The sequence below is a fragment of the Alteromonas sp. McT4-15 genome (assembly GCF_020515205.1).
GTDB lineage: Bacteria > Pseudomonadota > Gammaproteobacteria > Enterobacterales > Alteromonadaceae > Alteromonas.
The window spans coordinates 173,014-230,684 of the sequence record NZ_JAJALG010000004.1; the positions used below are offsets into that span (position 1 = coordinate 173,014).

Sequence of the window (57,671 nt, forward strand, 5' to 3'; positions counted from 1 at the left end):
GGATTACCGCTTCCACCTATTAATGCATTAGGTGAAGTAGATGCCACCGATAGCTGGTGGAAAGAAATGCAAATCACACAAGCAGAAGCTGACGCATTAGAATCACAGTAGTGCGTCAGTGAATGAAAAGCCTGTACCCACCACAGGCTTTTGGTTTTTTAAAAACTGGCCTAAAGCGTACTCGCCAACCTAGTCGCAATCCTTTACACTTCGTTTAAATTTAGGCGCTTAGCGCCAGCATCAATGTTATAGAAGAAGGACTTCGACCAATGCAAGCACTGGCCACTACACCGATTACTGCGCTTAAAGGCGTAGGCGCAAAGGTGGCAGAAAAGCTCAACAAAATTGGCTTATTTACCCTTCAAGATATTTTGTTTCACCTGCCTCATCGTTATGAAGATAGAACACGCGTATACAGTGTGGCTGAATGCCGCCCCTTTACCCATGTAAGTGTGCAAGGCGAAGTGATGAGCGCAGATATTCAGTACGGTAAAAAACGTATGCTGGTGGTGAAGTTAAGCGACGGTACAGGCACCATTACACTGCGCTTTTTTCACTTTGGCGCAGTGCAGCGTTCAATGATGACACCAGGTAATACGGTACGCTGTTTTGGTGAGGTACGAACGGGAAAGTGGGGCATTGAAATGATGCATCCTGAGTTTAAATTGGTAGATGAAGATGCTCCGCCAACTGAAGAGTCACTTACACCTGTCTATCCCACCACGGATGGCGTGAAGCAACTAACTTTACGAAACTTAACTGAGCAAGCACTGGCATTGCTAGATAAAGGTGCGCTCGCTGACCTGTTGCCAGACGGCATTTACGATGAGCAAATTAGCTTAAACGAGGCATTGCATTTAGTGCATAGGCCACCACCAGATGTCGACGTTCACGAAATGGAAGAAGGTCTGCACCCTGCGCAGTACCGACTTATTTTAGAAGAGCTACTGTCACACCATTTAAGCGTGCTTAAAGTGCGTAAGCTCTCTGATGCACAGCCGGGTATTCCTATTGAAGTCAATCAGGTGCTTATCGATAAAATGCTCTCTCAGCTGCCATTTTCTCCGACAGGCGCACAGGCGCGAGTAGTAGCAGATATTCAAAAAGACATGCAGCATGCTCGCCCCATGATGCGCTTAGTGCAAGGTGATGTGGGCTCGGGTAAAACGCTGGTTGCTGCACTTGCGGCGCTATCAGCTATTGGTGCTGGCCACCAGGTTGCCTTAATGGCGCCCACAGAGCTGCTTGCTGAGCAACATGCTAATAACTTCAGAGATTGGCTAGCGCCTCTAGGCATCGAAGTAGGTTGGCTTGCCGGCAAACTAAAAGGCAAAGCGCGTAATGAAGTACTCGCGCGATTAGAGGCGGGCGATATTCAAATGCTCGTGGGAACCCACGCTATTTTCCAAGAAAGTGTAAACTATCAGCAGCTGGCTCTCGTTATTGTAGACGAACAGCATCGTTTCGGTGTGCATCAGCGTTTGGCATTGCGTGATAAAGGTCAGCAGCAAGGGCGCTATCCTCATCAGTTGATAATGACAGCCACGCCTATTCCAAGAACGCTCGCGATGACCGCGTATGCCGATTTAGATACCTCGATTATTGATGAACTACCGCCGGGGCGTACACCGGTACAAACGGTAGTGTTGCCTGATACGCGCCGCGCCGATGTCATTGAGCGTGTGCGCCAAGCATGTAGAGAAAATGGCAGGCAGGCATACTGGGTTTGTACGTTAATTGATGAGTCTGAAGTACTTGAGTGTCAAGCGGCTGAAGACGCGGCGGTAACCTTGCGCACAGCGCTGCCGGACTTACAGGTTGGTTTGGTACACGGGCGTTTAAAACCAGCTGAAAAAGCGCAGGTAATGGCAGATTTTAAAGAGGGTAAACTAGACTTACTTGTTGCCACAACCGTAATTGAAGTCGGCGTAGATGTGCCTAATGCCAGCATTATGATTATTGAAAACCCCGAGCGACTTGGGTTGGCTCAGTTGCATCAGTTGCGCGGTCGCGTAGGGCGGGGGGCCGTAGAAAGTCAGTGTGTACTCATGTATCAAAGTCCACTGTCTAAAACAGCCACTCAACGCTTAGGTGTATTGCGTGAGTCTAACGATGGATTTTATATTGCTCAACGCGACTTAGAGATCCGCGGACCTGGAGAATTCATGGGCACAAAACAAACGGGGATGGCCGAGCTTAAAATTGCCGACTTGGTGCGCGACGCCGCGCTCATCCCTAAAGTCCAAGAAATTGCTTACACATTGTGGGACAAATACCCTTCTCACGCGCAAGCTATTATTAACCGCTGGATTGGGCATAAGGAGCAGTATGGCCATGCTTAACACACTGCCATTAGTAGTAACCAGCGCACCTGCAGATGCGTGTTTTGATACTGATACTCACCTTGCGAAAGTTATAGGTGACAAGTGGGGCTTTACGTATAGCGAATCTAATCAGCCGCCTGAGGACGGCTTTTATTTGCAAGTTAATAACAACGTGCTGGGATTAAGCGACGCGAGTGAAAAAAAGGTGCTACCGGTTGAGGTTGATTTTGCGTCGCCGGCGAGTTTGTACCGAAAACAACATGGTGGTGGCCGTAAAGAGCCCATCGTGAAAGCCATCGGCTTAAAAGGTAATGAACAATGGCATGTTGTAGACGCAACGCCCGGGCTAGGGCGCGATGCCTTTGTGCTGGTGAGTGTGGGATGCCATGTGACTATGATTGAGCGCTCACCGATTGTTGCTGCATTATTAGAAGACGGAATTAGACGCCTTAATTTGGACTACCCTGAGCTTGCGGCAAGAATGTCACTTCAGCATGGAAATAGTGCTGAGGTAATGCAATACTTCAATGGTGAGAGCGTGGACGCTATTTACTTAGACCCCATGTTTCCACATAAAAAGAAATCAGCCTTGGTGAAAAAGGAAATGCGGCTGTTTCAGCAATTGTTAGGACACGATCCTGACGCAGATGCGCTGTTACCGCCAGCACTAAAGCTAGCTACGCACCGAGTGGTAGTAAAACGCCCTAACAGTGCAGACGTGCTGGCCGGACAAAAGCCATCAATGGCAATAGAAAGTAAAAAACATCGATTTGACGTGTATTTGTGTCAGAACAACTAGGAGAACATCATGATACAAGTTGGTAGCACTCTACCTGAGGTGGACTTTAGCCTTTTAGAAAATGGTGAAGTAACTAACCCGGGTACGAATGAACTTTTTACAGAAAAACGTGTTGTTTTGTTTGCAGTTCCTGGTGCATTCACACCAACCTGTTCTCAAGCGCATTTGCCTGGCTATGTGGCCCTTGCCGACAAAATTAAAGCCAAAGGTATTGACCATATTATTTGTTTAAGCGTGAACGATGCTTTCGTAATGGATGCATGGGGAAAAGCAAATAACGCCGAAGAAATTATTATGCTTGCAGATGGTAATGGCTTTTTCACCAAGCAAATTGGTTTAGACATGAATACCGGTAATTTTGGCGGTATGCGTTCACTGCGTTATTCAATGCTTGTTGAAGACGGTGAAGTGAAAAAGCTTAACGTTGAAGACCCAGGTCGCTTCGACGTAAGCGATGCACAGAGTATGCTAGATAGCCTGTAGTTCTATGGCATAACAGGTTCATATCGCTAAAGCTCGTAGCCTCGGTTACGGGCTTTTTTATTTGGCAGCTAATAATACAGTCTCATATGGCCATCTCCTTTCTTTTTGTGTAGTTGTTATGATCTTGCGCACAACAAAACGCGTTATATATCAGTATGTTTATATAAGAGCGGCCAGTGACTAGGTATAATGCCCCTGCGCATATACGATGACCAATAAGTTAATCGGTAGATTGGCTGAGTTAGTTACCTTTACTTGCTTAATGATAATAAGTATCATTTTCGCGAAAAGACAACGTTTTAGGAATTATCATGACAACAACACTGAAGAAAATGGGTGCGTTGGTTTTAGCGTCTGCTGTGACATTAGCAATGGTGTCTGGCAAGGCAATGGCAAATGGTGAAATTGGCGATCACGTAAATAACTTGCACGCTCATATCGGTGAGTATACAGAGGAAGTACATTGGCTAGAGAGCAAGTTTGGCAGTGTTGTTGATGCGTATGAAGCGAAAGATAAAGCGCTTAAAACAGACGCCCTTATTGAATATTGGGAAGAAGTGGATTTTCACTCTGCAATCGAAACCCAATACGTGCCAATTTATGCCTCGATTTGGCAAGGCATTTATGGTGTAAAAATGGCCATTGATGGCAATAAGCCTATTCAAGTGGTTCGCGAAGAGCAAGAGAAGCTAAATCATGCCTTGTGGCAAGCGCTAGGCGCGGTTAAACTTGCGTCCCAATATCAGAAGAAAGGCCTAGTTGACGCAGTTAAAACAACTGAGAAAGAGCCAACTACGGGGCCTGAAGTTATTGACGATATCAAAACTCGTTTAGATCGCGTTGTTGCTAAGTATGCAGAGCAACTACACGAAGTAGCGACCACATTAGTGCACGACACGTATCTGCAACGTTTTGAAGGTGTAGAAGGCGATTTGATTGCACAAGATGCTGCACTGGTTGAAGACTTAGAAAAAGACTTCAATGTCACATTGCCTCAAGCTATTTCAAAAGATAAAGGCGTTGATAGCGTGCGAAAAGTGGTTGAAACCATGCAAACGAAGTTAGACCGTGCGCGTGTTTTGCTTGTTGAAGCAGAAAAAAGCCGCAAAGACGTATTTTAAGGAAGTTTTATGCAAAGAAGAACATTCTTACAAGGCTTAGTTGCAGCAGGTGCATTGGGCAGTTTGCCGCTGGGCACGGTTCAAGCACTTACTCAAACTTCCAGCGTGTCGGTTGAGTCGCTTCCCAAGTTAGAAGGCGATTTAACCTTATACCTAGGCCGCGGTGAAGGTGGTCTTTATGAGAATGTTCTTAAAGCAATTGAAAAGCGCAACCCAAAGCTAAACCTAAAAGTACGCCGTGGTGGGTCAGCCGCATTAGCCAATACCATTGTGGCTGAGACAAAAGCGGGTGTGAAACGCGCTGACTTGTTTTGGGCTGTAGATACTGGTTCTATTGGCGTAGTGACTGACGCTGGTGCAGCAAAACCGCTGCCAAACGATATTACTGCACAGCTTAAAGACGGATTTCAGTATCCAAGCTGGTCGCCGGTTACCGGGCGCGTGCGCACCTTGCCATACAATACGCAACGTGTTTCACCCGAGCAAATACCCGATAGCGTAATGGCATTAGCCGATAGCGACTTAAAGATTGGTTGGGCGCCAGCCTATTCTTCATTTCAGTCGTTTGTTACCGCTATGCGTATCTTAGAGGGTGAAAAAGCCACCAAAACATGGCTAAAAGGCATTAATCGCAACGCCAAAAAGTATGCGGGCGAGTTAGGCGTAGTCATGGGGGTTGAACGGGGTGAAGTTGATGTTGGCTTTGCTAACCACTATTACACATTGCGACTGAAGTCGGGTAAGCCTGACGCCAATGTGGCGTTGGCCTATACCAACAATGACGCAGGTTGTTTAGTGAATGCGTCGGGTATTGTGGCGTTAAGTGAAGGCAGTTTGCCAGTTAACTTTATTCGTTACCTGTTAAGCCAGGAAGTACAGTCTTACTTAGCGCGCGAAGCCTATGAAATTCCACTCGTACAAGGCGTTGAGCAGCCACAAGGATTAGCAAGTTTAAGTACGCTGTCGCCACCTGATATGGACTTACGCAAACTGGCCGACTTACGACCTACTCTTAATATGATGAGGGAAGTAGGCGTACTGTGACAAATTGGCCAAAGTCGTATCCACTGGCATTATTAATAGCGCTGATGGCTTTACTGCCCGTCGGCGTTTTGTTTTCTCTTGCCCAAGATAGCGCGCAACTGTTCGATACTCACAATTTACGCGTATTGGGCAATACCCTTTCTTTAGTTGTATTAACCATTATTGGGGCTGTGTTAATTGGCGTGCCTCTCGCGTTTTTTACCGCTTACGTCCACATGCCATTTAAACGGTTTTGGCTAATTTTGCTGGCAGCGCCACTCGCCTTACCAAGTTATATTGGTGCATTTGCGATGTATTTCTCTTTCGGGCGCGGCGGTGAAATAGAAAATGTTTTGGGTATAACCACACCCCCTATCAGTGGATTGTGGGGCTCTGCCTTGGTGATGAGTTTATACACCTACCCCTTCGTAATGATGACGACACGTGCAAGCTTACTGAGTCTTGATGCTAGTTTAGTGAACGCCGCGCGCACATTGGGATTGTCGCTAGCTGCGAGCCTATGGCGCGTGGTACTGCCGCGCGTAGTTAATAGTGTGGCCGCTGGGGCACTACTTGCAGCATTGTATGCACTTTCAGATTTTGGTACGCCAGCCATTATGGGCTTAGATACTTTTACCCGAGTTATCTTTGTTGAGTACAACGCATTTGGTCTTAGCCAAGCTGCCATGCTCAGTCTTCAGTTAATGGTGATCGTGGGTCTTATTTTATTTGTTGAAAGCCGTATTGGTGGCGCAAAAGAACGCCCCGGTAAGCATTTGATGCTATTTCCAGCCCGCTGGCAATACAGCACAATGCTACTTGCAGCTTTTCCCGTGGTTTTCATGGCCATTGTCTTGCCACTTGCCGTGTTCATTTTATGGCTAGTGCGCGAGGGGACAGGGGGCTTTGAGCTTAGTTATGCGTGGAATTCTGCGCATGCTTCATTTATTGCTGCGCTTGTGGCAGTGCTATTAGCAATACCTGTTGCCAATGCCGCGATTGCAGGCAAAGCTGGACGCTTTATGGAGCGTATTACCTACTTCGGTTTTGGTGTTCCAGGTATCGTGATGGGCACGGCTCTTGTGTACGTTGGCCTTCAATTGCCCGCGCTATACCAAACCTTGAGTTTGCTAGTAATGGCTTATGTACTGCGTTTTATCCCTCTTGCGGTGGGCAGTGTCAGAACCACATCTGAAAATATCGACTCGGGTTTAGTCAAAGCGGCGCGCGTGTTAGGTGCAAGCCCCCGCGAGGCGTTTATGCGTATTACGCTTCCTCTCACGCTTCGTGGTATGATTGCAGGTGCGGCATTGGTATTTTTAGAAGCCATGCGCGAGCTACCCGCCACACTGATGCTTGGACCAACGGGTTTTGAAACGCTGGCCACCTACATGTGGCGTGTTTATGAAGCCGGCTATTTTGGCCGTGCTGCCGTACCTGGGTTATTGCTTGTGTTGCTGTCAGGTGTAGGGCTTGTCCTTATGCTATCAGGCGAGCGCAAAGCGCAATTTACCGTTACTGAGGAAGAACGTTCGTAATGCTAAGTGTAAGTAATTTGTCAGTGAATTATGGGTCTACCCGCGTAGTCGACAAGTTAAATGTAGAACTTGGGCAAGACGAAATTCTGATGCTAGTGGGACCGACAGGATGTGGCAAAACTACCATTCTTCAAGCATTAGCAGGGCTTATTCCTATTTCAGAGGGCAGCATGCGCCTTGGGAATTGGGAAAGTACGGCAAACAAACACGTACCACCAGAAAAACGTAATGTGGGAATGGTGTTTCAAGACTTTGCACTGTTTCCACACTTAACGGTTCAACAAAACGTCTGCTTTCGTTTAAAAGACACAGCATTGGCCGACCACTGGCTGAACCTACTTGGATTAGACGCTTTTCGCGATGCCAAGCCTGCTCGTCTTTCTGGCGGTCAAAAACAACGGGTTGCATTGGCGCGAACGCTGGCGCATGAACCCGCTTTTGTATTATTAGACGAACCTCTTTCTAACCTAGATGCAGCGCTTAAAGACAGTCTGCGTTGGGAAATTCGCGATGCGCTTAAAAAAGCCGGTGTCCCCGCTATTTGGGTCACCCACGATCAGGACGAAGCGCTGAGCGTTGGCGACCGCGTGGGTATTTTGAATAAAGGGGTACTGGAGCAACTTGATACACCTGAAGCCTGCTATTCCATGCCTGCCAGTCGTTTTGTTGCACGCTTTATGGGGGAAGCCAGTTTTCTAAAGGCCACTTTCGATAACAGCGCAAATAATCCCGACAATGTGGTTATTACCGATATCGGCAATGTTCCCGGGACACCGCTTCAAGGTGCAAATGGCAATGTTGACTTGTTGGTACGCCCTGATGATCTAAGCTTAAGTGCAACACACCCACAACCGAACGGAATTGTTGATTGGGTGCGCTATGAAGGCGAAAGCCGTTTATATGCGGTAACGCTAGATAATGGTAGTCAGCTTAAGGTTCGAGTTAGCCACGAAAATGCGATTAAGCCCGGTACTCGTGCGCACATGGCACTTATTACTACACACCCACTGGCTGTATTTCCTCGAGACTAAATTGTGATAAAACGCGACGTTATAATTATTGGTGCAGGGGCTGCAGGGCTTTTTTGTGCCGCTCAAGCAGGGGCTCGCGGCCGCAGCGTTGAAGTGCTCGATCATGCCAAGAAGGTGGGGCGAAAAATTCTGATGTCTGGCGGGGGGCGCTGTAACTTCACCAATATGTACGCAAGCCCTGAAAACTTTCTGTCGCAAAACCCCCATTTTTGTAAGTCAGCCCTTAGCCGCTATACCCAGTGGGATTTTATCGGTCTCGTTGCCGAGCACGGGATCGCCTATCATGAAAAAACGCTGGGCCAATTATTTTGCGACGATAGCGCTAAAGACATTGTTGATTTATTACTGAATGAATGCAGTAAGGCAGAGGTGACAATTACCACTCGTTGCGAAATATTGTCGGTTGAAAAAAGTGAAAGTGGGTACTTACTTTTTACGTCAAACGGCGATTATCAGTGTGAATCATTAGTTATTGCCACGGGTGGTTTGAGCATGCCCAAACTCGGGGCAACGCCATTTGGTTATAAAATTGCCGAGCAATTTGGTTTGAATGTGCTGCCTACACGCGCTGCGCTAGTGCCCTTTACCTTGCACGATAAAGACAAAGATACATTGGCTGAGCTAAGTGGTATAGCGGTCGATGTGTACGCAAGTTGCAACGATACCACGTTCAAAGAGGCTATGTTATTTACTCATCGGGGCCTAAGCGGCCCAGCAATGCTTCAAATTTCTAGCTATTGGGAAGCGGGCGATACATTAAGTATAAATACTCTACCCAATGAGGACACTCACGCGTTGATTAATACCGCGCGGGAAACAACACCCGATGCACTGCTTGCCACGTGTTTAAGTAAAGTGTTTCCAAAGCGAATGGTACAGAGCTTTATTGAATACAACGAATGGCGCAACGTGCCTGTTAAGCAACTCACTCACGGTGAGTGTGACGCCATAGCAAATACACTTGAAAATTGGCAAATAAAACCTAACGGCACAGAAGGCTATCGCACCGCAGAGGTAACCATTGGCGGGGTTGATACCAATGAATTGTCATCAAAAACCATGATGGCGAAGAACGTAGACGGCCTTTATTTCATTGGTGAAGTTGTTGATGTTACAGGCTGGCTTGGAGGCTTTAACTTCCAGTGGGCATGGAGCAGTGGTTGGGCTGCAGGGCAGGTGGTGTAAACCTGCCATATAGTCTAATAATACTGCACCAGCATATACGCCCATACGCCACCTTCTGGCATCATGAAAATGGTTGGTGCGCTTGTACCACTTACACCAGGAACGCCGTTATTGGTAAGTGACATATGCAATCTAACAAGTGCAATTTGGTCTTGCGCAGCAAGGGTTATTTCACAACGTCCCTGCATACAAATAACGTCAAGAATAGTCATTTCTGGATCACTGCTATTCACTATCAAATAGTCTTCAATTGCTTGCTCTATGTCTTGGCGTGTTCCCAAATCCTCTTCAATAGAATGCTCGGCTATAGGATCATTTAAAAAGTCATTATTCTTTAAAATTTGTTCGAACATCATTTCTGCGCTTTGTTCTCCCATATGCTCAGTCATTGCGCGTTTTAGCTCGGCTTTATGGCGCTTGGCCCACTGCACTAGTTCTTGTTGCGCCAACGGGTATTTCACTTCGTTGCTCGCTACACCATCTAGTGAGATTTCTGGTGAAGCAATTTCTACCGCAATATTCGAAATCGACGCATCCTGCTCGTTGCGTTGATGTTGAGCATGATTTGAGGAAGGCATGACATCATCACAGTGGTGAGAGTCTGCAATGTTAGTGTCTTTTGACATGTCGCTAGCGATGTCGTTGTGCGCGTCATTTTGCGCAGATCTTTTATTTAATGCGGTGTCCTCTATTGTAAAAGACGCCTTGTATTCACCCGCAAAAAAGCCTGCAGTGAAAATACCGATAGCCAAAAGCGCAAATAGTACATACTTCATTAATACTTCCTTGTTAAAACGTATCTCAAAACAATATCAGTGCCTGTTACTTTGCTCAACATACAAGTGCTCTTTTGTTGCGTTGCTTTTTTATCGTTAGTTCATCTAAAGCGCGGGAAGCATACTAATACGCGTGTAAAAAGTGGCAGTCTTTGGGTATCGCGCTACGCTTTCATTAAACGAAAACAAGGACATGTGTTGTTAAACAGCTAGTTACTGGTTAAATACAGTGGCGAATTTTTTGCGATTATTAAAAAAGCCCATTAAAAAGCAAAGCCAATGGCGACGCCTGCCACAATCGCGTCGGCATGGTCTTTGTGGTAATCGTAATGAAGCTGTGGTGAAAGGGTGAGACCAGATATTTCAAACTCGTAGAGTAAGCCTAAACGTGCCACTTCTATTTTGTCGCCGCCGTGAAACTCTATACCTGGACCTATTTGGGCGATAAAGCTATTAGTAATGTGTAAATCGGCAACAAGTAGATACGTATAGGCGTCAATATCTTCAAACGCATATTCCGCCACTACGCCAAGTCCTAAGAAATCACTCACGCGGTATTCATAGTCAAAACCAACCGTAAATGCGCTGCCAGCTTCATCTACATCCGTCGATGCCAGTAACACTGAAAAATGGTGTGGTGAATCATGCCAATCATGGGGCGTTGCCTTAGAATGTGCATGGTATCCAAGTAGAAGACTAAAGGTCGCAAAAATAATTACACTTTTAAGCATAGCGAGTTAACACTGTTAATGTTGCGCGTGTTCAGTTTTGTTATGACTCTTATAATCGTAGGTGAAAATATTCGACTATGCTTACCTTTCAGTCATCAATGTTAAACCATAGTGCAAAGTGCTTGGTTGAACTGCCTCTTCAATTTGCCAGCTATTTTCCTTAGATAGTTGATAAAGAGCACAAAAGAGGGCGAGCCCCCTTTTGTGTAAAAAGGCTCTTAAAACTGATAGCGGGCATAAATGCCGAATACTTCTGAATCTGAATATTTGGTATATTGTGCACCAACTGCAAGGTTGCTCCATAAATACTGTGTACCAAGGTTATATGCCTTTTGGTCGCTTCCTTCGTCCCAGAATTGCCATTCAAGGCCGGCAAAAAGCTCCCAGTTTTTCATTACCATATGGCGAATATTGGTTTCTAACATATAGTAATTCGTACCTGTTGATGCAGACTCCTGTCCATTGCTTAAGCCCAGTTCAATATCACCATAACCAACTTGTGCATCAAGAGCTGTAGCGGCAGAAAAGCGGTGGATATAGCCTACAGAGACCTCCCACTTCTCTACATCAAAATCGAAATCAAACTCTGCGTTACTCGCTTCGTCACTAGCGTCAAAATACATAGCTTCTGCAAAAAAGTTGTAGCCCAACTCTTTGCTTGCCTTTAGCTGAAATCCTTTAGCATCAAATTCAGGAATGTCAGCAAAATCGGTTTGCACAGCACCAAGTTGCACGTAATCGTAGGAAAGCGGCGTGGTTTGGCCAAACGTGCTAGCGCTAAAGCACAAAGGAACGCTAAGTAGCGCTGGAAGAATAAATAACTTTTTCATAACAATGTCCGTATTAGGTTGAGAACAGCGCAAAGGTTAATAGACGGAAAGTGAATATAGGGTGAATGAAGCTTTGTAGAGTAAAAGAAGGGTGCGTAACCAAAGCAAAGCACAAAAAACACTGGTTGCAGAAGGTATTTAAGGAGATTTTTAGGTGTGTAGTGGCGCGTGAAACGCCACTACCTGATAAAGTGCTAAAGCGAGATACGTGCTCGACTGCCTAGGCCTGGCCCGTACACAATGGCATTAAGCAGCAATCGGTTAGTGCCATGGGCAGCACCTCTAAAATTAGGCTGACCTGAAAACAGAATGATCTGCCCTTTTCCGTGTTGTTCACGGGTGAGATACGCTGTGTTGGCCACGCGCTGTTGTGCTTCAGGCCACAGCAAACCACTCATTCTCACGTTAAGCGTCTTGCCTTCTGGCAAGCTGAACCAATGCGAGGCGGTTTTCTTATCGTCTTCTTTTGTCTTTGGCGCATCTGTGTATACTCCTGCGCGCACTATAGCTTGGCTGTCATCGCCTGACATAAGCAAAGGCTGGCTACTATATAGCAGCGGTAACACGTCAGGCGTACCTGCCGTTAACCAATGCTTTTGATCTGTGCGGCCAGCGACAAAAGCACCGCTTGGCATAAAGATTTTCAACCATTTGTCTCTGCGTTTAAGCGCGTCTTCACTTAACGGCTTAGGGGCGTTATCCCATGGGAAGCTAAATTCGGTATCCAATGTATGTGACATGGTTGCTTTGGTGGCCACCTCATTATCAAGGGCCATCATTTCGCGCATTAAAGATACATCGTAGTCAAAGGCTTTATCGAAACTGTTTTCAAGCGTTTTAACCTTTGCTATACCGTCTTTACCGGCCAAGGCAGCGGCACTTCGGCCGTGGGCAATTAAAGTACCGCCATCATTCACCCAGTCCTTGAGCGTAGCTTGTGCCTTTTTATCTAGAGGCCCGTAGCTGGTAGGTAGCACAAGTACATTGTAACGTCGCAAGTCGGTGCGGTTTAGCGCATTAATATCAAGTTGGCTATGGCGAATACCCAAGTGAGAATCAATGCTGTGCCACGTAGCACCCACGTCGTAGCTTGACACGTTTCCATGACTCAAAAGAGCGACTTGTGGTCTTGTAAGTAGCGCGAAATGCTCACCGCCCCATTCAGGTAAATCGCCTTCACCAAATCCGGTACCCGTTGAATAAACGGCGATATTTAACTCGGCAGCGGTTTGCGCGATAGCGCCGGCTAAATCATCAACCTTTGGGTTGTCGGTGACAGTAACGGCAATAGAGCCTCTATTAAATCGTCTTCCTTCATACTCTGACACTTCATCAACAAATCGCACATAAACGCCACGCTCCATCAGTCGCGCTGCGAAGGCGACAGAGCGGTCGTCTGCACCATCGACCAACCATGCAATAGCGTTGTCGTTTAACTGACTTTGTGGTGTTGACGTAGAGTATGGTGTTAGATTTCGCGTTAAGTGCTCTGGTACGGTAACGCTTTCTAAGCCGTACATCATAGTTAGGTTCCATGCTGTTGTGTCGTACATTAGCGATGAACCATCACGCAGCGTGCGTTGACGCTCTTCAAGTAGCACAGCATCATTTACTCCAGCGTCAAACTCTAATATAGCGGCAATTAAAGGCGCTTCGGGTTGACGGTTAGGCACGACAATACTGCCTTTAGGGATCACAAAATCCTTTTCGGTTGTGCCTTGTTGCGTAACGGCCTTACTTACCTTAATGGCTTTATCGGCAACATAAACTTGAATATCTTGTGCGAGTAGCTTGGCTACCAAATTATTAGTTCTACCCACATTATCGTTTGCAAGGATCACATAGGTACGGTTAGCAAACTTACCCTTTGCGGCAACATTATTCTTTCTGCCTTGCCAGTAGTCTTGATACATCGCTTTGCTGTGTTTATCGAGTGTCTTAAGGTTGGCGATAGTCGATACGAATTGGTGGTGTACTGACTCGATATACGTTTGAACCGTGCCTTCTGGACGTCTAACGCCATCTTCTGCCATGCGAGATTGTTCATACAAAATATGCATGGTGCCGCGATACTCGGCATAGTTGGAGTAACCGGGGTACCAGTTTTCAAACCATTCTCCGGTGTAGTAACGCCAGCCCTTTTCATCAAACGCTGAAGACTGGTCTTTTGCGAAGGTACGTGCCCATTTTTGTAAGTTAGGGTCGATGTTGTGGTTTAACGGTTGGCGTGGCGGACCCATCAAATAGGTATCTTGACTACCCATTTCATGGCCATCAATCATTAGCTGTGGTCGCCACTGATTAATCAGGCCAACGCGTCCTACCGTTTCGGGTTGTGTGAGATAGAAAAAGTCGCGATTTAAGTCAAAAAAGTAATGATTTGTTCTACCGTAAGGCCAGTCACCTCGGTGCAATAACGACTGATCATCAACATTGGGTGCAGTACCGCGATATTGCTCTAGCGACTTGGCAAAGCGCGCTCTGCCATCAGGGTTCATCATAGGGTCGATAACAACAATCATGTCATCAAGTAGCGCATCGACTTCGTCACTTTCACTGGCAATTAAGTGATAAATAGCGGTAAGCGCAGCGTCTGCCCCAGAGGTTTCATTGCCGTGAATTGAATAGGCCATCCACGCAACGGCAGGGAGTCTATCAATAATTGCCTTCGCCTGGGTTTCATTGGTTGAAAGTGGGTCGGCAAGCTTTTGAATATCAGCATGAACCTCATCAAGCGATGCTAAACGACTTGGTGTTGAAATAAAGACTGCAAGCAATGGGCGGCCTTCGTGTGTGCGTGCGTATTCTACAACGTGCAATTTATCTGACTGCGATGCCCATGTAACCACCGCGTTATGGATTTGCTCTGGTGTGGCAACTCTAGAACCTATTGGAAAGCCAAGTAACGTATCTGGATGGGTAATTTGGCTATTGTAGCTACCCGACAAGAGTTCGCCAGAATACGCTAAGTCTGGGTCGTCGATAGGTTTCATTAATACTGCTGAGTAGGCGGGTAAAACCGCGACGCTCAGCAGTAGTAAAAACCACTTTTTCATAGATTGCATGTGCGTTTCCTTGTTGTTTTTTTAATTTGATTTCGTTTTAACTACAACAATCTACATAGTGTAGTGTGTTTTTTGCTCGGTCAATTGGTCTGCGATGAAGCACTGCGTAATAGCGACCTCATGCATCATCTTTTCAAGGGTCAATCGTTGGCTTATTTCAGTTGTTGCTTGGCAACGTGTTTTACGGCTTTGGTGAGGTCGCCTAAAGCCGCAGAATCTAATGTTATCCAGTGCCAGAAAAGTGGTACGCCTAATTCTTTGTCTGGGAAGAGGGAAACGAGGCTGCCTTCATTCACTTCTTGGGTCACTTGTAGTGTAGGAAGTAGCGCCCAAACCACGCCATCTAGCGCCATTTTGACAAAGCCGTGTGATGACGGGTACCAATGGCAGGTGGTAAACGACGGCGCCATGTTTAAGCATTCTCGTTGATAGTCGGTCAGTAGGGTGACATCGTATTCGTCGTACAATAAGCCAGGGGTTTGCATTACCGCTTCAGCGTCAATGCCTTTTGAAAGGTAACGCTCAATAAAACGGGGGGAAGCATAAAGTTGATACTTCATTGTTCCCAAGCGAAGTGATTGACCGCCCGTAACAGGTGTTCCAGTTTGGCTTATGCACGCCATAACACGGCCTTGCTGTAGTATGTCGCGGGTTTGTGTTTGGTCGGCATTAACGATATGCACGGGGTTTGCCCGAGTGTCGCTAAACTTCGCCAGAACTTGCGAAAACCACGTAGCCAACACATCATTGTTCACAGCGACACTAAGCGGCGCTGCGCTCGCGGTTAAACCACTTTGTATATTTAATGCTTCTTCCAACACACTGACTTTCTGAATGTGAGCAAGTAGCTCGTTGCCCAGAGGTGTTGGGCGTAGTGGCTTGGTGCGCACTAATACTGGCCCGCCAACACTCTGCTCTAAGCGCTTAATTTTTTGAGAAACGGCAGACTGAGTAAGACTTAGCGCTTGCGCACCTTTTTCGAAACCGCCATAACGCAATACCTCGTGAAAGCAACGCAATGCATCGTAGTCCAGCATATTCAAGCCTCTGTGAAAAAACCGTTATAACTATTAATTTTGTTAATTAAAAACAAATATCATTAATTTAATTTAGTTTAAAAAGCTGTATAAAATCAAGTCAGTTGTAGAGAAAAGCGTGGTGTTAGCCGTTTGCATTTCAGAGAGCGGGCTAACATAAATTGTAAATATAGAGTGTGTGAGGCGTAGGTTATGTTGGCGGCGGCAACAAGCGGTTTTGTAATGGGCGGTACCCTAATTATTGCGGTAGGAGCGCAAAATAGCTTTCTAATAGAGCAATCGATGAAGCGACAATGGACAACCCTATTTGTATTGTTGTTTATTCTTAGCGATGCCATTTCAATAAGCCTAGGTGCAATGGGCTTTGGGTTGTTGCTGCAGGAGTACCCGACGCTAGTGACAATTACCAAGTGGGCAGGTGTCGCCTTTTTACTTTGGATTGCCTACAACAAAATTAAGTCTTCGATGGCAAACGATGCCTTGGTGTTAGAGATGGCAAAAAAGCAATTATCGTTTAAAAAAGCCTTTCTTATCGCTTTGGCTGTAACATGGCTCAACCCGCATTTTTACCTTGATACGCTGTTGTTAATGGGCAACTTGGCCAGTCAGTGGCAAGAAAACAAGTGGTGGTTCGTGGGCGGTGCCATTGGCGCCTCGGTTGTGTGGTTTGTCGGTTTGAGTACGCTTACGGCTCGTTTTGCGCATCACATGCAGCGTCCTAATTTCTGGCGTTGGTTCAATCGCCTGAATGCGGCGGTATTGGGGATGGTAAGTCTGCAATTAGCCAGCTTGTAATTACGCCCTAGCTAGCCTTGCGTTAAGTAAACAGCTCATTTGCTTAAAAAAGCCCGCGTAAAGCGGGCTTTTGCGTTTCTTGAACTAGGCGTTAGTTATAGCCCAATTGCTTGCGTAGCTCTGCCATAAAGGCGTTAATGCGTTCAGCGTTTTTACCCAAGTCGCTTTTACCGACGCGAGATTTGCTGCGCACATCGACTAAGGTGTCGTCGTTTTTAGCGGTTAAGCGAATAACTACGTCGTCTTTAAAGCCAAACCACGCCGTTGTATCAGTCGCTTCTAGTGTATTAGGAAGCGCGCCTTGCGTTACCCGCTCCCAACCCATAGCTTCAATGGCTTTTTCAGCTGCTGCAAACACTTCTTCGGGCTTCTGAGGGAGCAATTGGGTTTTAATTTCTGGGTACGCCTCTAATTGCTGCTTAGTGACTTCTCCGCCCTCGTAGCTCACAGGGTTTGGTGCACCCTCGCGAAGTGGTGCAATAGCCACAAACTCAGGTGGATTGGTTACATCGGTGGTAATGTCATGAATGGGCGGCACTGCGCTTGCTTTACTCATCATGCTTACTGGCATGCCAACCGCAACAAGCGCGAGAATGGCGTACACCAATGTGCTGCCCCAATTAACGTTTTTACGATTAATGAGTACTTGCAAGATAATAAGGATCAGCGCTGCGCCACCTACATACACACCAAAACGTAACGATGTGAAAGCAGTGCCAAGGCTAACACCTGCATATTGATAAAGTGGGCCGGGCAAAACGACCATAAAGAAGCCAAGAATACTGGCAAGGGCAATGAGTGCTTTCAAGAGAACTCCAAATTTATTGTTGTCGTTAGTAAAGGTGCTACTTTAACAGTCTAAAATGACTTTTGGTTTACTTTTGCATGATAAAAAACGCTATCGCCGCCTTGGCAATAAACATGAGCTACCATCTCAACTTACTATCCTACATTGATAGTGTTTGATTGCACCTTTAACATAGCGCATTGAATAGTTGAACGCGAATAACATGGAGTAATGTCTTTGAATAACAACAGTGAAGCCATAAAGGGGTATGAACTCAATGTCGAACTGTTAATAGATATACTCTCTACTATGCGTGAAACATTCGATGCTGGCACCAGTGAATTTTCACTTATTAGCCGTCTGAAACAACCCCCTTACTACTTTTTTGACGACGACGCACTGCGCGACCCACTCATGCTGTTTAAAACCCACTTTGTACTCTTTCATGCGCTTTATCGTTTAAAGGCGCATTGGCAGCAAACGGGAACAGGCAATCTAGATATACATACGCTTAATATACAACTGCACGAGATATCACACGCATCGCATGGCGCAGGTGAGCTTCAAGGTAAAGACAAACTTGCTGAGTATTACCTTAACTGGGATAACTTTCAGCAAACAAATCGCAATGAAGTAGAAAGCTTGCTTGATGATTTTTGGCAGAGTATGGCAAAAGGTAGTGCTTGTGTGTTCTCACCGCAGGATATAGAAGAGGCGCATACGCTGTTGCAGTTGCCTTCTGTTGAAAACGGCGATATGCCATTATCCACACTAAAAAAGCATTACAAGAAAGCATTGTTACAGGCTCATCCTGACAAGGGTGGGAGTCAATCTGAAGCACAATCCATTATTCGCGCATTTCAAATACTCAGGCAGCACTATACGTAAAAATAGGATAAGGGCGCATTAGGTACTCCTGTTTATTCGTATATTTTAAGCACCATTTTTACCGTTAACCGTTACTGACCGACAAGTTACGCAACTTCGGCTAGCTTCACTATCATTAGTGTAAAGATATGCGCACAATATGAGCTATATACGGTGTAAAGCGTATAAACAGTCGGCGTTTACTCAATCTTATCATTACCTATTTCGTTATCGGGTTTTACCGACAAAACGCATGTTAGGGCATTGGAAGCGCGTAGCTAAAAGCACATTATTCTTAGGTAGGCAGGAGGCAATGCTTCCTGCTGTCATTCGTTATTGGGAAATAGAAAGTCTATGAGTCGCATAGTTTATGTCACTGCAGCATTTGTTGCGCTGTTTGGTTTAGCCGCTTGTTCTAATGAAAGCGAGCAAGCGCAAGGGGCGCCGCAAGGCATGTCTGCACCTGCGGTGTCGGTTGTTACACTCACAAAGCAACCTGTAGTGCATGAGATGATATTGCCAGGTCGAGTAAGTCCATCTCGACAGTCTCAAGTTAGGCCGCAAGTAGATGGTGTTATCACAGAGCGCTTGTTTGAAGAAGGTGCCTATGTTGAAAAGGGTCAGCAGCTTTATCAGATTGACGAGGCGCGTTATTTAGCACAGCTCAATAGCACAAGAGCGGACTTAAAAAGTGCGCAAGCTAATTTGAAAACACTAGAGGCAAAGGCCCGTCGCTATGACGACCTTGTGGCACAAAATGCGGTGAGTAAGCAAGAATATGACGATGTAATAGCACAAAAAGACCAAGCGCAAGCCGCTATTAGTGTTGCTGAAGCAGCGGTTGATGTCGCAAAGGTTAATATGGGCTACACCAAGGTATATGCGCCTATTAGTGGGCGTATTAGTCGTTCATTTGTAACCGAGGGTACGCTTGTAACCACCAATCAAGCTCAACAGTTGGCAACCATAACGCAACTCGACCCTGTTTTCATTGATATGCAGGAGTCTGGCTCTGCTATTTTGACGTTACGTCAAGCAATGAGTAAACAAGGTGCCATGGACGTTGAGCTTACCGTCGATGAAGCCACTGGTGAGCGTTACGGGCAAACAGGTAGTGTTAAGTTTTCTGAAGTTACCGTCGATGAAACTACCGGCTCTGTGACGCTGCGCGCAGAAATGCCAAACCCAGATGATGTGCTATTACCAGGCTTGTTTGTAAAAGGGCATGTGATTACGGGGCGAGAAAACGCGCTGTTAGTTCCGCAGCGCGCTACAACCCGTCAGCCTGACGGTTCACTGTCGGTTTACGTGGTTAATCAAAACAATGAAGTGGAAGGTCGCACGCTAGATATCGGAAAAATTTACCGTGATAAATACGTGGTAAAAGGCGGCGTGAGTGAGGGCGAACGCGTAATTGTTACCGGCTATCAGAAAGTGAAACCGGGGGCAAAAGTGAATCCTTCAGATTGGCAACCTTCATCACGCGGTTCTCGCTAAGCAAACAAGGAATTACGTATTATGGCTCGTTTTTTTATAGACAGGCCCGTGTTTGCATGGGTACTGGCAATTATTACCATGATGGCAGGCGTGCTCGCCATCTCCACTTTGCCTATTGAGCAATATCCTAAGGTTGCACCGCCAACGGTGAGTATCAGCGCCACCTACCCAGGAGCATCCGCCGAGACAGTCGAAAATTCAGTAACACAAGTTATCGAGCAGAACCTGTCAGGTATTGACAACCTGCGCTACTTTTCAGCAAGTAGCTCCAACAGCAGTATGTCGATTAATTTGACCTTTGAACCTGGGACAGACCCGGACATTGCGCAGGTACAAACGCAAAATAAAGTACAAGGCGCATTACCTCTGTTACCTAATCAAGTTCAGCAGCAAGGTGTCACGGTAACTAAGTCAAACAGTGCGTTTGCGCTGGTAATTGGCTTTTATTCTGAAGATGACACTATGACTCAATACGATTTAAGCGACATGCTGATATCACAATTTAGGGATCCCATTTCCCGTGTGAACGGCGTTGGCAACGTAAGAGTATTCGGTGCTCAGCGTTCAATGCGTATTTGGTTAGACCCCGATAAATTGTATAGCTATAACCTGACACCTAACGACGTACAAGCTGCGGTTCAAGTGCAAAACACCGATGTGTCGGCGGGTCAGTTAGGTGGTATGCCGGCAATAGAAAACCAGCAAATAAACGCAACCATTCAGGCGCAAAGTAGGCTTCAGACCGTCGACGACTTTGAAAGCATTGTATTGCGGGTAAATACTGACGGTTCGCAGGTGCGTGTGCGCGACGTGGCGCGTGTAGAGCTTGGTGCTGAAAGTTACGATGTCATTGTTCGCTACGACAGAAACCCTGCTTCGGGTATGGCAGTTAGTTTGGCCTCAGGTGCAAATGCATTGGACACCATTGAGGCAGTTAAAGCGCGGGTGGAAGAGCTCCGAGCAAACTTGCCCGACAGTGTAAAAGTTGTCTATCCGCTAGATAGCTCCCCCTTTATTGAGCTGTCGATAGAGTCGGTTGTACATACGCTTGTTGAAGCGGTTGTATTGGTATTTTTAGTTATGCTGCTGTTCTTACAGAATTGGCGCGCAACACTTATTCCTACCATCGCTGTTCCTGTAGTACTGCTGGGTACATTCGCAGTACTGCTCGCCTTTGGTTTTAGTATTAACGTGTTAACCATGTTTGCCATGGTGCTTGCCATTGGCCTGTTAGTAGATGATGCGATTGTGGTGGTTGAAAACGTCGAACGCATCATGGAAGAAGAGGGGTTATCGCCTGCTGAAGCGACCAAAAAGTCGATGAGCCAAATAACCGGGGCATTAGTCGGTATTGCCGCTGTGCTGTCTACTGTGTTTATTCCGATGGCATTTTTTAGCGGCTCGGCAGGGGCTATTTATCGACAGTTTTCTATCACCATAGTGTCAGCAATGGGGTTTTCGGTATTGGTTGCTATTGTGCTTTCACCTTCACTTTGCGCAACACTGCTAAAGAAACATCCAGAAGATCACGACAAAAACAAAGGTTTCTTTGGATGGTTTAATCGCAATTTCAACAAAGGTCGAGATGCGTATCAGCGCACCACAACACATATGGCTGGCCGCCTGAAGCGTTACTTTGTGGTATACGGGTTACTTGTGGGCGGTATGGTTGTGATTTTTAATCAATTGCCCGGTGCCTTTTTACCTGATGAAGACCAAGGCCGTATGATGGTGCTAGTAAGCACGCCGCCAGGCGCGACAGCTGGGCGTACTCTTGAATCGGTCAAACAGGTTGAAGACTATATTTTGGATAACGAGCAAGAAGCCGTTAACGGTATGTTTGCAGTGGTTGGCTTTAGCTTTGCTGGGCAAGCGCAAAATGCGGGTATGGCGTTTTTGAACTTTAACGACTGGGACGAACGCGATGAAAGTAATTCTGCATTTGCAGTAGTCGGGCGAGCCTTTGGTGCATTTAGTCAAATTCAGGATGCTTCAGCCTTTCCAATTGTACCTCCGCCAATCATGGAGCTAGGCAATGCAACTGGCTTTGATATGCAGCTGGTTGACCGTGCAGGCAATGGTCATGAGGCGTTGATGAATGCCCGTAACCAGTTGTTGGGCATGGCGGCTCAAAACCCTAAGCTGGCTGGCGTACGCCCCAACGGTTTAAGCGATGTACCCCAATTTAAAATTAACATCGACAGTGAAAAAGCGTCGGCACTAGGGTTAAACCTAAGTGAAATTAACAGTGCGCTACAAATAGCGTGGGGTTCAAGTTACGTTAACGACTTTATTGATAAGGGCCGTATTAAGCGTGTTTATATGCAGGCAGACGCGCCACATCGCATGACGCCAGATGACTTAGAAAAATGGTTTGTGCGCAACAATGACGGCGAAATGGTAGCCTTTAGCACCTTTGCCACAACGGAGTGGGTGTATGGCTCACCGAAGCTTGAACGCTTCAACGGCGTATCATCAGTGAATATTCAAGGCAGTCCGGCCGAAAGCATTTCATCGGGTGAAGCTATGGCTGAAATGCAAAAGTTAGTCTCTCAGTTGCCTCCAGGCTTTGCTATTGAGTGGTCAGGACTATCGTTTGAAGAGCAACAGGCGGGTTCACAGGCGCCTATGCTTTATGCCATTTCTATTCTTGTTGTGTTCTTATGCCTAGCTGCACTTTACGAGAGCTGGTCTGTACCATTTGCGGTTATGTTAGTCGTGCCTTTAGGTATATTGGGCTCGGTAACTGCCGCCTACCTTTTCAACTTACCTAATGACGTTTACTTGCAGGTGGCGTTTCTGACAACAGTTGGATTGGCGGCGAAGAACGCTATCTTGATTGTCGAATTTGCCAAAGAGCAATATGAGAATGGTGAAGACCTTATGACCGCCGTAGCCAATGCCGCTACCCAGCGATTCCGTCCTATTTTGATGACATCCATGGCCTTTATTCTAGGCGTTACGCCACTCGCTTTAGCAAGTGGTGCGGGTGCGGCAAGTCAAAATGCTATAGGTATCGCGGTAATGGGAGGTATGTTTGCTGCGACATTCTTAGCTATTTTCTTTGTGCCTATGTTCTATGTCTTCGTTGAAAAATTGTTCCACAAAGAAGACAAACGATAAGAAGTTGCGCTACAGTGAGAAAAAACATTTTTATTTTTTCAAACAGGGATATTGGTGATGACCACCGTTGTTTTTTCTCACGGCAAAGAAAGTGGCCCATGGGGCAGTAAAATTACCACACTGTCAAATGTGGCAACTGACATGGGCTTTGCGGTAGAGAGTATTGATTATCGCGATCTCGACTGCCCCGAAGCCCGCCTTAAGCGTCTTAAAGAAACCATTGAAGAAAAGTGCAACGACGTCATCTTAGTCGGCTCTAGTATGGGTGGTTATGTATCGCTTGCTGCCGCTAGCCATATATCGGCTAGAGGTGTTTTTCTGATGGCCCCTGCGCTGTATATGCCTGGCTATGAAGTACAGCGATTTCCATACGATGGGTATGTAAGTGTTGTTCACGGCTGGAACGATGACATCATCCCGATAGAAAACAGCTTAAAATACGCACGTCATCAAAAAGCCCAGTTATTGTTGTTGAACGATGGCCACCGACTGGCTAACAGTAAATCTGTGATATCCCCATTTTTTAGAAACTGGCTAGAGAAGTTTAAGCTTTTACACGCGTATTAAGGCCGTAACAGCTCTGCTCTCTACGACTAATCGCTTATAGTCATCGAGCAAGTCACAGTCCCGCAGCTTGCCGTTTTTGTGGCATGATAAAACAATGACGACGACAAAGGCACAACGGATATGACAATCAGTTTACCGCAAGCCCCCCATTGGCCTTCGTTAATAAAATCTGGCTGTCGGGTTTTTGTGGGCGGCAATGCCGCCGTTCCTCACGCGCTCGTGCAGCACCTTATCGATAATAGCGACGGCTTTAGCGATATAGAACTCGTTCATATGCTAGCGCTTGGCGATACTCGGTGGGTAAGAGAAGAATATAAGAATTTATTCAAGGCCAATACGTTCTTTATTGGCGGTGAAAACATGCGGAAAGCCGTGGATGAAGGGCGAGCTGATTACACGCCAGTGTTTCTTTCAGAAATATCGAGTTTGTTCAGTGACGGCACCTTGGCACTAGATGCCGCCCTCGTGAACGTGAGCCCACCTGACGAATTTGGTTATTGTTCTCTAGGACCTGCTGTTGATATTGCCATGTCAGCGATTCGCCAGAGTAAGAAAGTGATTGCGCAAATCAACCCCCAGATACCGCGTACTGCGGGACATTCTTATATTCATATCAGTGAAATAGATGCCTGTATTGAAGCCGAGGAGCCATTGGTAGAAGTCAGTCCTCCTCCGATTGATTCGGTAGCTGAACGTATAGGGCAATATGTGTCTATGCTGGTGGATGACGGCGCAACGCTACAGTTTGGTATAGGTAAAATTCCAAGCGCAACACTGAAGTACCTGTGTAACCACAAAGATATAGGCATTCACAGTGAAATGCTCACAGACAGTATTATTGAGCTACTGGAATCGGGTGCCATTACCAATAAAAAGAAAACTTTTCACCCGGGTAAAATAGTGACAAGTTTTGCCATAGGCACACGCAAGCTTTATGACTTAATTGACAGTAACCCTCATATAGAGTTTTACCCTAGCAGCTATGTAAATAAGCCAACAAATATTGCCAAGAACGACAATATGGTGGCAATAAACAGCGCGCTTGAAGTGGACTTAACTGGTCAAGTCGTCGCAGATTCACTGGGATACGATTTTTATAGTGGCATAGGCGGGCAGGTCGATTTTGTTACAGGCGCGTCAATTAGCAAAGGAGGCAAAGCTATTATTGCGCTGCCATCTACTGCTAAAGGCGAAAGCGTTTCCCGTATTACTCCGCGTATTAGTGAAGGGGCAGGAGTGGTAACTTCTCGCGGTAACGTACAGTATGTGGTAACCGAATATGGTATTGCCTCGTTAAAAGGGAAAAGTATTCGCGAGCGCGCACTAGAACTTATTCGTGTGGCACATCCAAAGTTTCGTGCCGCATTACTTGAAGACGTTCGACAGCACTATTGGGTGCCGCACTACCAAGAGAAATACCCCACAGACATTCCCGAATTAGGCGCTATTCAGCTTAAGAAGTTACATATTCAGGGTGAAACATTTTATATGCGCCCATTAAACCCCGCTGATGAACGTCGGTTACAGGAGTTCTTCTACTCGCATACAAAAGAAACGCTGCGCCTGCGGTACAACTACGACCCAAAACAAATGTCGCGTGAAAAGTCGTGTAACTTGGTGTCAGTAGACCAAAGCACCGATGCTGCATTGTGTATTGTTAGGCAGGAAGGGTCGAGAATTACGATTCATGCCGTTGGGCGCTTTTACTACAACCCGTCGGACAATACCTGTGAGGCAGCATTTGTAACCCGCGAAACTCAACAAGGTAAAGGTATGGCCAGCCGGTTACTTAATGAACTGATTGGGGTGGCAAAAAAGCGCGGTATAAACAAAATGATGGCCTACGTACGTGGCGACAACAAACCCATGATTGCAATTTTTGAGCAAGCACACTTTAAACGACAATTTACCGGTGATCCCAGTGATGTGGAGCTGGTGTTAGATGTGGCATCACTTGAATGACAATAAGAATTTATCGCGCTAAGCATGGCACGAAACACGATTTGGGCAAAACGCATCCTGAATCCCCAGATAGACTATTTGCCATTGATGACCAGTTATTGGCTTCCGGTCTCGACATGATTTGCGAGCATGCCGATGCATCGGCTATCGCTGAACCTTACCTGCAACTTGCTCACGATCCCTATTACATTAAAAGCGTTTTCGAGCGCGCTGCGCAAGCTAACTTTAGTGACGAAGAGAAAACCGTGTATTCAAGTGATAAACGAACGGTTGCCTGGCTTGATGAAGATACCGGCTTGATGCGGCACAGTTTGAGCGCGGCGTTGGAGTCAGCAGGCGCGGGATGCAATGCGGTGGATTGGGTAATGGAGGGGGAAGATCGCCAAGCCTTTTGCGCTACGCGCCCGCCAGGCCATCATGCCACCTACGATAGTGCTATGGGCTTTTGTTTTTTCAATAATATAGTGATTGCGGCTCGCTATGCGCTGCAAAACTATGACCTAAAGCGCGTAGCCATTGTCGATTTTGATGTGCACCACGGCAATGGGACAGAGCACATTGTTGCAGGCGATCAGCGCATCATGCTGTTAAGCAGCTTTCAACATCCTTTTTATCCTCACTGCGGCTCCCCCGTTTCTGCAAGTAATATTCTCGCCGTACCCCTAGAAGCAGGTACAACGGGAGAGGTTTTCAGAGAAAAGGTAGGGCATTGGTTTAATGCGCTTAACAACTTTCAGCCAGAACTCATTTTGATATCCGCCGGCTTTGATGCTCACGCAGAAGACCCAATGGCCCACCTTCGTTTAGTGGAAGATGATTATTTCTGGATAAGTCAGCAATTACGTGAAGTTGCGGACAAAAGCTGTAAAGGCAGGATCGTCAGTATGCTTGAAGGCGGGTATAATTTAAGTGCACTGGGACGAAGTGTAGTGGCCCATTTAAAAGGAATGAGCCAGCCCAAAACGACTGAGTAATAACCTTGTTAACCAAACCAACGACCTAGCATGTATATGCCTGCGCCAAACATTGCGAGATTCTCAGTGAGTGAGATGAAACCAAGAGGGAGGTCAGAGTTTCCGCCAACACAGGCACATTTGAGTTCGCGCTTATCAATATAAACCGCCTTAATAACTGACACGGCGCCAATAGCACCGATAAAAATTGAGATAGGCGAAACGGCATAGGCGGGAAACCCTGCTAGCATTCCAAGCCCTGCGTAGGCCTCTGCAAAAGGGTAAATATAGGCATACCTAATGTGTTTCATTGCTAAAAGATCGTAAGTAATGAACTGATTAGAAAACGCGATGACATCTTGCAGTTTTTGTAACGCTAGCAATACCATTGCTACACCAATAAAGCTCATGACTGCTGTTTCAAGTGTTACGCTTAGCGCGCTTCTAACCATTAATGCAGCCACAACCAGTGCTGCCAGGGAGAATGTCACAATAATAGGCGTATAGCGCGAGCCTATTTCATCCTCCTGTTTTAAATTAAAATAATCGCGTAAGTCATCATAGCCACCTATGCGCTTATCGTTAATAAAGGTCTGAGGCGTTGTCTTCACATCGTGCTTGGCTTTGAAGCGGTCGGTTTCCTCGCGGTCCGAGAGATGATGGTCGTCAACGGTATACCCTTTGCGTTCTAGCAGGTCTTTTGACTTTAACCCAAACGGGCAAATGTGGTCTGGGGTTACCATGCGATACAATATTGCTGTTTTACTCACTGTTTTCTCCTGTAGATATTTCACACAACGAAATCGCCAGTGTGCAATTAATACGCAGAGCAGAACCAAGAGTTACTTATAACTACCTACATGCAGGACAATGCTCTTACTTCCCTTCTTTGATGTTTCATATTGCATGCCAATCCGAAAAAGCGAAGACTATGAGCAGAAGCAGCCCTCGGCATCGGCGTTAACGACAGCGCCTTGATAAGGAGAAGACTGGGTGTAGGTTACGATCCTTTCCACCAAGTTTTTACCGGTAAAACATCCGTAACCTGTGGCGTAGGGGCCCAAGTAGCGAAGTCTGAATTCGTTATCAACAATCATCAGTGCAGGCACGCGGCTGAATATGCGCTTGAGCGATGGTGTATTTTCGATATTAAAGGTCTTCAGGCTGAAATCTAGCAAATTAAAACGCTCAATCAATTGAGTTTGATGGGGAGCGGTTAGCGTTTCACAGTAGCAGTCCTGTGAAGTGCCAATATGCACGATAGTACCCGCTGAAACGCCGTTATCCTTTAAAAGTGCAATGACGTCCTCATCGAATGTGGGTGAGGTAGATTGATGTAACAAATTGCCGTTTGGGTCGAACTCACTTAACTGGCGCTGACCATAAACAAGTAGGGCAGTCAGAATACTCACTGCCCACAATACCAGTAATGTCCAACCGAGCGACTTGGGGATCACTTAAAGCTCGAAGCGTTCGATGGCGTTTTGCATTTTTTGCGAAATTTTCGCAAGTACTTCAACTTCTTTTGCAAGTGATTCTGCGGTTGCCAACTCTTCGGAAGTGTATTCGCTAAGGCGTGATGTACTTTTTGCGATCGAGGCTGAAGCCGATTCTTGTTCTTCAGCGGACGTTGCAATTTCTGTCATCCTTTCACTGGCATCGCGAATTTGCTGCATAATTTCTGTCATGGCACCAGTGGCATTCTCGCTTGAGGTTACTGCTTCATCTACTAGCTGGATACACGTTTGCATTTGCTCCACAGAGCTTGCGGTTTGTGTGACTAACTGCTCGGTGATACTGGTAATTTGATCTGCACTTTCCTTGGAGCGAATAGCAAGCGTGCGCACTTCATCGGCAACGACGGCAAAACCGCGACCGTGCTCTCCCGCCCTTGCTGACTCTATTGCGGCATTCAACGCCAACAAGTTGGTTTGTTCTGCCACAGCGGTAATCGAGCGCATGGCGTCAGAGATATTCGAACACTGCTCATTGAGCGCCAAGTTAGTTTTGGCCGCGTCGTTTAGTGTGTTGCGCAATGAGTCTATAGTTCTACTTGTGCTTGAAATCGAATCGCGCGTAAGCTGTGATGATTTTTGAGCCGCCGATGCGCTGTCGCTTGCCAAAGTGGTTTGCTCTGCCGACATTTGCATCGATTGTGCAATTTCTTCTGATGATGCAGAAACCATCGCAATTTCTTGGTCTGTGTTGCGGCTGATTTCGAACATACTTCCTGCCGCTTGTTCCATTTCACTACAACCTCGAACAACTTCGTTAGTGAGTGAAGACGCCAGCTCTATTAACTCTTTTACTTGGTCGATGAGGTCGCCAAATGGCTTTACAATCGCGTGGCTTCTATTGATATTGACACTTAGGTCTAATTTTCCGTCATCTTTAAGCATACTTTCAATTGTTAAACGAAGCTCTGCGGCACCAGCGCCCTCTTGGTGAGCTTGTTTAGCCATGTACATCAGTACACCCCCTTCTGCTACGGCAAATGCCGCATGCATTAGAAGGATAGAAAAAGTCACGTGACCTTCTTCGAAGATAAATAGCCCTGCGCCACCCGACTGCAAAAAGAAAAAACTTATATGATGAACTGCAACGACCAGCGTACCTGTGGCGACAACCTTCCAGTCGCGAAAGTAAGATAGAAATGCCAGCAAGACAAAAATCTCAAAGTGCATTTCAATAAGGCCAAAAGACTGGTGGATATGCAATGCGGTCAGTAGCTGTGCACCGATGGCCATTGCGTGCCGACTTATTGTTGAATAGGGGTCTTGAAAGCTTAGTGCCAATGGAACGGCGGCAATAGGAATACCGAAAAGAAAAGCAGGTAATAGCTCACCGGTTATAAGACCAATTATTACGGCTATTACGACTTGAGCGATAATGACAACGCGAAAGATCTTCTGACCTTCCAGCAACCAAGGATACTGCATGCCAATCTCCAAACGAATCTATAAGCTAAGTGTAGGTTATAAAATAAAGGTGTGCTATTTTCGGTGGATTGTACTTAGGTACTCGATTTTGAACCATTTAACTTTAGTATCGCTTTAGACTAATTGACTAATCTTAAGCACAGATGGCTTTAATAATACGTCCTTGTTGAGCTAACGAAACGGCAACAATATCTTGCTCACCAGCACGAATACAATTAAGTCGGTTGTTACCCGTTATCAATCGTAAAAGATCATTTTAATAGGGTGCTTTATGCCACATATCGCTTTTCTATCTACCGATAATCTTGAAGCGTTTTTTGTATACGACGAACTGCTAATTCCTTATTTTGAGAACAAGGGGTGGCAAGTGTCTACGGTATCTTGGCACAGCAAGACCGCTAATTGGAATGACTATGACTATGTCATCGTGCGAAGTACTTGGGACTATCAACAACATGCCAAGGCATTTCTGTCTTGCCTTAAAAAAATTGAACAGTCCACGGCTATTTTGCTTAATGGTTTAGCACTCATTAAATGGAATATAGAAAAGCACTACTTAAAAGATATAGAAAAACATCAGGTGCCTATCGTTGATACGCTATGGCATAGCAGTTTTGATAAGACCGTGATTGCCGAGGCCTTCGAAAGATTTGAAAGCGACACTGTTGTGATTAAGCCAGTACTAAGTGCCAATGCTGATGATACGTTTAAATTAAATCGCACTGAATGGCTGGCCCAAGCGGCGCATCTGGAAACTGTATTTAAGTCGCGAAACTTCATGATTCAGCCCTTTTTGAATAGTGTTGTTGATGAGGGTGAGTATTCACTTTTTTACTTCGGTGGTATTTATAGCCATGCAATTAAAAAAGTGCCTGAGAAGGGCGACTTTCGGGTACAGGAAGAGCACGGTGGGAGCTTGTACGCAATTGATGCTGACAGTGAGCAACGTGAAATAGCGACACAGGCGTTAGCGGCAATGCCAGAATCTGCGCTATATGCGCGTGTCGATCTTGTTCGCCAGCGCGATAAGTGGGCAATTATGGAACTAGAGTTAATAGAGCCATCATTGTATTTTAACTTGGATGCTGCGTCGCCCGAACGCTTTGTAGACGCCATGCTGGCATATCATGATTCACAACAGCAGTAAAAGAGCCCCGACAGCGCAGATCAACTGCCGGAGCCAAAAGGGTTAGTCTTTTGAGAACTTGCGTTGTGACGACTTATCACCATGCGATACGCGAGCGTGTGGTTTTGCGCTATAGGTCTGCCTTTCAATACGACGCGGTTTAGCACTTTGCTGTGGCCTAACAGTGCGTTGAGGTTTGACGCGCTGCTGTGCGACTTGCTGAACTTTTCGCTCAGGCTTTGCCTTCCTTAACTGACTGTCCTGCGATACACGTTGCATCGGTTGCGGTTTCGACGATTCTATTCTCTGTGGCTTGTGCGCTTTGGGTTGAGAATAGGCGCGCTCCACTCGCTGCGGCGCTTTTCGATCTGGCAATGATGTTACGCGTTTATCGCGTTTCAATTGGGCCATGGCAACGTCACGAGACGGTCTTTGCTGCTTTACCACGTCTTGATTGCGCTTTAACGCATGCTCAATATTCTGTTTGCGATCGGCACTTATATGCCTTTGCGCTTTATCAAGGCGTATATCTCGCTGTCTTAGGCCTGTCACTGCTTTTGGTGGTACCACATTACGCGCCGGGCTATGACTTGCCGAGCTATGACGTTCCGGAGTATGACTTCGTACTACCCCTTTGTGCTGATAACGCGCTGGCGCACTGTGAACAACCCGTGACGAGTAACGGGCACGTCGATGGTCTGTGCGGTGTTCCCAGCGTTGATAACCATTGCTGATAACGCGCTTTCTCGGGCTGCCGTGGTAGTAGCGACGTACTGGCGTGCGATGAATTACAACATGGCGGTTATGCCAATGAACGCCACCAAAGTAAAACGCTGTTGATAAGCGCACGCGAGGCGCCCAGTATACATTATGGTGATGATGGTAGCTTACCCTGTGACTCCAGAATATCGGTGCTGTCGCATGCCACCAATGGCCGTATACAACATGTGGGTTGTAGTAGGGTACATACACGACTTCCCGTTGGCGCGGCTCAATATAAATAATTTCACGGTCGCGCTGTCGCTCTGTCTCTACTTCAATATAGTCATTGGTAACCAAGTTACCGGTATTGTGAGCGTGCTGTCGCAATACCTGAACGCGATCGAGTACACGCGCTTGGCTTATCAGAACGTTATCGCCTAATTGCTGTAGCCATTCGAGGTCTTTTGCCATGGTATTGAGTAAATCAGCAAAAGGGGCCAATGCTTTAACACTGGGATCCCAGGTCACACCCTCTAGCACATTTTCAACTTGCTCAGGAGTAAGATGCTGATTGCTTTGACGCCAACGATCCGCAGCGACAACGTCGAGCGGGTATGTTGCCGCTATAAGGATATGCGTAAGCAGGCTATCTGGATACAACGCAATGGGTGCCAAAATACTATCGAGTTCAGCATCTGAATATTGCTGTTCGCTGGTGACAACTGAAAGTTCAGAGGTTGTTGGCGCAGTGCTCGATTGTGCTAACACAGGAAGGGCACTTGCGCTAGACAGCGCAATAAGAACAGATAAGGTTATATTTTTCATACATTCTCCTTACATTGCTTTGTCACCGATAATCAAATCATGTGAGCAATGTGGTAAGTCTGTATACGTTATAACCAGTACTTAATTAACGTAACCTGAATAGATAAAAAAAGCCCGCAAGGTTGCGGGCTTTTTTCGGTTTCGATTATTTGAAAACGTGAGGGTCGAAAGCGTGTCCAAGCTTTTCTGTTTTCGTCTTCAAGTAATGTTTATTGTCTTTTGTGATGCCATGATCAATGGGTTTGCGAGCGACTACATCAATGCCTAGTGCTTTAAGTGCCGCCAACTTCTTAGGATTATTGGTCATTAGCTCAACGTGCTTCACGTTTAAGGTGTCCAGCATCAACTTGCAGATATCGTAACTACGCAAGTCGGCATCAAAACCCAAATGTTCATTCGCTTCTACCGTATCCATGCCACTGTCTTGCAAGTTATAAGCACGAATCTTATTAAGCAGGCCAATACCACGGCCTTCTTGACGTAAATACAGAAGTACACCACTGCCATTATCCACGATGTTCTGCATGGCTTTCTCTAACTGAAAGCCACAGTCACAACGCGTACTAAACAGTGAATCGCCGGTTAGACATTCAGAATGGATACGAATTGGCACGACATCGTCTTCTTTCCAATCGCCATAGGAAAGCGCCACGTGTTCTTGGCCGCTGGCTTCTACAAAGCCATGAATTTTAAAATCACCAAGGCGAGTGGGTAATTTTGCTGTGCTGACATATTCGTATTTTGGCTGTTTGCTACTCATGTTACTTCTACACTTTGAACAGTATGCAATAAGTGGGGATAACTTCTGGTTTTGCAAGACGAGCACCCACACATTTATCGATTGCGTTTTTTAACGTCTTGATTCTTAAATCACCGGTTAACAAATGGGGATATTGTGCCAAGACATATCTCTATTATACGCGTTTTCGTCCAATTTAGGGGTGTTGTGATATCACTCTTTTTTATGCGTTATTACAGTGGCGTAAATTCTGATAGTGGAGCAGGCTTGGACACACCGTAGCCTTGGGCAAAATCAATTCCCATTTTGCCCAGTTGCGCCATTATTGCATCACTTTCTACAAATTCGCCTACGGTTTGCATTCCCATTGCTTTTGCCACATCGTTGATTGAGGCAACCATAGCGGTATCGACACTGTCGTTGAGCATATCTTTGATAAACATACCGTCAATTTTCACCAAGCTTACAGGCAAACTCTTCAAGTAACTGTATGAGGAAAAGCCGCTGCCAAAATCATCCAGGGCAAAAGAACAACCTAAACGATTAAAAGTTTGCATAAAGTTAAGCGTGTCCTCCATCTTGATAATGGCTACAGACTCGATAACTTCAAAGCAAATTTTATGGTAGGGAATACCATAAGTTTCAAACGCATTTAATATAAATAGGGTAAAGTCTCTGTCAGCTAGTGAGTGGCAATTGAGGTTGATACTACAGCGTTTAAGCTCAGCCAAATGTTGCGGATTATCAGCCAACCATTTAAATGTATTGGTAACGACCCATTTATCAACACTTACGTTCATTTCAAAACGTTCTGCTGTGGGTAAAAAATTAGCAGGCTCTACAATGCGTCCATCGGCTTCATGAAGTCGCAAGAGTACTTCGTAATAGTGACCATCGTTCGGTTTGTTAAGCGGTCTAAGCGATTGATAGTAAAGTGCAAAACGGCCTTCTTCTAAGGCTAGGTTAATTGATGAGACCCAGTCGAGCTCTCGCTGGTAGCGCTGCATACTTTCGTCATCTTTATTGTATTTGTGAACTTGGTTTCTGCCTTGTTCCTTGGCAAAGTAGCACGCTGCATCTGCCATACTGAGGTAATTGCCAGCGCTGACGGCAGGGTCATTACATACCACCATGCCTATACTAACGCCTAAATTGAAAATGCGGTTATCCCACATAAAGCGATAGGCCTGTACTGCGTTAAGGATCCTGATAGCACTTAAATACACTTCATCTTCGTCAGTATCGGTATAAATAATACCGAATTCATCACCGCCTAAACGCGCAAGTAAGGCGTTTGGATTTAGGCTATTTTCAATCAATCGGGCAATATCTTTAATAAGCACATCACCGGCCTTATGACCGCAAGTATCATTCACCACTTTGAAACGGTCTAAGTCGAGAAACAGTAAGCAGGTTGGCAGTGCGCCACACTTAGCCACCTTCGCTTTAAATTCGGTTTCAAATTGTCGGCGGTTATAGACACCTGTGAGCGAGTCGTGAGTGGCCAAATATTGAAGACTAAGGTCAGATTGTTTTTTCTCAGTAATATCTATTATTGAACCAAATAAAAAGTTGCCATCGTCGTTCTCTCTTATTTGGCAGGAAAGTGAGAACCAAAATTCGCTACCATCTTGTCGTTTGCCTCTAATTTCCTTTCCTGTCACGTGACCCTGATGAGATATTTCTCCAAGTAGAATATGTCGGTCTTCAGGGTTGGCATAAAATGCTTTTGTGCTTGCCGCTTCGCTGAGCATCTGTGCTTCATTTTGATAACCAAACACCTTACACATGGCTGGATTAACAGAAATAAGCTCGCCGTCCCAAGTGGACGTATAGTGACCTTCCGCTGAATTTCTAAAGAGGTCATAGAAGTGGTTTAAGTTCTCAATAGTTTCTGCTTGGTTTGAGAGCTTTTTTTGATTGAGTGAGCGTTCTTTTGTGATAACCGCAAAACCAAAACACATAAACCCTGTGGTAAGGAAGAACAGCATGCCGATGGTCGATTGTACGGTGTAGACTAAGTCACCAAAGAGATTCAATACCACTAAGGCATAAAACGCAAAGAACGACAGCCATGCCACTGAGTATGTGCGGCTAACTGCAATACTGTCTTTATCTCTAAACAGTTGAGCCAGCAAAACATGGTAGAGCCCCATGCAGGCCATCATTAATAGTATTGCTAAGGTGATGGCATAAGTGTCTAACGTAAAACTATAGGCTGTAACGGCAACAGGGACTAAGTAATTGACTGCCCTAAGGATAAACGGAATACGCTCAAACAGGTGATGGGTGACTTTACCAATACACAGCAATAGCATGCAAAAGCACACGATATATGCGAGTTCTATGGCATTAGTTAAACTTGGCCACAGCGATAAACCGCCTTGGGTAATAAAGAGTAGCGCGAGCAATACCAAGGAAGACATAGTCAACCAAAAGCGCGTGGGCATGCGTTGCTGAACGTACGAAAACACGAAATAAAATGCAATTAACGACAGCATGCCGGATACCGCGCCAAGTAGTGTGAGCATATTGGTGTCATGCTGCTTTAGCAGATCGCGTTCCCAGATAACCATGGGAAATTGCATAAGCCCTTTGTCTTGAACGCCAATAAGCAGCCTTGCATCTTGGTAAGGCTGCAGCGTAAAGGGTAATCGTATGGTGGGCAGCGGCTGGCGTAATGAGTAATCACCTTTGCTGGCTTGATAGCGATAAGAGCGAATGATGCGTTCGCTGTCATCAAGCAGATAAATCTGTAGATCATCAACATTTAATCGGTCGATATTAAGCACAAGAGGAATGGCACTATAACCACTGTGGTGTAAATTAGTTGAGAACCACAAACGTTGATTTTTTTCTTTAGAAACAACGCTGTTGCTGTTTACTGCACCCCTCAATATATCAAAATAAGTGGCACTATTCGGTGCAATAATAATTGATGCATGGTCATTGACTGTGGCGCGCTCAAATGACTCGTCAATACTAAGCGTAGTGTTACTGGCAAAAGCCACATTCGTCACTAGTTGGCAAAGCAAAAGTAATAGGGTGGTCTTCGTAAGAGAGATGAAAGGCATTGATTAAAGACCAAACTTAGACACGCTAAGTCCATGGCGTAGTGATTTTGCACAGCATTGGCTTGTACAACATTGGCTTGCACATACAAAACGATTCATTGTTTTTGTAGTAATTAAATATGTGTTTTCAAATAGATTAATACTAGAGTTGGGCAAACGTCAAAAACATTTGATGACTACGCTTACCTCAGTGCGATGAGTTACCTTCATTTAACCATTTATGCTTTTGTCTTGTTTACAAGCCTGCGATGGTGAATTAAACGGATGGCTATGCTTGATGTAAATAGCGTAAAAGTAGATGAGGATCATTATGAGTTCCAATCGGCTCAAGCCATATGGCTTCGCATAGCCACTCTACGCACAGAATACACCTTAGCGACGGATCATTGGTTTGTGCATTCAGTACCACTTGATAACGGTCTGCTCCCCAGTCAGGTTCTGACTGCGTAAAACCGAATAAGGCCGAGAATTCATCAACCCATTGTTGCGTTTTCAAAGGCGTAGGGGGTAAGGGTAAACGTATTTCAACACTGTTTTCAGTAAGGGTTGTATTATTTAACACGGCGTTTTTCGTCAGTTGCGACATCATGAACTTACCTAAAATTTGTAAAGGCGCGCCTTAATTAAACCAGCGTGCACAAAACGGTGTATAACAATAGACATAATACATCACAATAATAATAGCGTTAATCGAAGCGTCTTAAGGAACAACTATGCTAACACTGCACCATCTAAATAACTCGCGCTCTCAGCGAATCTTATGGCTAATGGAAGAGCTTGAAGTAGATTATGACATCGCGTTTTATCAACGCGATAGTGTGACAAACCTTGCACCAGACTCGCTACGTGCAGTTCACCCTCTTGGTCGCTCTCCGGTGTTATCCACTCCGCACGGTGCAATTGCAGAGTCAGGGGCCATTGTTGAGTATTTGGTTAACAACTACGCTAAAGACGTATTTGTAACGCCCACTGAGGCTGAAGCGTTGCAGCAGTATTGGTTTTGGCTACATTTTGCAGAAGGCTCGCTGATGCCACCTCTGGTGGCTAACTTGGTACTAGAGAAAGCGCGTCAAAAAGGCTCAAAACCGTTTTTTATCAAACCCATTACAGATAAATTGGTCGATGGCATCTTAAATGCGTATTACGGGCCTAACTTGGCACAAAGCTTACGCTATGTTGAATCGTACCTTTCCAAAAATACGTGGTTTGCGGGCGATGAGCCAACGGGCGCCGACGTACAAATGATCTTCCCGCTAGAATCTTTGGTGGCAAGTGGCAGAGCAAAAGACTTCGCCGCAATTCAAAGCTACGTAAAACGCGTTCACGCACGCCCCGCTTATAAAGCGGCGCTTGAAAAGGGTGGAGAGTACGCGTACGCCTAACTATCTCTGCTTATATAATCGCTAATTAGCTGAATAAAGGCCTCACCATAGCGCTCTAGCTTGGTTTGGCCTACACCACTGACTTCAAGCATGGTATTGCGGGTAGTTGGTAATTTGCACGCCATATCCACTAAGGTGGCGTCACTAAATACCACATAAGGAGGGACTTCATTCTCTTCCGCCAATACTTTTCGCAGATGCTTAAGACGGGTAAATAAGGTTCTGTCGTAATTTGCTGGTGCTTGCTTTGCTTTTTTCTTGTCTGGTTTGAATTCAAGTCGTGGCACCGCCAATTGCACGGCTACTTCGCCTTTTAGCACAGGTCGGGCAGCTTCGGTAAGTCTTAGTGCTGCGTGCGCAGTAATATCAACGCGAATAAGCCCTTTGTGAACCAGCTGGTTAATGATGTTGTGCCAGTAGCTGTCTGACTTATCTTTGCCAATTCCGTATGTAGACAGCTGGTGGTGCCCCGCCTCTTGCAGTCGGCGTAGTTGTTTTCCTCTGAGCACATCAATAACGTACTGGCTTGACGCTTGCTGAGATAAACGAAGTACACAAGACAGTACTTTTTGCGCAATGACTAGGCCGTCAACCATTTTGGGTGGGTCCAAGCAGATGTCGCAGTTGCCACAAGCGCTGTCACTAAATTGTGAAAAGTAGTTAAGTAAAACCTGCCGACGACAGGTCTGCGCTTCTGAAAAGGCTTCCATGGCTGCAAATTTTTGCAGTTCAATTTGATTGCGCTCGGCAATTTCACCTTGCTCAATCCATTGCTTCACCCGCGCTGCGTCTTTTTCATCAAACAATAATAGGGCTTCTGATTCGAGCCCGTCACGCCCAGCACGTCCGGTTTCTTGATAATAGCTTTCTACACTGCGAGGTACGTCATGATGAACAACATAGCGCACATTAGATTTGTTGATGCCCATACCAAAGGCAACAGTTGCCACTACGATGTCAATTTTGTCGTTAAGAAACTGACGCTGTACTAACTCTCTTTCGTCGTTGTCCATTCCTGCATGGTAGGCTGCACAGCGAAAGCCTTGGCGAAATAATTTGGCGTGTAAGTCATCGACTTTGGCGCGGCTATTACAATAAATGATGCCACTGCCTTCTTGCTGCTTGACGTAGGCAACTACCTGATCGAACGCCTTGTACTTGCTCATTACGCGATAGCGAATATTGGGGCGATCGAAACTGCCTTTGTATACCAAGGGTTCGTTAAGGTTAAGTTGAGTCAGTATGTCGACCTGTGTGGCAGAGTCTGCTGTTGCGGTTAACCCAATAACGGGAATAGTGGGAAAGCGAGACTTAATTTGCCCAAGGGCGCGGTAATCTTGTCGAAAATCGTGACCCCAATGAGACACACAATGTGCTTCGTCTATGGCAAACAATGCAATATCGGCATGGTTTAGCGACTGTTGAAAATAGTACTGCATTAGGCGTTCAGGTGACACATACAACAAGTCGAGTCTTCCGGCTTGTAAATCGTCATTAATTCGCGCTTGCTCATCGGCTTCTAGTGTCGAATTTAAGTAGGCAGCGCGAACACCGAGGGCGTTGAGTTGTTCAACCTGATCTTGCATTAGCGAGATAAGCGGAGACACGACGATGGCTGTACCTTCTCTCACTAATGCTGGAATTTGGTAGCAAAGTGACTTGCCGCCACCTGTGGGCAGCAACACCAAGGCATCTCCACCATTACAAACATGGTGTATTACTTCGCCTTGCCCATCGCGAAATTCATCGTAACCAAATACATCTTTTAAAACGCGTTCTGGTGTTGGTGAACTGATTATCGGGCTAGCAGGTGTTGAGTTAGCTATTGCAGTTGTCATGCTGCGGGATTTTACGCGTTTTTGTCGCGCGCTTCACGGGGCAATTGCAAAAACTAGACTAAAATTCAGCGTAAATTCGTCACACTGCAAGCGCGTTGGGTTTTCGTTGCCTGATGTATCGTTAAAGCGAACAAATAATGAGCGTGCGAGCTGGGCGAGTGCGCATTCGACTAATCCAATTAATGAAAGTAATAAGCGTATATTGGTGCGAAGAATTTTATCGCGAGGCAGAAATAGTAGTAGTGTGGTGTAACTGCCTGTATTTAATGGAACATGATATGAACAAAGATATCTCTGCTACACCGAATAAACTCACGCACAGTGCAATGATAACGCATGTAATTGCGCTCTTTCGTGATACTATGCCGTTTAACCAGTTGCTAGGATTGAAGTTTATTACGCAAGGGCAAGGCGCCGATACACAGGTGCAATTGCAGCTTGAGTGGCAATCATCCCTCACGGGTAATCCAATGCAAAAAATTCTGCATGGCGGTGTCACCGCAACTATGCTCGATACCATTGGTGGTCTGGTAGCTATTATCGAAACCATCAAGCAAACCGAGGAAGATGCGCTCAGTGAACTGCAGGTCCGTTTGCCCACTATGGGAACGGTAGATATGCGCGTTGACTATCTAAGACCCGGAAGGGGCGAGCAATTTATCGCAACCGCATCTATTATTCGAAAAGGGAGCAAGTTGGTCGTGTGCAGAATGGAGCTTCACAACGAAAAAGGTGATCATATCGCGTTTGGCACCGGTACTTACATGTTAGGTTAATACCACTTCGCGATCACAACGTATTTCGCTGTCTTACGCCCCATCTATGGCAACTGGCCCACAAGAGAAGTGCGCAGGCGCTTTCGTCTCGAAAGAGTGCGACACAAAAGTGCTTTAACAGGAGGTGTAGCATGGCAGAGCCATTACCAGATTTAATCGAAGAAATCGTTACCGACAGCATGGGTGACGACCCCGCAACGTTGTTGGCCACCCTAAGCGGCCAAGATGACGTGTATATTGCCACTTTGCTTGAATCACTTCCTGTCGAAAAACGTTTGGCAGTGTGGGAGGGGATCCCCCGCGACCGTAAACTCGATGTGTTAGTCGAAATGCGTAGCGACCCACGTGAAATTCTTATCGATAACACACCACACAATGAGTGGGCCTCTATTTTTGCAGATATTGACGCTGAAGACTTACTCGAACTGCTAGACTCGCTACCAAAGCGTTTAGTGGATATGGCGTATGAGTCACTCGACTCGAAAGAGCGAAAATATTTTAGAGAAGCCACACAGTTCCCCGATAATCAAATTGGACACTGGGTTAACCACGAGCAATTAGTCTTGCCTTCTAATGCTAAAGTGCGTGAAGGGCTACGACTATTACGTCGAGACATTCCTCAGCACTGCGACAGTATTTTCTTGGTAAACCGCTCCGGTCAATTTTCAGCGTTAGTGAAAATCAGCCACTTATTTACCGCCCAAGATCACGTGTCGTTGTTCGATTTATCAGAAGAAACCGTAACGACCATTCAAGGTGCTGATGACACTATGAATGCCTCGATATTGGTTCAGCGTTCTGGGCTTGCCTCGCTACCAGTCGTGGATGAAAACAACAAGCTGTTAGGGCGTCTAGATGTTACCTCTGCCAGTGAGTTGGTTAATGAGTTTTATGAGCGCCAAGTGATGGCATCGGCAGGTATGGATGAAGACGAAGATTTATTCTCGCCTGTGGCGAAAAGCGCGCGCAATAGAGCATTATGGCTCGGAATAAACTTACTAACCGCTTTCTTGGCGTCGTGGTTTATAGGATTGTTTGAAGGCACATTGCAGCAAGTAGTGGCATTGGCAGTATTAATGCCCGTGGTAGCGAGTATGGGCGGCATTGCTGGCAGTCAAACGCTTACTTTGATAGTGCGAGGGCTTGCTTTAGGGCAGGTCACGCCAGCTAACTTACGCGCTCTTATGGTGAAAGAGCTCAAAGTCGGTGGCGTTAACGGTGTTATTTGGGCACTCGTCATCGGCATTGTGGCGTATTTTTGGTTTACCGATGTGATGTTAGGTGTGGTCATATGTTTAGCCATTCTCTTTAACATTGTGGCTGCGGCGCTGGCTGGTGTTTTTGTGCCCGTTATCCTCGATAAACTGAAAATTGACCCAGCATTATCAGGCTCGGTTATTCTCACTACCGTGACTGACATTGTCGGTTTTGTTGCTTTCTTAGGACTCGGAACACTTTTCCTTTTATAACTCGTCTTTCTCTAGGGCGAGCATCAACGTAAAAGCGTATCGCGCAAAGATACGCCTTTACGTCGCGTTTCCTCACCGTTTTGCCTGATAGGAAATCAAAAGAGGTTGTGTATTAGAAACGACTGATAAACAATACGCGCCTCTCGCCCTTTTTGAACGTCGGAGACTTCTTTGTCTAAGCCAACCAATGCCGCACAGGTCGGTGTCATTTGTGCAATTGCAGCCTATAGCATGTGGGGTGTTGCTCCCGTTTATTTCAAGCAACTTATGGTACTACCCGCGGCTGAAATCTTGATGCATCGTGTCATTTGGTCGGTTGTTCTACTTGTCGGGCTTATCGCGGCACTTAAGCAATGGCCAAAAGTACTGGCGGCGTTTAAAAACAAACGCGTTATGCAAATACTGTTCGTCGCAGGCCTCTTATTGGGGGCGAATTGGCTGTTGTTCATATGGGCTATTAACAATGACCATATTTTAGACGCCAGCTTGGGCTACTACATCAACCCCTTAATAAACGTGTTTTTAGGTCGATTGTTTTTGGGCGAAAGGCTTAGAAACCTGCAGCGTGTGGCAGTAGGGCTTGCCGTTATTGGCGTAGCAATTCTAGTTTTTTCCTATGGGCAGGTTCCCTGGATTGCGTTGGTATTAGCAGGTAGTTTCAGTGTTTATGGCTTATTGCGTAAACAAGTGGCGGTGGACTCTTTACCTGGCTTGTTTATAGAAACCTTAATGTTATCGCCATTAGCGCTTTTTTATTGGTGTTTCTATGGCTCTGAGTACAGCAACTTGTTTGCCAACGACACCAGCTTGAACTTGTATATTTTAGCCGCCGGCATTGTAACCACGGCGCCACTGTTGTGTTTTACCGCGGCCGCTAGACGCATCATGTATTCAACTTTGGGCTTTTTCCAGTATATCGGTCCAACGCTGATGTTTATTCTTGCCGTCTATCTCTATTCGGAGCCTCTTGAAGAAGCGCGTTTGGTAACATTCGGATTTGTATGGTGTGCACTTGTTTTGTTTAGTGCCGATTCTTTAGTGCACTATCGCAAACAAAAACAAGCACAGAAGCTCGCCGTAGAATAACTAGAGCAATGACGCCTGCTCGAGTTGTGGGGCGTCAGGTTCTTCGCACATTACTCGGTTTCGTCCAGTGTTTTTAGCCGCATAAAGCTGCTTATCGGCAAGGCTGAGTAATTTGTCAATGCGCTGGGTTTGAGTACCGCAAACACCAATACTGCACGTGACTTTAATATCGGTGCTGGGCAATTGGATGACTTCCGCTTCAACCACTTTTCTAAACGCCTCTAGTCGCTCGCAGGCTTCGTCAAGAGGCGTGTTTGGCAGATAAATACAGAATTCTTCACCACCAAAGCGGGAAATAATTTCGTCAGGAAAGTAAAACTCGATCAAAGCTGCCATCGCTTTTAACACAATATCGCCGGCGTCGTGCCCGTGTGTGTCGTTGATTGACTTAAAAAAGTCCAGGTCAATAAGCGCAAGTGCGTGATGCTGTGAAAGCAACTGATGCTGAACCGTCACCATGTAGAAAAAATGACGTCTATTCGGTAAGCCTGTAAGGTAGTCGGTGTTGGCGACACGACGAATTTCTTCAACACTTTCGATGTACTCTACGTTTTGCATCACACGGCAGAGAAATTCTTCATGGCAATAAGGCACGCGTAAAAAGTCATTCGCACCACTTTTGATAAAGTGCGCCGACATCAGCATGCCTTTACCGCCAGCAATGCCCATGATGGCCAATTGTTCTTTTGAAAAGGCTTTTCGTAAACTCGCAACAAACTGCGTACCTGTCATATCAGGCAGTGTGTTGTCAGTAATAACAAGCTTAATATTATTGTGTTCTGCCAGTCGCTGCATAGCGTCTGTGGCGGTAAGGCACTCAAAGGCCATAAAGTTGTGGCGTTGCAATAGTGACACTGTGCGGGTACGCAATAAGCGATTTGTACTCACGACAATAACGCCGGTGGATTTGTTTTTTTCTAGCCGACCAATAAGGCGGCTTAAGTAGTCGTAGTTTTGCGAATTTTCTTTTGGCACATAGTCGACGACATCGCGCTCTAACACTTTGTCGCGAATAGCACTGTCGAGTGTTTCTGTTGTGGCAATAGTAGGAATGAACGCGTTAGCAGCAAAATCGATAGCTTGACCTTGTTTGGCATCAGGCAACGAGTAGGCAACAATAGCGCACAGAAACGATTCGGGCATATTTTGTTTAAAGCGTGCACGCCCTTCAATTAGCGATGTTGCGCCCACAGGAGTAAGTCCCGCACGACGCACAAGTTTCGCAATTAATTCAAGGTTGCTTTCACCGTTTTCGATGATCAGCACGTTTTGCTGCATACATTTCAACTATGGTTTGGGCTACCTTGCCACACTTTTAGTTCTACGCTTTCTCCAGTTTAGCGTAGGCGAGGACGAGCCATTTACTGCCAAACTCATCGAAGTTCACTTGAACACGACCGTGTTCTCCGCTACCTTCGTAATTCAGTACAATGCCTTCGCCAAATTTGCGATGTACCACACGTTCACCCAACTGGAACCCCGTTTCTTCAAAGCTTGCATGTGACGTAGCTTGGCTAAAACGATTGTGAACCGGTCTCGAAATGGTTGATTTTAGTCGCACTTCTTCAACACAGTCGGCTGGCATTTCACGAATAAATCGTGACGCCGTATGATACTTATCTTGACCATATAATCTACGACTTTCTGCATAAGTTATATACAACTTTTGCATAGCACGCGTCATACCTACATAGCACAAGCGGCGCTCTTCTTCCATTCTGCCGGGTTCATCATTTGTCATTTGACTTGGGAACATACCTTCTTCAACCCCTGCCATAAACACAAGCGGAAACTCTAAACCTTTCGCGGTATGAATAGTCATCATTTGCACTGCGTCTTGATCTGTATCGGCCTGAGTTTCTCCAGCTTCAAGAGATGCGTGGGCGAGGAATGCTGCCAGCGGAGTCATTTCTTCCGCCTCTTCAGGTACAATAAAGGTTTTACAGGCGCTGACTAGCTCTTCTAAGTTTTCTAGACGAGCCTGTGCTTTTTCGCCACGTTCCGCTTGATACATGGCGTAAAGACCCGATTGCCTTATTGCCTTATCGGCTTGCTGATCCAAAGGCTCATCCAACGTGGCCTGTTCTAATTCAGTAATCAGCAGCACAAAACTTTGCATTGCGTTTAACGCGCGACCTTTGAAACCGCCTTCGTTGATAAGTAGCTGACAGGCCTGCCACATCGAACAGTTGTGGGCTCTGGCAGTGTCACGCACCTGGGACAGGGTTTTTTCTCCAATACCGCGACTGGGTGTATTAACTACACGCTCAAAGGCAGCGTCATCGTGCGGGTGGCTAACCATACGCATATAACCCAGTGCGTCTTTGATTTCTTGGCGTTCGAAGAAGCGCAAGCCTCCGTATATACGATAAGCTAAACCCTCGTGCAGCAGTGCTTCTTCCAGCACGCGCGACTGTGCATTGTTGCGATACAAAATAGCGGTATCACTTAGAGCATTACCTTGGTTAAGCCAGTCTTTAATTTTCGACACAATAAAACGGGCTTCATCAAGTTCGTTAAAACCGGCATAAACAGAAATCAGCTCACCCTGAGCATCTTCAGTCCATAGCTCTTTGCCTAAACGACCGGTGTTGTTGTCAATAACCGTGTTGGCAGCTTTAAGAATGTTCCCTGTAGAACGGTAGTTTTGTTCAAGACGAATGGTGGTTGGTTGATTAAAGTCTTTTAAAAAGTGCTGAATATTATCTACGTTAGCACCACGCCAGCCATATATAGACTGGTCGTCATCACCCACAATCATGATGTTGTTATTTTCACCGCTGCACAGCATGCGTAGCCAGGCATATTGGATATTGTTGGTATCTTGAAATTCGTCAACAAGTACCGCGCGAAAACGGCGTTGATAGTGAGCCAATACTTCTGGGTTTTTCGCCCACAGTTCATGTGCGCGTAGCAATAACTCAGCAAAATCGACGAGACCCGAACGGTCACAGGCATCTTGATAGGCCGCGTATACTTCACGCATGGTTTTTTGGATATGATCGCCATGCGTTTCTATATGCTGAGGGCGTAGCCCTTCGTCTTTATTGCCATTGATGTACCACTGGATTTGTCGCGGAGCCCAATGCTTTTCGTCCAAATTCATGGCTTTAAGAATGCGTCGAATAAGGCGGTATTGATCGTCTGAGTCAATAATCTGAAAGTTTTCGGGTAGGTTAGCCTCAGCATGGTGAGCGCGTAACAAGCGATGAGCGAGACCGTGGAAAGTACCAATCCACATATTGTGGAGGCTGCGCCCCATCAGCGATTCAATGCGGCCGCGCATTTCTTTTGCTGCTTTATTGGTAAACGTAACGGCTAAAATTGAGAATGGCGCGATGTTTTCGACTTCCATTAACCATGCAATGCGATGTACCAGTACGCGCGTTTTACCACTACCCGCGCCAGCCAATACAAGGGCATTCGATAATGGGGCTGCTACCGCTTCACGTTGTTTATCGTTAAGCTCGTCTAGCAGTCGAGATACATCCATAGTGTGACACCTATTTTAGCGATTTTTAAGACAACAAGTATTATGCCAGCTGCCTGTGAATTTATACAGTCCAGTTTTGTACCCGTTGAACCGCATGACTTGGCTTTCTGTCGTGAGCCCCAATCTTTAGTAATAACTAATAACGAAACAGTTCGATAAGTTGATCGAATTCTGCGCTTGATGGGTACAACACGAGTACTGAAACGCAGTAAACTTAGGTACACTACTTCGCACAATCCACAGGATTGTTGCTAAGTTGAATACATTCAATCGATATACGTACGAACAGCTTCTCTCTTATCAACGCTCAAACCAAATTGGACCATGCTCATGACAGCACTTTCTACGCCCATCGACTTTTGGTCGACGCTTAAACAAGAAGCGCAAGTTGTTGCCGATAGTGAACCATTGCTATCGAGTTATGTGCATGCCAGTGTGTTAGCGCATCATAATTTTGAGTCGTCATTAAGCTTCATTTTGTCTAATAAAATGGCTGATGACGTCATGCCTGCACTGGCCATTAGAGAAGTATTTGATGAAGCCTATCTACTTGAACCCGGTATCAGTGAAGCGGCGACAGCCGATATTCTTGCTGTAAAAAACCGCGATGCCGCGGTGAATGACTACTTAACCCCACTGCTGCATTTTAAAGGTTTTCACGCAGTTCAAGTTCACCGCATGGCTCACTATTTATGGGTGCATGGTCGACATCAATTGGCGCTCTTTCTTCAAAGTCGAAATTCAGCAAGTTTTGGGGTTGATATTCATCCTGCTGCACGCATTGGCAGTGGAGTCATGTTCGACCATGCGACCGGCATTGTCGTAGGTGAAACCGCAGTTATTGAAGACAATGTGTCTATTTTACAAAGTGTGACACTGGGCGGTACAGGTAACGAGTCGGGCGACCGTCATCCAAAAATACGCCAAGGTGTACTCATTGGCGCAGGTGCTAAAATTTTGGGTAATATTGAAATTGGCGAAGGTTCAAAAGTGGGCGCGGGTAGTGTCGTGCTTGATAATGTTCCGCCACACGTTACCGTGGTGGGAGTGCCTGCCAAAGTCGTTGGAAGACCGGTTTGTCAGAGTCCATGTGAGTCAATGCGACAAAACGTACTTGAAGACAACTCGCAGGTTTAAATCAAAGGCGAGCGCTGCGCGTTGGTCTCAAATAAGGGTAATGGTATTACCGCCTTTTTCTTTTGACGCGTAAAGCGCGCGATCAGCGCGCTGAATTAAGGTTTCTAGTGAGTCGTCTTGTTGCATCAGTGTGACGCCGAAGCTCGATGACAATGCGACATTGGAAACAGTGATCGCATTTATGCCTTCACGTACTCTTTCCACTAAATTAAGCGCGTTTTGTTTGCTGATATTAGGCAAAAGCAAGACAAACTCATCACCTCCGAAACGCGCAAATACATCGGTTTTACGTAGCGCACTTTTGGTCACTTGGCTCAAATTGCGCAGCGCTTCATCCCCATCAACATGCCCCAATTCATCATTAATCCGCTTAAACTTATCTAAATCGAACATGACGAAATAAAGTGAATTACCTGATTCACGACTTTGTGCCATTTCAAGTGCACTGCGTTGTGCTAAATATTCTCGTGTGTAAGCCTGAGTAAGCGAATCTACAAATACGCGGTCTTTTAACAACGCATTGTCAGCTTGTAATTGGGGAATGGCTATACCGAATAAGGCATTGGCAGCAATAACGTTTAGAGCGAATTGATACACTTTTACATAGTCCATTAAGGCGAGTGTATGCACGAGTAAAACAATACAAACGCTACTAATGGCCAGGCTGATGACATTGCGTTTTGTACTTTCCGTGCAGGCTATCCACATGTGGGTAATGGCGAGAAAAAATATAGCGAATGCACTATCGCGAGACTGCGTAATTTTTGCCAGTAACATAACCAAAACGATTAGCGCTACGTTAATCGCCACTTTCTTGAAATAGCGTGTTAAATGAGGTGACGTGTTACTGGAGAATGCCAGTAAATCTATCTTAGGCGCAGCACACACCTTCACTAAAAAGCCGGTAAACAGTGGCGCAAGTACTACAATACCGGCCATATCACCAATCCAAAAGGGTAACATGGCGTCTTTCACATCTGCCGCAGGCATTTGACTTGTGACCACAAGAGAACCAATAACGAGTTGTGTGGCAATTAACGAAGAAACGCAGCCAATCATTAAAAATGAAACGATTAACAAAGGTGTAGTAACGTCGGGTTTTCTTAAAAGGTGACCAAGTACGCTCGCCCCAGCGAAATATGGAATGATGTGGGCAATGCCAAACAAAAAGCCGCCCCACATGAGTTCGCTATTACTCAGCGGTAGGGAGTAGTGATGCCCGTTCCAAACGGTAATGGCAATGGCAGCTATCATAATAGGCACGAGCGCGCGCCAACCAATCACTAAAAAGCATGCAAGTGTATAGCCAGCAGCAGGAAACCACACGCTGGCGTGTTCAGTGTATTCAACTAAGCGTCCAATTTGCCACACTGCAAGCCAAGATAGGATAAGAAATACGTCGCAATATAGCCCAGACATGGGCTTAAATGGCCACAGTGAACCACCTCTCTGTGTATGCTCATGTACACGGGTGATTGATTGATCCACATTGGGCGCATGTTGCGACCTTGACTTCGAGACTGCTGGTTTTTCCATGAGGACACAAAAACGACGACATCAATTTTCAGTGTATAACGGGTGAACAAAGAAATCTATACGCCCTACGGATGAGGCTTATCGACCTTTAACGTATCGCAAAAGGTCGGAAATCGTTATACAAATTGAACGAGTTCCTGTAACGAATCAAGCTGAACGTGCGGTAATACTGATACTGGTTCTAACGACAACTGCATAGGACGGTTACAGGCAAACCACGCTGATTGATAGCCTGCATTAATAGCGCCCAGCACGTCTTTAATGACGTTGTCCCCCACATGTAAGATATGCGCTGGTTTTACTTTCAAACGCGACGCTGCTTCATTGAACATGTCGGCAGCGGGTTTCATTGGGCGCGCCACACTGGCATGTAAAATGGTCTCAAAATAGCGGTCTAGCCCGACTTTTTGCGTGTTTACATTGCCGTTAGTGATACCAACGAGCGGTAGATGCTGACTCAGTTTATCGAGTGTGTCATGAACATCGTCTGTCAGCGCAAAGTCACTTCTAGCGTCGTAAAAGCAATGAAAACAATCATCAACAGCAGTACGTAAGGCTGCATCTTGGGTAGGGTTAACTGATAACGCATTCGCAGGTGTGCCAGATAACGCAGCGCTCAGCACAACACGACGTAATTGGCCCATGTCAGATGCAAGACGAGGATTTTTAGCGATGGCTGCGCGTTTGAGCTCAAGCCAGTCTTGTGGTGTAAGGTCAGCTGCCTTGCGATGATGTTGAGCTATATGAGATTGAAGAGCTTGCTCGGCTCGACGAATAATGGGCTCGTTATCATAAAGCGTATCGTCGAGGTCGAAGGTCATGGCCTTCACGTTGTTCAACGATCTAAAAAACTGCATGGTATGGGCCTTTATTTTTTGTGTGCGCGCGGATGCGTGGCATCGTAAACATTAGCGAGGTGCTGAAAATCAAGGTGGGTGTATACCTGCGTGGTAGATAAATTGGCATGACCCAACAATTCTTGAACCGCACGTAAATCGCCGCTCGACTCTAGTACGTGTGTTGCAAAAGAATGGCGCAGTTTGTGAGGACTGACTTTCTGCGACAGCGACTGAGCCTCGGCCATCTTATTTAGCCTATTCGCCACTTGCCGGTTTGAAATACGTGTTTTCCGCTTGCTGACAAAGACAGCGCTCTCATACATTGATGCGTAAGCGGGGCGTACTTTAAGCCACGCATTAAGGGCTTTTTGGGCTTGCCGGCCAAGGGGCAATATTCGTTGTTTACTGCCTTTGCCCATCACTTTTACTGTGCCATCTTTCAGGCAATCAGCTAAGTTTAATCCGGTAAGTTCACTTAATCGCAGGCCACACCCATAAAGCAACTCGAACATGGCGATATCCCGCAACTGCATACCCTCGTCATCATCACTACTTTGTGGTGTGGCGTTGAGCAGCTGTTGCATTTCATCAACGCTGAGTTGCTTGGGGAGGGGCTTGCCTTGTTTAGGGGCTTGGATCCCTTCAACAGGGTTACTAAATAGTTGTTGTTGGTCAATGAGATATTGACAAAAGGTTCGTAAAGCCGACAAGCGAAGCGCGATACTACGCGCGCTGTGACCGGACATTTTCGCATCTGCCATAACGCGTTTTATATCACTTGGTGTAAGCCCAGACCATTCGTAAAGCCCAAGTAATTTGGCGACTTCTGTTAGCTGACGCCGATAATTTGAAAGCGTATGAGGTGAAAGCCCGCGCTCTACTTGCAGATGGAGAAGAAATTTTTCCAGCCAGTGCTGACAAGAATCACTAATGAGAGCGTCCGTAGACACGAAATTTAGTATCCCATCATTTCAGGCAAGATGATATTGAGCACTTGCTGAAGCTGTTGGAGAAGTAGTGTATCCATGTCTGGTGTGAAGTGGCTTGCATCGCTACTGCTAATACCCAAAATGCCAAGGTCGCGATTATCGCCCAGTAACATTAATGCAACTGACTCAGCGGGGCTTTCTGAGAATAACAACTGGCGCTCATGCTGAGAGAGGCGGCCAAAAAAGAAATTGGTGTTCTTAAAGCGTTTTTCAGTAAACAAGCGTCTCTGCAGCTCAGGTATTGCGTGAGGACCCTTGAAGCTTTTAATAACGGCAGAGGATAGCTGTAAGCGCTCTTGCAGAACGTCTTCAAGCGTAAACTGCACTTCTGCCACGCTTTCACAACGTAACAACTGAACGTTTAAGTCTGTATAAACGCGGTATATTTTTTCATTCTGCTTAGCAATGGTGACCAGTTGCGTGAGCTTGTAATTAAGCTGTCTGACTTTCTTACGCAACTGCTCGCTTTGAATTTCAACTAACGACACGCTGCCTTTATGCTCGTGCGGTAGCTTTATCTTTTCAAGAAGATCGGGATACTGAGCAAAAAACTCAGGGTTTTCTAACAAGAAGGCCCTAACATCTTCAGGTGACAAACCTGAGGTGTCTGTAAATGGCTCTATGATTTTCGTGGCGCTAGATTGCCCTGATACATCGCTCATAAATTTATCGTTCCATCGTATACGTGTTCTGCTGGGCCTGTCATTTTAAGTACATTGTCTGGCCCTGGCCAACGAATACGTAAGCTGCCCCCGGGTAAATCAACCCGTACATCTTTGCTTAATTTACCCTGTATTTGGCCAATTGCAACTGCGGCGCATGCGCCACTGCCACACGCAAGGGTTTCACCCGAGCCACGCTCAAATACGCGTAATTTAATGTGCGAGTCGTTTAAAATTTGCATAAAACCGACGTTGACACCTTCAGGGAATCGCTCGTGTTTCTCAACCAAAGGGCCGATTTCGGCTACATTGGCAGTGTCTACATCGTCTACTTCCATCACGCAATGGGGGTTACCCATAGAGGCTGAACCAATAAACAGGGTACTTTCGCCCACGCGCAGTATGTAGGTATTTTCTTGTTTATTTGCTTTAAGCGGAATATTGGCAGGCTCAAACTCAGGTTTGCCCATGTTTACGGTTACCTGACCATCTTTTTCGAGGTACAGCACCATTTTGCCCGCTTTTGTACTTACGACAATTTTATTGCGATTAATAAGCCCTTTCTGCTTAACAAAACGTGCAAAGCAGCGCGCGCCATTACCACATTGTTCCACCTCAGAGCCATCTGCATTAAAAATACGATAATGGAAATCTTGTTCGGGATCATAAGGGGGTTCAACCATCAACAATTGGTCGAAACCAATGCCAAAGTTTCGGTTTGCCAATTGTTGAATTTTTTCTTTTGAGAAAAATACATTTTGCGTAACGTTATCAATCACCATGAAGTCGTTACCCAAACCGTGCATTTTTGAAAATTGAACCTGCATTAACAGCGCATCTATCTTATTTATTTGACCCTAGTTTACGGAAGTTTGTACTCACCTTTCCAGAGATCTTTTTGATTTTCTCTTTCTCGTACCACAATTGCCTTGTCACCATCGACCATAATCTCAGCGGGACGGCAACGGCTATTGTAGTTTGAGGCCATTACAAAGCCATAAGCACCGGCACTACGCACCGCAAGTAAATCGGTGGGCTCAATGGCTAACTCTCTGTCTTTCCCTATAAAATCACCCGTTTCACATACTGGGCCTACTACATCGTATTTACGTGACGTAACGGTGGCTTCTTGTTTTACAGGGATAATTTTTTGCCATGCTGAATAAAGTGCTGGGCGCAGCAAGTCATTCATTGCAGCATCGACAATTGCAAAGCTTTTCTCTTCGCCTTCTTTAATAAACTCAACTTCGGTGACTAAAATACCCGCGTTTGCAGCAATGGCGCGACCAGGCTCGAGTATCAGCTTTAAATTCTCACGGCCTACCATTTTCTCAGCCATTGCTTGTGCATAGGCTTTGGGATGAGGTGGTTGCTCTTCATTGTAAGTAACACCAAGTCCACCGCCTACGTCTAAATGCTCAATGATAATACCGCGCTCCGCAAGTTCATCAATGAGTACCAGAAGACGCTCTAGCGCATCTACAAAAGGACCAATTTCCGTCAACTGAGAACCAATGTGGCAATCCATACCGACCACATTTAAGTACGGTAGGGAAGCAGCCAGTTCGTAAGTTGCGAGTGCGCGTTCTCGCGCAATACCAAACTTATTGGCTTTAAGACCCGTTGAAATATACGGATGCGTTTTCGCGTCAACGTCGGGATTAATGCGCAACGAGATGGGGGCTTTAACACCAAGCTCACCAGCAACTTGGTTAATTCGATGAAGTTCAGGCTCAGACTCTACATTAAAGCACATAATGCCTTGTTGAAGTGCGTAACGAATCTCGTCATGTTTTTTCCCTACACCTGAAAAAACCACCTTACTTGCATCGCCACCCGCTTCAATAACGCGAGCAAGTTCACCGGCCGAAACAATGTCGAAACCTGATCCTAGTTTGGCCAATACACTGAGAACACCAATGTTTGAGTTTGCTTTTACCGCGTAACAGACAAGATGCGGGTGCTCACCAATAGCGTCATTAAATGCGTGCCAATGGCGTTCAAGCGTCGCACGAGAATAGATATATACCGGTGTTCCGTGTGTGGCAGCAATGTCAGAAACAGCCACATTTTCAGCGTAAAGCTGCCCTTCGCTATAGGCAAAGTAATCCACTAGTTCAGTTCTCCAGATGTAGATGCAGGGATGGTGTTATCGCGCTCTGATGATGTTGTTGAGGTTGGCGAGGTCGGTTGAGCAGATTCGTTTTGAACAGGCGCCTCTGGAATGTATAGGGCACCCTTATAGCCACAACCACCTAATGCTGTGAGCGTTAACAGAAAAATAACCGATTTTTTTAACACGAAAAATCCCGCGAAGAAGACGACAAATGCCGTTATCATCGCATTGCGGCGTCAAATTGCAAGAGCCAATAATCGTTCTCGTGTTTTATCGCCATACTGCACGTTTTTCCATAGTGCATCGCACAGGCTTTGCGTGTCGCTAAAGTCACCTTTTTTAAGCCAATCAATTAGCACATTTGGGTCGTCGGGAAAGGCGATGGCTTCATTATCTGGCGCTTCAAGCCACTCTTCAACAATGTCTGTGTCCAATTGAAACAACGTCTGGCATAGGTCAAGCTGGTTTAGCGTAAGAACATTCGACAATTGTTCAAACTGGCCATGCAGCGGCTTGATCAACAGCTTCTTTCCTAATTGTAATGCTTCGCTGGATAGCTCAAAACCACCATTGGCGATAACCCCACTACAATGTTGCAGTGACTTTTGGAATGCGTTTTTAGACGTTGGACTCCAATGAATGTGCCCCGCTTCTCGTTTTTCAGGCATATCGGGATGAAAGCAATGAAACTCTTGGTCACTTAACGGCTCAAGCATCTGCTGTATATCGTCGATATCTTCAAACGGCAAGTATACCAGCACGTGGCCTTTGGCCGGAGAAAGCGCTGGTTTATCAGACACAAATGGCGGAATGATAGGCTGATTGAAATGATACCAGTGCACCCCTAATTGAAGTTGTGTAGGAGCGAAAATTTTCATAAGTAGGGTATCGAAAATGGTATTTCCACTTTTAGGCACATCGTACGAAAACGCCGCTTGATGACTGATGGAAATAGACGGTATGGCTTGTCGTTTCGCTGCCCAAGCAGTGACAGGTTCAAAGTCATTTACAAGCAAATCATAACCGCTGGCATCAAACGCTTTGACATCTTTAACGAATTGCCCCACTTTCGCATTGCGCAACGTGGCCACTTTATCAACCTTGCCGCCTTTAGTAATAAAGCTAAGCCCGGCGAAGGTGCGATAGTCACCAAAAATGTCCATATCAAAGTACTTTTCTGGCGCTCGGCCAGTAAAGACAAAATCGACATCAATATCGTCGCGATGCGCCAACGCTGCCGCCATAATTCGTGCTCGCGCAATATGACCGTTACCGGTGCCTTGCACGCCATACAATAATTTCATACTACCCCAAAATAGAAATACTCAGTGATGCAATAGTGATACCCAATAACGTACCTGCAAATACATCAGACGGATAATGCACACCTAATAGAACCCGTGATAGTCCAATTAGTGCTGCCCAGCAATACGCGAGCAGAGCGAAAGGCGGGTAATAGTGCGCCACTATACTTGCCATTAACCATGCGGCTGCAGTATGTCCAGAAGGAAGAGAGAATTTGTCTGAAGGCGTGACATGTGCTGTTAAATTCATTAGAAAATCGCAAGGGCGTGGGCGCTTGAACATTTTCTTAAGCAACACATAGATAGGTAACTCCAGCGCATATGCCATCAGCGCTGTATATAGGAAAAGCTCTCCATGCTCTGGCTCAAATGCCCACAACAGCATGCCGATAACGAAGTACAAATAGCCGTCGCCAGTTTTTGATAACCAGATAATACTGCGACAGTCTCTTTTTAGTGTCAGTTTGTAGAGGCGATAAAATAGGTCGGTGTCGACCTTAGTCAAGGATTTCATTAGCATCGCCTTGTCCTCTATCGGTTAATTACTGCACAGGCTAAAGTGGGTCTGTGACCAGTGGGTGACGGAAAAAAGAAACTTTTCTTACATTTTCCTTTTTATAACTGGTGCGACAAAAAGTCCGTGAATAATCACCGTATTGTTATTCTCTAAAATAGTACTAAGCAAAATCTAAGCAAAATTTGTGCTCAATGCAGACTGAAAATATGGGGTTTGCGTTATTTTTTATTAAAGTCAAAAATTCGATGAATCGCTATAAATCAGTCGTTTGCAATAGGCTTTTTAATGCTATGCTAGACTTAGATTTTCATCTTTATCTCTCTATTCAACAAAGGCGGAATAATGGAATACAACACATCTGAACTATGTGATTTGTTTGCAGATAGCGTAGACGTCGTCGACCCAATTTTTGCAAGCTTTGGTGGTCGCTATTCCTTTGGTGGGGAAATCACTACCATTAAATGCTTTGAGGATAGAGGATTAATTGATCGCGTTCTCGCACAGCCTGGAGCGGGTAAAGTACTTTTGGTTGACGGCGGTGGTTCAACGCGCCGTGCTTTGTTTGATGCAGCCTCTGCGCAAATTGCCATAGATAACGACTGGGAAGGTGTTGTCATTTATGGCAGCGTGCGTGAAGTAGACAGTTTAGCTGAGTTGGATATTGGTGTACTGGCAGTTGCAGCTATTCCCGTTAATGCCGAGGGGGAAAGCATAGGTGAGGTAGATTTACCGGTTAATTTTGGGGGCGTTACGTTTTTGCCCGAAGACCACCTTTACGCCGACAGCACAGGTGTAATCTTGTCTCCAGAGCCACTTGATTTAGATTAGGCTGTACGCCATTCCTTTTTACCCAGATAGTCGCGTGATTATGGTTGTCCTGTACCCGGTATTAACCTTGTACAGGACATAACCCACTTATTGATTGGCTTCTTCGAATACTTTATTCAAATACATAGCAATACGAATGCCGGCCATTTGTATGCGCTTTTGTGCAGTGGGCAAGTTGTTGTAGAGGTAATCGTAGCTCATGTTGTTTGCGTTATCTGGGTAGATAGTGTCGCGTATCTCAGTGCTCTCTTTAATCCACTCTAGTACGTCAGTACTCGCCCAACTACGGATGTCTTGTGGCGTGATACTACGCGTTAACTGGGCTGTCCACTCGGTGTAAGATAGACCGCGTTGCTCTAACATTTGTGAGTCCCATACGCGATGTAAATTGGAGTCTTGCCAGAAAAAACGCACCTTAACATCGTTCCCACCGCGATCAGTGCCATTTCCGGCATGAAGGGGCTGATGCAAATCGCCAATAATATGCACGATAAACTGCAGCGCTAAGCGCTTTTCATCAGTTGTTGCGCTCGGGTCTTTAAGGGTATTGGTGAATTGCTCTAACGCGGTAACGGCATCCCCCTCGTCAGGTGCGCCCACTTCAACGTAGGTTTTACCTTCAGGTACAGAAACATAGTGCCAGGGGCCTGCGGTTTTTTGCCAGAACTCACTTGGGTCCGAGCGCATTTCATCTGCATGTGTGGATGCTTGTGCAAGAGAACTGTTAGGTAACAGCTCCATCATTGCCGCTTGAGACAATGGGCTTAGGTATTGCTGTGCAATAGCACCGGTTACGCGATGACCTGTTTGACCCCAGCCAAATGCAGGTGATGCAACACCCGTGGCAAGTAACGTTCCTAGCGCAACGGCGCAAATCCTGTTTGCAAACGCGAACATGGTTATTCCTCTGAATGTTTAGCGGTTTGATAACCCCATCGGGCCACCAACGATTGTTCTATTGAAAGATGATCTAGTATACGCGCCACCACGAAGTCTACCAAGTCGTCTATTGTTTGCGGGTTGTGGTAGAAGCCCGGCGCAGCTGGCATAATAGTGGCGCCCATTTGTGACAGTTTGAGCATGTTTTCTAGGTGAATTGACGACAATGGCATTTCACGTACCACCATTATTAACTGCCCACGCTCTTTTAACACCACATCTGCAGCGCGCTCTATAAGGTTGTCACTGGCACCAATACTTATCGCTGATAAGGTGCCTGTTGAACACGGACAAACCACCATCTTCGATGGCGCCGCTGATCCTGACGCGACGGGAGAAAACCATTCTTCTTTACCAAATACTCTAATTTGGTCAGGCTTGGCGCCGCAATGCTGGGTAAAAAATGCGGCCGCATCTTCTGGGCGTGCGGGTATTTTTACGTTTTCTTCGGTAGCAAACACCACCCTTGCTGCCGATGATATCAACACAAATACTTGATAATCAGCATTCACCAAAGACTGCATTAATGTAAGTGCATAAGGCGCACCGGAGGCGCCTGTGATAGCAAGTGTCACTTGCTTGTCGTGTTTCATTTGTTTACCTCTGAGACTGTCTCTTTGTCATTAATTTCGACATTTCAAGTCAGGTTCTCTTAAGTTATAGCCTATTTAGCAATCCTTTAGTGCAGACAAGATACGTCCGTGGATCCCTTCAAACCCGCCGTTACTCATCACTAAAATGTGATCGCCGGGTTTTGCTGTGTCTTTTAACGCTTGCACAATATGTTCAACGTTTTTGTAGCAATGAACTGGGGCACTACTATGCGCTGCAGCATCAACGAGTGACCAATCCATTCCACTA

At 46.0% G+C, this 57,671-nt stretch carries 51 protein-coding genes (2 of these 51 only partly in view); 23 read left to right on the forward strand and 28 right to left on the reverse strand.

Translation table 11 applies throughout. The features are described from left to right. The 9 genes from trmH to LHL20_RS05320 all read left to right on the forward strand — a co-directional run. Positions 1-111: the 3' portion of a tRNA (guanosine(18)-2'-O)-methyltransferase TrmH gene (gene trmH / locus LHL20_RS05280; protein ID WP_226432528.1), read on the forward strand. 597 nt of this gene lie to the left of the window's left edge; the window shows 111 of its 708 coding nt (coding positions 598-708); its start codon lies off the left edge, out of view; it ends in the stop codon at positions 109-111. Positions 112-269: 158 nt separating this feature from the next. Next, on the forward strand, positions 270-2,342 hold the full coding sequence (recG, locus tag LHL20_RS05285) for an ATP-dependent DNA helicase RecG (RefSeq protein WP_226432529.1): 2,073 nt from the start codon (positions 270-272) through the stop codon (positions 2,340-2,342). Beyond that, entirely contained in the window at positions 2,335-3,123 is a 789-nt protein-coding gene (locus tag LHL20_RS05290; protein ID WP_226432584.1) for a class I SAM-dependent methyltransferase, read from the forward strand. Before recG ends, LHL20_RS05290 begins: the two co-directional genes overlap by 8 nt. A gap of 9 nt (positions 3,124-3,132) precedes the next feature. Next, positions 3,133-3,606: a peroxiredoxin gene (locus LHL20_RS05295; protein ID WP_202263142.1), complete on the forward strand. Its 474-nt coding sequence runs from the start codon at positions 3,133-3,135 to the stop codon at positions 3,604-3,606. A gap of 311 nt (positions 3,607-3,917) precedes the next feature. Continuing rightward, complete coding sequence (locus LHL20_RS05300) at positions 3,918-4,727, forward strand: hypothetical protein (protein ID WP_226432530.1); 810 nt, start codon at positions 3,918-3,920, stop codon at positions 4,725-4,727. A gap of 9 nt (positions 4,728-4,736) precedes the next feature. After that, on the forward strand, positions 4,737-5,771 hold the full coding sequence (locus LHL20_RS05305; RefSeq protein ID WP_226432531.1) for an extracellular solute-binding protein: 1,035 nt from the start codon (positions 4,737-4,739) through the stop codon (positions 5,769-5,771). Further along, the gene (locus LHL20_RS05310) at positions 5,768-7,288 is read left to right on the forward strand and encodes an ABC transporter permease (RefSeq protein WP_226432532.1); all 1,521 of its coding nucleotides are present in this window, start codon (positions 5,768-5,770) and stop codon (positions 7,286-7,288) included. The genes LHL20_RS05305 and LHL20_RS05310 overlap by 4 nt, the downstream gene beginning before the upstream one ends. Next, positions 7,288-8,319 (forward strand): ABC transporter ATP-binding protein, encoded by a 1,032-nt coding sequence (locus tag LHL20_RS05315; RefSeq protein ID WP_226432533.1) that lies wholly within the window; start codon positions 7,288-7,290, stop codon positions 8,317-8,319. Before LHL20_RS05310 ends, LHL20_RS05315 begins: the two co-directional genes overlap by 1 nt. Positions 8,320-8,322: 3 nt before the next feature. Next, on the forward strand, positions 8,323-9,504 hold the full coding sequence (locus LHL20_RS05320) for an NAD(P)/FAD-dependent oxidoreductase (RefSeq protein ID WP_226432534.1): 1,182 nt from the start codon (positions 8,323-8,325) through the stop codon (positions 9,502-9,504). A gap of 14 nt (positions 9,505-9,518) precedes the next feature. Here LHL20_RS05320 and LHL20_RS05325 read toward each other — a convergent pair whose 3' ends face one another. The 5 genes from LHL20_RS05325 to LHL20_RS05345 form a co-directional block, all read right to left on the reverse strand. Next, positions 9,519-10,280, reverse strand: coding sequence for a hypothetical protein (locus tag LHL20_RS05325; RefSeq protein WP_226432535.1), 762 nt, complete (start codon positions 10,278-10,280; stop codon positions 9,519-9,521). A 263-nt stretch (positions 10,281-10,543) separates the two neighbouring features. Next, positions 10,544-11,011, reverse strand: a complete 468-nt coding sequence (locus tag LHL20_RS05330; RefSeq protein WP_226432536.1) for a hypothetical protein — start codon at positions 11,009-11,011, stop codon at positions 10,544-10,546. A 218-nt stretch (positions 11,012-11,229) separates the two neighbouring features. Next, a complete protein-coding gene (locus LHL20_RS05335; protein ID WP_226432537.1) occupies positions 11,230-11,841 on the reverse strand; it encodes a hypothetical protein in 612 nt (203 codons plus the stop codon). A gap of 194 nt (positions 11,842-12,035) precedes the next feature. Further along, a complete protein-coding gene (locus tag LHL20_RS05340; protein ID WP_226432538.1) occupies positions 12,036-14,906 on the reverse strand; it encodes a M14 family metallopeptidase in 2,871 nt (956 codons plus the stop codon). Positions 14,907-15,058: 152 nt separating this feature from the next. Then, on the reverse strand, positions 15,059-15,943 hold the full coding sequence (locus LHL20_RS05345; protein WP_202263153.1) for an ArgP/LysG family DNA-binding transcriptional regulator: 885 nt from the start codon (positions 15,941-15,943) through the stop codon (positions 15,059-15,061). Between the two features lie 192 nt (positions 15,944-16,135). Here LHL20_RS05345 and LHL20_RS05350 point away from each other — a divergent pair, with 192 nt between their 5' ends. Continuing rightward, positions 16,136-16,738: a LysE/ArgO family amino acid transporter gene (locus LHL20_RS05350; RefSeq protein ID WP_202263154.1), complete on the forward strand. Its 603-nt coding sequence runs from the start codon at positions 16,136-16,138 to the stop codon at positions 16,736-16,738. Positions 16,739-16,829: 91 nt separating this feature from the next. Here the strand turns inward: LHL20_RS05350 and LHL20_RS05355 are convergent, their stop codons facing one another. Beyond that, positions 16,830-17,546: a DUF1499 domain-containing protein gene (locus tag LHL20_RS05355; protein ID WP_226432539.1), complete on the reverse strand. Its 717-nt coding sequence runs from the start codon at positions 17,544-17,546 to the stop codon at positions 16,830-16,832. A gap of 210 nt (positions 17,547-17,756) precedes the next feature. Here LHL20_RS05355 and LHL20_RS05360 point away from each other — a divergent pair, with 210 nt between their 5' ends. From LHL20_RS05360 to LHL20_RS05385, 6 genes are all read left to right on the forward strand, one after another. Next, positions 17,757-18,413, forward strand: coding sequence for a DNA-J related domain-containing protein (locus tag LHL20_RS05360; protein WP_226432540.1), 657 nt, complete (start codon positions 17,757-17,759; stop codon positions 18,411-18,413). 333 nt (positions 18,414-18,746) lie between these two features. Then, complete coding sequence (locus LHL20_RS05365) at positions 18,747-19,889, forward strand: efflux RND transporter periplasmic adaptor subunit (RefSeq protein WP_226432541.1); 1,143 nt, start codon at positions 18,747-18,749, stop codon at positions 19,887-19,889. A 21-nt stretch (positions 19,890-19,910) separates the two neighbouring features. Further along, positions 19,911-23,012 carry an efflux RND transporter permease subunit gene (locus LHL20_RS05370; protein ID WP_226432542.1) on the forward strand — a complete coding sequence of 1,034 codons (3,102 nt, stop codon included), beginning with the start codon at positions 19,911-19,913 and terminating at the stop codon, positions 23,010-23,012. A gap of 57 nt (positions 23,013-23,069) precedes the next feature. Beyond that, positions 23,070-23,579, forward strand: a complete 510-nt coding sequence (locus LHL20_RS05375) for an alpha/beta hydrolase family protein (RefSeq protein WP_202263159.1) — start codon at positions 23,070-23,072, stop codon at positions 23,577-23,579. Between the two features lie 120 nt (positions 23,580-23,699). Beyond that, the gene (locus LHL20_RS05380) at positions 23,700-25,541 is read left to right on the forward strand and encodes a bifunctional acetyl-CoA hydrolase/transferase family protein/GNAT family N-acetyltransferase (protein WP_202263160.1); all 1,842 of its coding nucleotides are present in this window, start codon (positions 23,700-23,702) and stop codon (positions 25,539-25,541) included. Further along, on the forward strand, positions 25,538-26,515 hold the full coding sequence (locus tag LHL20_RS05385; RefSeq protein WP_226432543.1) for a histone deacetylase family protein: 978 nt from the start codon (positions 25,538-25,540) through the stop codon (positions 26,513-26,515). The genes LHL20_RS05380 and LHL20_RS05385 overlap by 4 nt, the downstream gene beginning before the upstream one ends. A gap of 8 nt (positions 26,516-26,523) precedes the next feature. Here the strand turns inward: LHL20_RS05385 and LHL20_RS05390 are convergent, their stop codons facing one another. The 3 genes from LHL20_RS05390 to LHL20_RS05400 form a co-directional block, all read right to left on the reverse strand. After that, a complete protein-coding gene (locus LHL20_RS05390; protein WP_226432544.1) occupies positions 26,524-27,264 on the reverse strand; it encodes a glutaredoxin in 741 nt (246 codons plus the stop codon). A gap of 159 nt (positions 27,265-27,423) precedes the next feature. Beyond that, positions 27,424-27,951 carry a DUF6436 domain-containing protein gene (locus tag LHL20_RS05395; RefSeq protein WP_226432545.1) on the reverse strand — a complete coding sequence of 176 codons (528 nt, stop codon included), beginning with the start codon at positions 27,949-27,951 and terminating at the stop codon, positions 27,424-27,426. Then, positions 27,952-29,433 carry a methyl-accepting chemotaxis protein gene (locus LHL20_RS05400; RefSeq protein WP_226432546.1) on the reverse strand — a complete coding sequence of 494 codons (1,482 nt, stop codon included), beginning with the start codon at positions 29,431-29,433 and terminating at the stop codon, positions 27,952-27,954. It lies immediately after the preceding gene. A 271-nt stretch (positions 29,434-29,704) separates the two neighbouring features. Between LHL20_RS05400 and LHL20_RS05405 the strand changes: the two genes are divergently transcribed. Continuing rightward, positions 29,705-30,580 carry an ATP-grasp domain-containing protein gene (locus LHL20_RS05405; protein WP_226432547.1) on the forward strand — a complete coding sequence of 292 codons (876 nt, stop codon included), beginning with the start codon at positions 29,705-29,707 and terminating at the stop codon, positions 30,578-30,580. Positions 30,581-30,622: 42 nt separating this feature from the next. On the opposite strand, the gene LHL20_RS05410 is transcribed toward LHL20_RS05405, so the two are convergent. From LHL20_RS05410 to LHL20_RS05425, 4 genes are all read right to left on the reverse strand, one after another. Beyond that, positions 30,623-32,086, reverse strand: a complete 1,464-nt coding sequence (locus tag LHL20_RS05410; RefSeq protein ID WP_226432548.1) for a DUF3300 domain-containing protein — start codon at positions 32,084-32,086, stop codon at positions 30,623-30,625. A 145-nt stretch (positions 32,087-32,231) separates the two neighbouring features. Further along, positions 32,232-32,846 (reverse strand): GTP cyclohydrolase II, encoded by a 615-nt coding sequence (gene ribA / locus LHL20_RS05415; RefSeq protein WP_202263166.1) that lies wholly within the window; start codon positions 32,844-32,846, stop codon positions 32,232-32,234. 212 nt (positions 32,847-33,058) lie between these two features. Continuing rightward, complete coding sequence (locus LHL20_RS05420) at positions 33,059-35,899, reverse strand: EAL domain-containing protein (RefSeq protein WP_226432549.1); 2,841 nt, start codon at positions 35,897-35,899, stop codon at positions 33,059-33,061. 268 nt (positions 35,900-36,167) lie between these two features. Next, on the reverse strand, positions 36,168-36,488 hold the full coding sequence (locus tag LHL20_RS05425; protein ID WP_226432550.1) for a hypothetical protein: 321 nt from the start codon (positions 36,486-36,488) through the stop codon (positions 36,168-36,170). A gap of 124 nt (positions 36,489-36,612) precedes the next feature. On the opposite strand from LHL20_RS05425, the gene LHL20_RS05430 reads away from it, so the two are divergent. Then, positions 36,613-37,281 (forward strand): glutathione S-transferase, encoded by a 669-nt coding sequence (locus tag LHL20_RS05430; protein ID WP_202263169.1) that lies wholly within the window; start codon positions 36,613-36,615, stop codon positions 37,279-37,281. Here the strand turns inward: LHL20_RS05430 and recQ are convergent. Beyond that, a complete protein-coding gene (gene recQ, locus LHL20_RS05435; protein WP_226432551.1) occupies positions 37,278-39,119 on the reverse strand; it encodes a DNA helicase RecQ in 1,842 nt (613 codons plus the stop codon). The genes LHL20_RS05430 and recQ overlap by 4 nt on opposite strands. A 278-nt stretch (positions 39,120-39,397) precedes the next feature. Here recQ and LHL20_RS05440 point away from each other — a divergent pair, with 278 nt between their 5' ends. The 3 genes from LHL20_RS05440 (at position 39,398) to rarD (ending at position 42,450) form a co-directional block, all read left to right on the forward strand. Continuing rightward, the gene (locus LHL20_RS05440; RefSeq protein ID WP_226432552.1) at positions 39,398-39,895 is read left to right on the forward strand and encodes a thioesterase family protein; all 498 of its coding nucleotides are present in this window, start codon (positions 39,398-39,400) and stop codon (positions 39,893-39,895) included. A gap of 131 nt (positions 39,896-40,026) precedes the next feature. Further along, complete coding sequence (locus LHL20_RS05445; protein WP_226432553.1) at positions 40,027-41,364, forward strand: magnesium transporter; 1,338 nt, start codon at positions 40,027-40,029, stop codon at positions 41,362-41,364. A 171-nt stretch (positions 41,365-41,535) separates the two neighbouring features. Then, a complete protein-coding gene (rarD, locus tag LHL20_RS05450) occupies positions 41,536-42,450 on the forward strand; it encodes an EamA family transporter RarD (RefSeq protein WP_226432554.1) in 915 nt (304 codons plus the stop codon). On the opposite strand, the gene LHL20_RS05455 is transcribed toward rarD, so the two are convergent. Together LHL20_RS05455 and uvrD are read right to left on the reverse strand one after the other, a co-directional pair. Then, entirely contained in the window at positions 42,451-43,728 is a 1,278-nt protein-coding gene (locus LHL20_RS05455; RefSeq protein ID WP_226432555.1) for a GGDEF domain-containing response regulator, read from the reverse strand. A gap of 43 nt (positions 43,729-43,771) precedes the next feature. Continuing rightward, a complete protein-coding gene (gene uvrD, locus LHL20_RS05460; protein ID WP_226432556.1) occupies positions 43,772-45,943 on the reverse strand; it encodes a DNA helicase II in 2,172 nt (723 codons plus the stop codon). Between the two features lie 330 nt (positions 45,944-46,273). On the opposite strand from uvrD, the gene cysE reads away from it, so the two are divergent. After that, a complete protein-coding gene (gene cysE / locus LHL20_RS05465; protein WP_202263176.1) occupies positions 46,274-47,080 on the forward strand; it encodes a serine O-acetyltransferase in 807 nt (268 codons plus the stop codon). Between the two features lie 27 nt (positions 47,081-47,107). Here the strand turns inward: cysE and LHL20_RS05470 are convergent, their stop codons facing one another. From LHL20_RS05470 to LHL20_RS05510, 9 genes are all read right to left on the reverse strand, one after another. Beyond that, the gene (locus LHL20_RS05470; RefSeq protein ID WP_226432557.1) at positions 47,108-48,568 is read right to left on the reverse strand and encodes a sensor domain-containing diguanylate cyclase; all 1,461 of its coding nucleotides are present in this window, start codon (positions 48,566-48,568) and stop codon (positions 47,108-47,110) included. A gap of 164 nt (positions 48,569-48,732) precedes the next feature. After that, positions 48,733-49,473: an HAD-IA family hydrolase gene (locus LHL20_RS05475; protein WP_226432558.1), complete on the reverse strand. Its 741-nt coding sequence runs from the start codon at positions 49,471-49,473 to the stop codon at positions 48,733-48,735. Between the two features lie 11 nt (positions 49,474-49,484). Then, entirely contained in the window at positions 49,485-50,405 is a 921-nt protein-coding gene (xerC, locus tag LHL20_RS05480; RefSeq protein ID WP_202263179.1) for a tyrosine recombinase XerC, read from the reverse strand. Positions 50,406-50,410: 5 nt separating this feature from the next. Further along, positions 50,411-51,106, reverse strand: coding sequence for a DUF484 family protein (locus LHL20_RS05485; protein ID WP_202263180.1), 696 nt, complete (start codon positions 51,104-51,106; stop codon positions 50,411-50,413). After that, positions 51,103-51,933, reverse strand: a complete 831-nt coding sequence (dapF, locus tag LHL20_RS05490; RefSeq protein WP_226432559.1) for a diaminopimelate epimerase — start codon at positions 51,931-51,933, stop codon at positions 51,103-51,105. The genes LHL20_RS05485 and dapF overlap by 4 nt, the downstream gene beginning before the upstream one ends. Positions 51,934-51,968: 35 nt before the next feature. Then, positions 51,969-53,219 carry a diaminopimelate decarboxylase gene (gene lysA, locus LHL20_RS05495; RefSeq protein ID WP_226432560.1) on the reverse strand — a complete coding sequence of 417 codons (1,251 nt, stop codon included), beginning with the start codon at positions 53,217-53,219 and terminating at the stop codon, positions 51,969-51,971. After that, the gene (gene lptM / locus LHL20_RS05500) at positions 53,219-53,407 is read right to left on the reverse strand and encodes an LPS translocon maturation chaperone LptM (RefSeq protein ID WP_226432561.1); all 189 of its coding nucleotides are present in this window, start codon (positions 53,405-53,407) and stop codon (positions 53,219-53,221) included. The genes lysA and lptM overlap by 1 nt, the downstream gene beginning before the upstream one ends. Positions 53,408-53,458: 51 nt before the next feature. Further along, entirely contained in the window at positions 53,459-54,526 is a 1,068-nt protein-coding gene (locus LHL20_RS05505; protein WP_226432562.1) for an MJ1255/VC2487 family glycosyltransferase, read from the reverse strand. A 1-nt stretch (position 54,527) separates the two neighbouring features. Further along, positions 54,528-55,040, reverse strand: a complete 513-nt coding sequence (locus tag LHL20_RS05510; RefSeq protein WP_202263185.1) for a phosphatase PAP2 family protein — start codon at positions 55,038-55,040, stop codon at positions 54,528-54,530. 345 nt (positions 55,041-55,385) lie between these two features. Here LHL20_RS05510 and rraA point away from each other — a divergent pair, with 345 nt between their 5' ends. After that, positions 55,386-55,871, forward strand: coding sequence for a ribonuclease E activity regulator RraA (gene rraA / locus LHL20_RS05515; protein WP_202263186.1), 486 nt, complete (start codon positions 55,386-55,388; stop codon positions 55,869-55,871). Positions 55,872-55,958: 87 nt separating this feature from the next. On the opposite strand, the gene LHL20_RS05520 is transcribed toward rraA, so the two are convergent. From LHL20_RS05520 to mpl, 3 genes are all read right to left on the reverse strand, one after another. After that, on the reverse strand, positions 55,959-56,768 hold the full coding sequence (locus LHL20_RS05520; RefSeq protein WP_226432563.1) for a S1/P1 nuclease: 810 nt from the start codon (positions 56,766-56,768) through the stop codon (positions 55,959-55,961). Between the two features lie 2 nt (positions 56,769-56,770). Further along, the gene (locus LHL20_RS05525; RefSeq protein ID WP_202263188.1) at positions 56,771-57,403 is read right to left on the reverse strand and encodes a flavin prenyltransferase UbiX; all 633 of its coding nucleotides are present in this window, start codon (positions 57,401-57,403) and stop codon (positions 56,771-56,773) included. A 75-nt stretch (positions 57,404-57,478) separates the two neighbouring features. Further along, positions 57,479-57,671: the 3' end of a UDP-N-acetylmuramate:L-alanyl-gamma-D-glutamyl-meso-diaminopimelate ligase gene (gene mpl / locus LHL20_RS05530; RefSeq protein WP_226432564.1), read on the reverse strand. Its footprint extends 1,157 nt past the window's final position; 193 of the gene's 1,350 nt are visible here — the last part of the coding sequence; the start codon falls outside the window, past its right edge; its stop codon occupies positions 57,479-57,481.

Excerpts from the sequence above, each read along its gene's own strand:
- recG (WP_226432529.1), top strand. The coding sequence starts at position 270 with ATGCAAGCACTGGCCACTACACCGATTACTGCGCTTAAAGGCGTAGGC.
- LHL20_RS05290 (WP_226432584.1), top strand. The coding sequence starts at position 2,335 with ATGCTTAACACACTGCCATTAGTAGTAACCAGCGCACCTGCAGATGCG.
- LHL20_RS05295 (WP_202263142.1), top strand. The coding sequence starts at position 3,133 with ATGATACAAGTTGGTAGCACTCTACCTGAGGTGGACTTTAGCCTTTTA.
- LHL20_RS05300 (WP_226432530.1), top strand. The coding sequence starts at position 3,918 with ATGACAACAACACTGAAGAAAATGGGTGCGTTGGTTTTAGCGTCTGCT.
- LHL20_RS05305 (WP_226432531.1), top strand. The coding sequence starts at position 4,737 with ATGCAAAGAAGAACATTCTTACAAGGCTTAGTTGCAGCAGGTGCATTG.
- LHL20_RS05315 (WP_226432533.1), top strand. The coding sequence starts at position 7,288 with ATGCTAAGTGTAAGTAATTTGTCAGTGAATTATGGGTCTACCCGCGTA.
- LHL20_RS05325 (WP_226432535.1), bottom strand. The coding sequence starts at position 10,280 with ATGAAGTATGTACTATTTGCGCTTTTGGCTATCGGTATTTTCACTGCA.
- LHL20_RS05330 (WP_226432536.1), bottom strand. The coding sequence starts at position 11,011 with ATGCTTAAAAGTGTAATTATTTTTGCGACCTTTAGTCTTCTACTTGGA.
- LHL20_RS05335 (WP_226432537.1), bottom strand. The coding sequence starts at position 11,841 with ATGAAAAAGTTATTTATTCTTCCAGCGCTACTTAGCGTTCCTTTGTGC.
- LHL20_RS05340 (WP_226432538.1), bottom strand. The coding sequence starts at position 14,906 with ATGCAATCTATGAAAAAGTGGTTTTTACTACTGCTGAGCGTCGCGGTT.
- LHL20_RS05345 (WP_202263153.1), bottom strand. The coding sequence starts at position 15,943 with ATGCTGGACTACGATGCATTGCGTTGCTTTCACGAGGTATTGCGTTAT.
- LHL20_RS05350 (WP_202263154.1), top strand. The coding sequence starts at position 16,136 with ATGTTGGCGGCGGCAACAAGCGGTTTTGTAATGGGCGGTACCCTAATT.
- LHL20_RS05360 (WP_226432540.1), top strand. The coding sequence starts at position 17,757 with ATGTCTTTGAATAACAACAGTGAAGCCATAAAGGGGTATGAACTCAAT.
- LHL20_RS05365 (WP_226432541.1), top strand. The coding sequence starts at position 18,747 with ATGAGTCGCATAGTTTATGTCACTGCAGCATTTGTTGCGCTGTTTGGT.
- LHL20_RS05370 (WP_226432542.1), top strand. The coding sequence starts at position 19,911 with ATGGCTCGTTTTTTTATAGACAGGCCCGTGTTTGCATGGGTACTGGCA.
- LHL20_RS05375 (WP_202263159.1), top strand. The coding sequence starts at position 23,070 with ATGACCACCGTTGTTTTTTCTCACGGCAAAGAAAGTGGCCCATGGGGC.
- LHL20_RS05380 (WP_202263160.1), top strand. The coding sequence starts at position 23,700 with ATGACAATCAGTTTACCGCAAGCCCCCCATTGGCCTTCGTTAATAAAA.
- LHL20_RS05385 (WP_226432543.1), top strand. The coding sequence starts at position 25,538 with ATGACAATAAGAATTTATCGCGCTAAGCATGGCACGAAACACGATTTG.
- LHL20_RS05400 (WP_226432546.1), bottom strand. The coding sequence starts at position 29,433 with ATGCAGTATCCTTGGTTGCTGGAAGGTCAGAAGATCTTTCGCGTTGTC.
- LHL20_RS05405 (WP_226432547.1), top strand. The coding sequence starts at position 29,705 with ATGCCACATATCGCTTTTCTATCTACCGATAATCTTGAAGCGTTTTTT.
- LHL20_RS05410 (WP_226432548.1), bottom strand. The coding sequence starts at position 32,086 with ATGAAAAATATAACCTTATCTGTTCTTATTGCGCTGTCTAGCGCAAGT.
- ribA (WP_202263166.1), bottom strand. The coding sequence starts at position 32,846 with ATGAGTAGCAAACAGCCAAAATACGAATATGTCAGCACAGCAAAATTA.
- LHL20_RS05420 (WP_226432549.1), bottom strand. The coding sequence starts at position 35,899 with ATGCCTTTCATCTCTCTTACGAAGACCACCCTATTACTTTTGCTTTGC.
- LHL20_RS05425 (WP_226432550.1), bottom strand. The coding sequence starts at position 36,488 with ATGATGTCGCAACTGACGAAAAACGCCGTGTTAAATAATACAACCCTT.
- LHL20_RS05430 (WP_202263169.1), top strand. The coding sequence starts at position 36,613 with ATGCTAACACTGCACCATCTAAATAACTCGCGCTCTCAGCGAATCTTA.
- recQ (WP_226432551.1), bottom strand. The coding sequence starts at position 39,119 with ATGACAACTGCAATAGCTAACTCAACACCTGCTAGCCCGATAATCAGT.
- LHL20_RS05440 (WP_226432552.1), top strand. The coding sequence starts at position 39,398 with ATGAACAAAGATATCTCTGCTACACCGAATAAACTCACGCACAGTGCA.
- LHL20_RS05445 (WP_226432553.1), top strand. The coding sequence starts at position 40,027 with ATGGCAGAGCCATTACCAGATTTAATCGAAGAAATCGTTACCGACAGC.
- LHL20_RS05455 (WP_226432555.1), bottom strand. The coding sequence starts at position 43,728 with ATGCAGCAAAACGTGCTGATCATCGAAAACGGTGAAAGCAACCTTGAA.
- uvrD (WP_226432556.1), bottom strand. The coding sequence starts at position 45,943 with ATGGATGTATCTCGACTGCTAGACGAGCTTAACGATAAACAACGTGAA.
- cysE (WP_202263176.1), top strand. The coding sequence starts at position 46,274 with ATGACAGCACTTTCTACGCCCATCGACTTTTGGTCGACGCTTAAACAA.
- LHL20_RS05475 (WP_226432558.1), bottom strand. The coding sequence starts at position 49,473 with ATGCAGTTTTTTAGATCGTTGAACAACGTGAAGGCCATGACCTTCGAC.
- LHL20_RS05485 (WP_202263180.1), bottom strand. The coding sequence starts at position 51,106 with ATGAGCGATGTATCAGGGCAATCTAGCGCCACGAAAATCATAGAGCCA.
- dapF (WP_226432559.1), bottom strand. The coding sequence starts at position 51,933 with ATGCAGGTTCAATTTTCAAAAATGCACGGTTTGGGTAACGACTTCATG.
- LHL20_RS05505 (WP_226432562.1), bottom strand. The coding sequence starts at position 54,526 with ATGAAATTATTGTATGGCGTGCAAGGCACCGGTAACGGTCATATTGCG.
- LHL20_RS05510 (WP_202263185.1), bottom strand. The coding sequence starts at position 55,040 with ATGAAATCCTTGACTAAGGTCGACACCGACCTATTTTATCGCCTCTAC.
- rraA (WP_202263186.1), top strand. The coding sequence starts at position 55,386 with ATGGAATACAACACATCTGAACTATGTGATTTGTTTGCAGATAGCGTA.
- LHL20_RS05520 (WP_226432563.1), bottom strand. The coding sequence starts at position 56,768 with ATGTTCGCGTTTGCAAACAGGATTTGCGCCGTTGCGCTAGGAACGTTA.
- LHL20_RS05525 (WP_202263188.1), bottom strand. The coding sequence starts at position 57,403 with ATGAAACACGACAAGCAAGTGACACTTGCTATCACAGGCGCCTCCGGT.